Annotated in this window: 57 protein-coding genes and 1 riboswitch (2 of these 58 running past the window's edge); of the genes, 36 read left to right on the top strand and 21 right to left on the bottom strand. The window is 63.0% G+C overall.

Annotation, left to right across the window (positions count from 1 at the left end; genetic code table 11):
• Nucleotides 1-216: the 3' end of a 2OG-Fe(II) oxygenase gene (locus NKI35_RS14065; protein ID WP_352459592.1), read on the top strand. 528 nt of this gene lie to the left of the window's left edge; the window shows 216 of its 744 coding nt (coding positions 529-744); the start codon falls outside the window, past its left edge; it ends in the stop codon at nt 214-216.
• 378 nt (nt 217-594) lie between these two features.
• Nucleotides 595-2217 carry an ABC-F family ATP-binding cassette domain-containing protein gene (locus NKI35_RS14060; RefSeq protein ID WP_352518966.1) on the top strand — a complete coding sequence of 541 codons (1623 nt, stop codon included), beginning with the start codon at nt 595-597 and terminating at the stop codon, nt 2215-2217.
• Between the two features lie 45 nt (nt 2218-2262).
• Here NKI35_RS14060 and NKI35_RS14055 read toward each other — a convergent pair whose 3' ends face one another.
• The 3 genes from NKI35_RS14055 to NKI35_RS14045 all read right to left on the bottom strand — a co-directional run bounded on the left by NKI35_RS14055 (nt 2263) and on the right by NKI35_RS14045 (nt 7931).
• A complete protein-coding gene (locus NKI35_RS14055; protein WP_352740447.1) occupies nt 2263-4884 on the bottom strand; it encodes a bifunctional diguanylate cyclase/phosphodiesterase in 2622 nt (873 codons plus the stop codon).
• A 262-nt stretch (nt 4885-5146) separates the two neighbouring features.
• Nucleotides 5147-6040 carry a hypothetical protein gene (locus tag NKI35_RS14050; protein ID WP_352740445.1) on the bottom strand — a complete coding sequence of 298 codons (894 nt, stop codon included), beginning with the start codon at nt 6038-6040 and terminating at the stop codon, nt 5147-5149.
• 244 nt (nt 6041-6284) lie between these two features.
• On the bottom strand, nt 6285-7931 hold the full coding sequence (locus NKI35_RS14045) for an acyl-CoA synthetase (RefSeq protein WP_352740443.1): 1647 nt from the start codon (nt 7929-7931) through the stop codon (nt 6285-6287).
• A 201-nt stretch (nt 7932-8132) separates the two neighbouring features.
• Between NKI35_RS14045 and NKI35_RS14040 the strand changes: the two genes are divergently transcribed.
• The 4 genes from NKI35_RS14040 (at nt 8133) to NKI35_RS14025 (ending at nt 14386) form a co-directional block, all read left to right on the top strand.
• Nucleotides 8133-9254 carry a KamA family radical SAM protein gene (locus NKI35_RS14040; protein WP_352740441.1) on the top strand — a complete coding sequence of 374 codons (1122 nt, stop codon included), beginning with the start codon at nt 8133-8135 and terminating at the stop codon, nt 9252-9254.
• Nucleotides 9255-9404: 150 nt separating this feature from the next.
• The gene (gene metH / locus NKI35_RS14035) at nt 9405-13208 is read left to right on the top strand and encodes a methionine synthase (RefSeq protein ID WP_352740439.1); all 3804 of its coding nucleotides are present in this window, start codon (nt 9405-9407) and stop codon (nt 13206-13208) included.
• Between the two features lie 188 nt (nt 13209-13396).
• Nucleotides 13397-13987 carry a BA14K family protein gene (locus tag NKI35_RS14030; protein ID WP_352740437.1) on the top strand — a complete coding sequence of 197 codons (591 nt, stop codon included), beginning with the start codon at nt 13397-13399 and terminating at the stop codon, nt 13985-13987.
• 87 nt (nt 13988-14074) lie between these two features.
• Nucleotides 14075-14386, top strand: coding sequence for a DUF2934 domain-containing protein (locus NKI35_RS14025; RefSeq protein WP_352740435.1), 312 nt, complete (start codon nt 14075-14077; stop codon nt 14384-14386).
• An 82-nt stretch (nt 14387-14468) separates the two neighbouring features.
• Here NKI35_RS14025 and NKI35_RS14020 read toward each other — a convergent pair whose 3' ends face one another.
• From NKI35_RS14020 to NKI35_RS14010, 3 genes are read right to left on the bottom strand one after another with little or no spacing between them, the layout of a single operon-like run.
• Nucleotides 14469-18104: an ORC-CDC6 family AAA ATPase gene (locus tag NKI35_RS14020; protein WP_352740433.1), complete on the bottom strand. Its 3636-nt coding sequence runs from the start codon at nt 18102-18104 to the stop codon at nt 14469-14471.
• Nucleotides 18094-19278 (bottom strand): hypothetical protein, encoded by a 1185-nt coding sequence (locus NKI35_RS14015; RefSeq protein WP_352740431.1) that lies wholly within the window; start codon nt 19276-19278, stop codon nt 18094-18096. Before NKI35_RS14015 ends, NKI35_RS14020 begins: the two co-directional genes overlap by 11 nt.
• A 20-nt stretch (nt 19279-19298) precedes the next feature.
• Nucleotides 19299-20390 carry a DNA cytosine methyltransferase gene (locus tag NKI35_RS14010; protein ID WP_352740429.1) on the bottom strand — a complete coding sequence of 364 codons (1092 nt, stop codon included), beginning with the start codon at nt 20388-20390 and terminating at the stop codon, nt 19299-19301.
• 236 nt (nt 20391-20626) lie between these two features.
• On the opposite strand from NKI35_RS14010, the gene minC reads away from it, so the two are divergent.
• The 8 genes from minC to NKI35_RS13970 all read left to right on the top strand — a co-directional run bounded on the left by minC (nt 20627) and on the right by NKI35_RS13970 (nt 27367).
• Nucleotides 20627-21460 (top strand): septum site-determining protein MinC, encoded by an 834-nt coding sequence (minC, locus tag NKI35_RS14005; protein WP_352740427.1) that lies wholly within the window; start codon nt 20627-20629, stop codon nt 21458-21460.
• A gap of 49 nt (nt 21461-21509) precedes the next feature.
• A complete protein-coding gene (gene minD / locus NKI35_RS14000) occupies nt 21510-22325 on the top strand; it encodes a septum site-determining protein MinD (protein ID WP_023670342.1) in 816 nt (271 codons plus the stop codon).
• On the top strand, nt 22322-22594 hold the full coding sequence (minE, locus tag NKI35_RS13995; protein WP_352740425.1) for a cell division topological specificity factor MinE: 273 nt from the start codon (nt 22322-22324) through the stop codon (nt 22592-22594). The genes minD and minE overlap by 4 nt, the downstream gene beginning before the upstream one ends.
• A 291-nt stretch (nt 22595-22885) precedes the next feature.
• A complete protein-coding gene (locus NKI35_RS13990) occupies nt 22886-23332 on the top strand; it encodes an ArsR/SmtB family transcription factor (protein ID WP_352740423.1) in 447 nt (148 codons plus the stop codon).
• The gene (locus NKI35_RS13985; protein WP_352627420.1) at nt 23329-23865 is read left to right on the top strand and encodes an SRPBCC family protein; all 537 of its coding nucleotides are present in this window, start codon (nt 23329-23331) and stop codon (nt 23863-23865) included. The genes NKI35_RS13990 and NKI35_RS13985 overlap by 4 nt, the downstream gene beginning before the upstream one ends.
• A gap of 165 nt (nt 23866-24030) precedes the next feature.
• Entirely contained in the window at nt 24031-24612 is a 582-nt protein-coding gene (locus tag NKI35_RS13980; protein WP_023727785.1) for a dihydrofolate reductase family protein, read from the top strand.
• Nucleotides 24613-25170: 558 nt separating this feature from the next.
• The gene (locus tag NKI35_RS13975; RefSeq protein WP_352520201.1) at nt 25171-26052 is read left to right on the top strand and encodes an EamA family transporter; all 882 of its coding nucleotides are present in this window, start codon (nt 25171-25173) and stop codon (nt 26050-26052) included.
• A 145-nt stretch (nt 26053-26197) separates the two neighbouring features.
• Nucleotides 26198-27367 carry a hypothetical protein gene (locus NKI35_RS13970; protein WP_352520202.1) on the top strand — a complete coding sequence of 390 codons (1170 nt, stop codon included), beginning with the start codon at nt 26198-26200 and terminating at the stop codon, nt 27365-27367.
• Between the two features lie 192 nt (nt 27368-27559).
• On the opposite strand, the gene NKI35_RS13965 is transcribed toward NKI35_RS13970, so the two are convergent.
• The 3 genes from NKI35_RS13965 to dinB all read right to left on the bottom strand — a co-directional run bounded on the left by NKI35_RS13965 (nt 27560) and on the right by dinB (nt 29342).
• A complete protein-coding gene (locus tag NKI35_RS13965) occupies nt 27560-27658 on the bottom strand; it encodes a hypothetical protein (protein ID WP_023684816.1) in 99 nt (32 codons plus the stop codon).
• Between the two features lie 58 nt (nt 27659-27716).
• On the bottom strand, nt 27717-27815 hold the full coding sequence (locus tag NKI35_RS13960) for a hypothetical protein (protein ID WP_023670351.1): 99 nt from the start codon (nt 27813-27815) through the stop codon (nt 27717-27719).
• 285 nt (nt 27816-28100) lie between these two features.
• Entirely contained in the window at nt 28101-29342 is a 1242-nt protein-coding gene (dinB, locus tag NKI35_RS13955; protein ID WP_352740420.1) for a DNA polymerase IV, read from the bottom strand.
• Nucleotides 29343-29575: 233 nt separating this feature from the next.
• Here dinB and NKI35_RS13950 point away from each other — a divergent pair, with 233 nt between their 5' ends.
• The 3 genes from NKI35_RS13950 to NKI35_RS13940 all read left to right on the top strand — a co-directional run bounded on the left by NKI35_RS13950 (nt 29576) and on the right by NKI35_RS13940 (nt 30860).
• A complete protein-coding gene (locus tag NKI35_RS13950) occupies nt 29576-29812 on the top strand; it encodes a hypothetical protein (RefSeq protein WP_023670353.1) in 237 nt (78 codons plus the stop codon).
• A gap of 153 nt (nt 29813-29965) precedes the next feature.
• Nucleotides 29966-30373: a heme-copper oxidase family protein gene (locus NKI35_RS13945; protein ID WP_023684822.1), complete on the top strand. Its 408-nt coding sequence runs from the start codon at nt 29966-29968 to the stop codon at nt 30371-30373.
• 265 nt (nt 30374-30638) lie between these two features.
• Nucleotides 30639-30860, top strand: a complete 222-nt coding sequence (locus NKI35_RS13940) for a hypothetical protein (RefSeq protein WP_023670355.1) — start codon at nt 30639-30641, stop codon at nt 30858-30860.
• A 393-nt stretch (nt 30861-31253) separates the two neighbouring features.
• Here the strand turns inward: NKI35_RS13940 and NKI35_RS13935 are convergent, their stop codons facing one another.
• Nucleotides 31254-31583, bottom strand: coding sequence for a hypothetical protein (locus tag NKI35_RS13935; protein WP_023705173.1), 330 nt, complete (start codon nt 31581-31583; stop codon nt 31254-31256).
• A gap of 160 nt (nt 31584-31743) precedes the next feature.
• Between NKI35_RS13935 and NKI35_RS13930 the strand changes: the two genes are divergently transcribed.
• The 4 genes from NKI35_RS13930 to NKI35_RS13915 all read left to right on the top strand — a co-directional run bounded on the left by NKI35_RS13930 (nt 31744) and on the right by NKI35_RS13915 (nt 33360).
• A complete protein-coding gene (locus NKI35_RS13930; protein ID WP_023684824.1) occupies nt 31744-32046 on the top strand; it encodes a hypothetical protein in 303 nt (100 codons plus the stop codon).
• A 339-nt stretch (nt 32047-32385) separates the two neighbouring features.
• A complete protein-coding gene (locus NKI35_RS13925; protein WP_023670359.1) occupies nt 32386-32715 on the top strand; it encodes a DUF1236 domain-containing protein in 330 nt (109 codons plus the stop codon).
• A gap of 98 nt (nt 32716-32813) precedes the next feature.
• On the top strand, nt 32814-33029 hold the full coding sequence (locus tag NKI35_RS13920) for a hypothetical protein (RefSeq protein ID WP_023670360.1): 216 nt from the start codon (nt 32814-32816) through the stop codon (nt 33027-33029).
• 91 nt (nt 33030-33120) lie between these two features.
• Entirely contained in the window at nt 33121-33360 is a 240-nt protein-coding gene (locus tag NKI35_RS13915) for a DUF2934 domain-containing protein (RefSeq protein ID WP_023684825.1), read from the top strand.
• 158 nt (nt 33361-33518) lie between these two features.
• Here NKI35_RS13915 and NKI35_RS13910 read toward each other — a convergent pair whose 3' ends face one another.
• Nucleotides 33519-33770, bottom strand: coding sequence for a hypothetical protein (locus NKI35_RS13910; RefSeq protein WP_023684826.1), 252 nt, complete (start codon nt 33768-33770; stop codon nt 33519-33521).
• A gap of 342 nt (nt 33771-34112) precedes the next feature.
• A riboswitch (TPP riboswitch) is annotated at nt 34113-34225 on the top strand.
• Between NKI35_RS13910 and NKI35_RS13905 the strand changes: the two genes are divergently transcribed.
• The 4 genes from NKI35_RS13905 (at nt 34216) to NKI35_RS13890 (ending at nt 37704) form a co-directional block, all read left to right on the top strand.
• On the top strand, nt 34216-34824 hold the full coding sequence (locus NKI35_RS13905) for a YkoF family thiamine/hydroxymethylpyrimidine-binding protein (protein ID WP_023670364.1): 609 nt from the start codon (nt 34216-34218) through the stop codon (nt 34822-34824). (Overlaps the previous riboswitch by 10 nt.)
• A gap of 255 nt (nt 34825-35079) precedes the next feature.
• Nucleotides 35080-35967, top strand: a complete 888-nt coding sequence (locus NKI35_RS13900) for an ABC transporter permease (protein WP_502897142.1) — start codon at nt 35080-35082, stop codon at nt 35965-35967.
• On the top strand, nt 35918-36700 hold the full coding sequence (locus NKI35_RS13895; protein ID WP_352673776.1) for an ABC transporter ATP-binding protein: 783 nt from the start codon (nt 35918-35920) through the stop codon (nt 36698-36700). The genes NKI35_RS13900 and NKI35_RS13895 overlap by 50 nt, the downstream gene beginning before the upstream one ends.
• Entirely contained in the window at nt 36697-37704 is a 1008-nt protein-coding gene (locus NKI35_RS13890) for an ABC transporter substrate-binding protein (protein WP_023693858.1), read from the top strand. The genes NKI35_RS13895 and NKI35_RS13890 overlap by 4 nt, the downstream gene beginning before the upstream one ends.
• Before the next feature lie 172 nt (nt 37705-37876).
• On the opposite strand, the gene NKI35_RS13885 is transcribed toward NKI35_RS13890, so the two are convergent.
• Together NKI35_RS13885 and NKI35_RS13880 are read right to left on the bottom strand one after the other, a co-directional pair.
• On the bottom strand, nt 37877-38539 hold the full coding sequence (locus tag NKI35_RS13885; RefSeq protein ID WP_023672482.1) for a LexA family transcriptional regulator: 663 nt from the start codon (nt 38537-38539) through the stop codon (nt 37877-37879).
• 260 nt (nt 38540-38799) lie between these two features.
• The gene (locus NKI35_RS13880) at nt 38800-39000 is read right to left on the bottom strand and encodes a hypothetical protein (protein ID WP_023709399.1); all 201 of its coding nucleotides are present in this window, start codon (nt 38998-39000) and stop codon (nt 38800-38802) included.
• Nucleotides 39001-39080: 80 nt separating this feature from the next.
• On the opposite strand from NKI35_RS13880, the gene NKI35_RS13875 reads away from it, so the two are divergent.
• Together NKI35_RS13875 and NKI35_RS13870 are read left to right on the top strand one after the other, a co-directional pair.
• Entirely contained in the window at nt 39081-39773 is a 693-nt protein-coding gene (locus tag NKI35_RS13875) for a GcrA cell cycle regulator (protein ID WP_352740417.1), read from the top strand.
• 272 nt (nt 39774-40045) lie between these two features.
• Entirely contained in the window at nt 40046-40645 is a 600-nt protein-coding gene (locus NKI35_RS13870) for a DUF6456 domain-containing protein (protein ID WP_023730349.1), read from the top strand.
• A 65-nt stretch (nt 40646-40710) separates the two neighbouring features.
• Here NKI35_RS13870 and NKI35_RS13865 read toward each other — a convergent pair whose 3' ends face one another.
• Nucleotides 40711-41019 (bottom strand): hypothetical protein, encoded by a 309-nt coding sequence (locus NKI35_RS13865; protein WP_023693854.1) that lies wholly within the window; start codon nt 41017-41019, stop codon nt 40711-40713.
• A gap of 176 nt (nt 41020-41195) precedes the next feature.
• On the opposite strand from NKI35_RS13865, the gene NKI35_RS13860 reads away from it, so the two are divergent.
• The gene (locus NKI35_RS13860) at nt 41196-42107 is read left to right on the top strand and encodes an NmrA family NAD(P)-binding protein (RefSeq protein WP_352740415.1); all 912 of its coding nucleotides are present in this window, start codon (nt 41196-41198) and stop codon (nt 42105-42107) included.
• 60 nt (nt 42108-42167) lie between these two features.
• Here NKI35_RS13860 and NKI35_RS13855 read toward each other — a convergent pair whose 3' ends face one another.
• Nucleotides 42168-42665, bottom strand: coding sequence for a hypothetical protein (locus NKI35_RS13855; RefSeq protein WP_352740413.1), 498 nt, complete (start codon nt 42663-42665; stop codon nt 42168-42170).
• Between the two features lie 86 nt (nt 42666-42751).
• Between NKI35_RS13855 and NKI35_RS13850 the strand changes: the two genes are divergently transcribed.
• Both NKI35_RS13850 and NKI35_RS13845 read left to right on the top strand, forming a co-directional pair.
• The gene (locus NKI35_RS13850) at nt 42752-43003 is read left to right on the top strand and encodes a LysR substrate-binding domain-containing protein (RefSeq protein ID WP_352740411.1); all 252 of its coding nucleotides are present in this window, start codon (nt 42752-42754) and stop codon (nt 43001-43003) included.
• Between the two features lie 93 nt (nt 43004-43096).
• Nucleotides 43097-43597, top strand: a complete 501-nt coding sequence (locus NKI35_RS13845) for a hypothetical protein (RefSeq protein WP_352740409.1) — start codon at nt 43097-43099, stop codon at nt 43595-43597.
• A gap of 141 nt (nt 43598-43738) precedes the next feature.
• Here NKI35_RS13845 and NKI35_RS13840 read toward each other — a convergent pair whose 3' ends face one another.
• From NKI35_RS13840 to NKI35_RS13830, 3 genes are read right to left on the bottom strand one after another with little or no spacing between them, the layout of a single operon-like run.
• Nucleotides 43739-44629: a ribokinase gene (locus NKI35_RS13840; RefSeq protein ID WP_352740407.1), complete on the bottom strand. Its 891-nt coding sequence runs from the start codon at nt 44627-44629 to the stop codon at nt 43739-43741.
• Nucleotides 44626-45501 carry a MurR/RpiR family transcriptional regulator gene (locus tag NKI35_RS13835; RefSeq protein ID WP_023672510.1) on the bottom strand — a complete coding sequence of 292 codons (876 nt, stop codon included), beginning with the start codon at nt 45499-45501 and terminating at the stop codon, nt 44626-44628. Before NKI35_RS13835 ends, NKI35_RS13840 begins: the two co-directional genes overlap by 4 nt.
• A 12-nt stretch (nt 45502-45513) precedes the next feature.
• Nucleotides 45514-46497: a TIM barrel protein gene (locus NKI35_RS13830; RefSeq protein WP_352740405.1), complete on the bottom strand. Its 984-nt coding sequence runs from the start codon at nt 46495-46497 to the stop codon at nt 45514-45516.
• A gap of 238 nt (nt 46498-46735) precedes the next feature.
• On the opposite strand from NKI35_RS13830, the gene NKI35_RS13825 reads away from it, so the two are divergent.
• The 6 genes from NKI35_RS13825 to NKI35_RS13800 are packed head-to-tail and all read left to right on the top strand — an operon-like array spanning nt 46736 to nt 52622.
• Entirely contained in the window at nt 46736-47338 is a 603-nt protein-coding gene (locus NKI35_RS13825; protein WP_023685467.1) for a CDP-alcohol phosphatidyltransferase family protein, read from the top strand.
• A gap of 41 nt (nt 47339-47379) precedes the next feature.
• Nucleotides 47380-49161 carry a bifunctional alpha/beta hydrolase/class I SAM-dependent methyltransferase gene (locus NKI35_RS13820; protein ID WP_502897141.1) on the top strand — a complete coding sequence of 594 codons (1782 nt, stop codon included), beginning with the start codon at nt 47380-47382 and terminating at the stop codon, nt 49159-49161.
• Between the two features lie 4 nt (nt 49162-49165).
• Nucleotides 49166-50536 carry a phosphatase PAP2/dual specificity phosphatase family protein gene (locus tag NKI35_RS13815; protein WP_352740401.1) on the top strand — a complete coding sequence of 457 codons (1371 nt, stop codon included), beginning with the start codon at nt 49166-49168 and terminating at the stop codon, nt 50534-50536.
• 10 nt (nt 50537-50546) lie between these two features.
• The gene (locus tag NKI35_RS13810; protein ID WP_352538158.1) at nt 50547-50981 is read left to right on the top strand and encodes a hypothetical protein; all 435 of its coding nucleotides are present in this window, start codon (nt 50547-50549) and stop codon (nt 50979-50981) included.
• Nucleotides 50982-50984: 3 nt separating this feature from the next.
• Nucleotides 50985-51653, top strand: coding sequence for a lysophospholipid acyltransferase family protein (locus NKI35_RS13805; protein ID WP_023672504.1), 669 nt, complete (start codon nt 50985-50987; stop codon nt 51651-51653).
• A gap of 39 nt (nt 51654-51692) precedes the next feature.
• Nucleotides 51693-52622, top strand: a complete 930-nt coding sequence (locus NKI35_RS13800; protein ID WP_031193489.1) for a phosphatidate cytidylyltransferase — start codon at nt 51693-51695, stop codon at nt 52620-52622.
• Between the two features lie 10 nt (nt 52623-52632).
• Here NKI35_RS13800 and NKI35_RS13795 read toward each other — a convergent pair whose 3' ends face one another.
• The 3 genes from NKI35_RS13795 to NKI35_RS13785 form a co-directional block, all read right to left on the bottom strand.
• The gene (locus NKI35_RS13795) at nt 52633-54240 is read right to left on the bottom strand and encodes an FGGY-family carbohydrate kinase (protein ID WP_023705149.1); all 1608 of its coding nucleotides are present in this window, start codon (nt 54238-54240) and stop codon (nt 52633-52635) included.
• 119 nt (nt 54241-54359) lie between these two features.
• On the bottom strand, nt 54360-55088 hold the full coding sequence (locus tag NKI35_RS13790) for an SDR family oxidoreductase (protein ID WP_023685460.1): 729 nt from the start codon (nt 55086-55088) through the stop codon (nt 54360-54362).
• 28 nt (nt 55089-55116) lie between these two features.
• Nucleotides 55117-55865, bottom strand: partial view of a sugar ABC transporter permease gene (locus NKI35_RS13785; protein WP_023672500.1) — the 3' portion only. It continues 511 nt past the right edge of the window; only the last 749 of its 1260 coding nucleotides appear in the window; its start codon lies beyond the right edge, outside the window; it ends in the stop codon at nt 55117-55119.

The raw sequence follows: 55865 nt of genomic DNA, 5'->3' as shown, positions 1-55865 counted from the left end.
GGCGGCGAATTCGTCCTGACCGAACAGCGCCCGCGCATGCAAAGCCGTGCCGAAGTGGTGCCGCTGACCCGGGGCGATGCGGTGATCTTTGCTGTCCACAACCGCCCGGTGCAAGGCACGAAAGGCCATTACCGCGTCAACCTCAGGCACGGCGTCAGCCGCCTGCGCTCCGGCAGGCGGCATACAGTGGGGATCATTTTCCACGACGCGAAGTGACAATTCGTCGGACACCGCCAAAGCACCTCACTACCGCTGCTTATTGACATGGCGAGTTCGGCGGAACAGTCTCCGCTTGTGTAAGAGAGGGGAATTTATGAAACGATCCTATGAGAAGCCGACACTCGTCAGACGGGGCAAGCTCGCCTCGCTCGCCGCCCAGCAGGTGCCGTCAATAGAAGCGGAAGTGCCCGCACCGAACTGAGTACAGAAGCTGGTTCAAAAACAGCCCGTTGCGCAAAATCGCGCGGCGGGCTGTTTTGCATTCTGGAGGTGCGGACCGCAGCGGCTTTTGCGCGCGGCGTCAAATGGGCGCTTCCTCTGGCGCGGCCGATCGCGTAAGGGCCGGGGAAAATCCTCCAAGGTTCTTCCAGTCGCATGATCCGTCTTGAAAGCATCAGCAAGCAGAACGGCCGCCAGCTTGTCTTCATCGAGGCCTCGGCCTCGCTACAGAAGGGCGAGAAGGTCGGCCTTGTCGGGCCGAACGGCGCCGGCAAGACGACGCTGTTTCGCATGATCACCGGCCAGGAACAGCCCGACGAAGGCCAGGTGCAGGTCGATCGCGGCGTCACCATCGGCTATTTCAGCCAGGATGTCGGCGACATGGCCGGCCGCAGTGCTGTGGCCGAGGTGATGAACGGCGCCGGGCCGGTCAGCGACGTGGCGGCCGAAATGGCCGAACTCGAGGCGGCCATGGCCGACCCCGAACAGGCCGACCGGATGGAGGAGATCATCGAGAAGTACGGCGAGGCGCAGCATCGTTTCGAGGAGCTCGACGGCTATGCGCTCGATGGCCGCGCCCGCGAAGTGCTCGACGGCCTCGGCTTTTCCCAGGAAATGATGGACGGCGATGTCGGCAAACTGTCCGGCGGCTGGAAGATGCGCGTGGCGCTGGCCCGCATCCTGTTGATGCGGCCCGACGTCATGCTGCTCGACGAGCCGTCCAACCATCTCGATCTCGAAAGCCTGATCTGGCTGGAGCAGTTCCTGAAGGGTTATGAGGGCGCGCTGCTGATGACCTCGCACGACCGCGAGTTCATGAACCGCATCGTCAACAAGGTGGTCGAGATCGACGCCGGTTCGCTCACCGCCTATTCCGGCAATTACGAATTCTACCAGCAGCAGCGGGCGATCGCCGACAAGCAGCAGCAGGCGCAGTTCGAGCGCCAGCAGGCCATGCTGGCCAAGGAGATCGCTTTCATCGAGCGCTTCAAGGCGCGGGCGTCACACGCCGCCCAGGTGCAGAGCCGGGTGAAGAAGCTCGACAAGATCGATCGTGTCGAGCCGCCCAAGCGCCGTCAGATCGTGAATTTCGATTTTCAGCCGGCGCCGCGCTGCGGCGAGGATGTCGTGACGCTGAAGAACGTCCACAAGGGCTATGGCAGCCGCTCGATCTATGAGGGGCTGGACTTCCAGGTCCGCCGCCGCGAGCGCTGGTGCATCATGGGCGTCAACGGCGCCGGCAAGTCGACACTGCTGAAGCTGGTGGCCGGCGCGTCTGACCCGGATGCCGGCACAGTTGCTCGGGGGCCGAGTGTGAAAATGGGCTATTTCGCCCAGCACGCCATGGAGGTGTTGGAGGGCGAACGCACCGTGTTCCAGACGCTGGAGGACGCGTTTCCGCAAGCCGGCCAGGCGCCGCTCAGGGCACTCGCCGGCTGCTTCGGCTTTTCCGGCGACGAGATCGAGAAGAAATGCCGGGTGCTGTCGGGCGGCGAAAAGGCGCGCCTGGTAATGGCGCTGATGCTGTTCGACCCGCCCAACCTGCTGGTGCTGGACGAGCCGACCAACCATTTGGACATCGCCACAAAGGAGATGCTGATCACGGCGCTGTCGCAATACGAAGGCACCATGCTGTTCGTCTCGCACGACCGCCATTTCCTGGCCGCACTCTCCAACCGCGTGCTGGAACTGACGCCAGAAGGCATCCACACCTATGGCGGCGGCTATACCGAATATGTGGAGAGGACCGGGCACGAGGCGCCGGGGCTGCGGACCTGACGCAGGTCCTGCGTCCGCATTTGCGTCCAGCAAAGCCAGGATTTGTCAGCTCGCCGCCAGCCATTTGCGCGACTGCGCGAAGGCCTTGAAGGCTTTGGCATCCATCGGGTAGCCGAACAGGAAGCCTTGCAGGATGTCGCAGCCAAGCTCTTTCAGGATGCGCGCGTGCTCCATCGTCTCGACGCCCTCGGCGATCACTTCGATCCCGAGCGACTTGCCGATGTCGATGATGGACGACACAAGCTGCCGCTGTGCGGTTGAGCTGGTGATGGGGGTGACCAGCTGGCGGTCGATCTTGAGGCGACGGGGCCGCAACTTCAACAGCGAGACGATCGAGGCATGCCCGGTGCCGAAATCGTCGATCTCGACGTCGATGCCGAGCCCCTTGATGTGTTCGATGTTCCAGCTGACCAGCTCGTCGTTTTCGTCGAGGAAAATCGACTCCACCAGTTCGAACGACACGGTCCCTTCCTTGATCGGAAGCTTGCGCAAACCCTTGATCAGGTCCCTGTCTTCCAGGCGCCGTGCGGAAACGTTGACCGAGACGCGCGGGATGTTGAGGTGGCTGCGCGACCAACGCTCAAAATTATCGAGCGCCTGCTCCAGGACGGTGCGGTCGATAAGCGCCACGACATTAAGTTCTTCAGCCACCTTGATGTAGGCGTCGGGGGTCAGCATGCCGCGTTGCGGATGATCCCAACGCGACAGCGCCTCGACGCCGACGATCTCCAGCGTCTTGGCGTCGAACTGCGGCTGATAGTAGACGATGAATTCGTTCCGCTCGAGCCCGCCCAGAATCTCATCGGCGGTCTGCTTGGTCCGCACGATCTCGCTCTGCAGCTCTTCGTTAAAAAACTCGTAGCGGTTGCGGCCGCTGCCTTTCGCCCGGTACAACGCCAGATCGGCATTGACAAGCAACTGCCTTGCATCGACGCCGCTATTGGCCGCAATGCCGATGCTGACGCCGAACCGGCACTGGTGACCCAGATAGTCGACCGGCTGGCGCATCGCATCGATAATGTGGTCGGCCAGCGCGGCGAGTTCCTTGTCGTCGCGTCCATGGCTCAGCACGACAAACTCGTCGCCGCCGATGCGCGCAACGAAATCGGCACTGCCGACGCTGGCCTTGATGACTTTCGAAGCATGCACCAGCAATGCATCGCCCGCTGCATGGCCGAGCGTGTCGTTGATCTGCTTGAACCGGTCAAGGTCGAGATGCAGCAACGCCGCACGGCCGTCGGCTTCGCGGTTTTCGGCAAGCATCTCGTCCAGATACCGACGGTTGGGCAGACCGGTCAGCGAATCATGCATCGCGACATGCTCGATGCGGGCTTTGGCCAGGTTCAGTTCGGCATTTTTCGATTCTGAAAGGCGACGTTCACGCACGAGATTCTCGTTGAGCAGCACGTCGCCTGTCACATCCCATTCGGCGCCGATCATTTTTGGCGTGCCGTCAATGTCCCGGAAGAAACTGGCGCGGGTGCGCACATGGCGAATGGTGCCGTCCGGCCGCAGGAGCCGATATTGCGAAGAGTAGGGGCCTTGTGTTGCAACAGCCGAATCGAAATCTGCTTTAGCCCGTTCGAAGTCTTGGGGATGGATCGCCAGCGCCCAGTCGTCATAGCTACGGGTCTTGCCGCCGCCGGGTTTGCCATAGATTTCGTTGATGCGGTCGTCCCATACGAGTTCGTTGCTGACGGTATCGTGCTCCCACACGCCTATAGCAGAGGCTTCCAACGCCAACTCCAGCCGCCGGGACAGGCGCCTCAACTCGGCGTCACTTTTCTGCCGCTCACCGAAAAGACGTCCTGCCACGAGGATCGGCAGCACCACCAGCGCGCCGGCAAGCGCCATGAGCAGACGCAACAGCCACTCATTTTTCGGAGCGGTCGGCCAGCCGCCCTTCGGTATGGCTGAAATTTGCCAGGAGCCTGAAGGCAATTGCACCTCTGCCATCACCGGATTGCCGGACACGACATTATCGCCGCCGAAGAACAGTTCCCCGCCGCCGCCGAGCGCATCCTTGCCGATAAGCGCCACATCGATATCCAGATCAGGGTCGGTCAGTCCGCTGGCAGCGTAGAGCCGATCGACATCGATCACGGCCGAGACGATACCCCAGAAACGGTCGCCGCCACCCGCCGTCGGCACGAAGACCGGGATACGGCCGATGAAGCCACGTCCGCCTTGCGCCAGTTTGACCGGCCCGGCGAGCACCAGCGCGCGCTGGTCACGGGCGCGAAGCGCGGCCATGCGTTGCGTATCGCTCTTGCGGTAGTCCAGCCCGATGGCTTTTTCATTGCCTTCCAGCGGATACATCAGCGCGATGACGAGGTCGGGGGCGCCGGCAATATCGCGCAACTGCGATTTTTGCTCGAACAGATTACGGGCGAGTGCCGCAAATCTTTGCTGGCCCATATAAGGCTCGGTAACGATTGTCGAAACGAGACCCTGAACCAGCTGGAGATTGCCGCCTATGTTGCCTTCGAGCTTGGCGCGTATGATGTTGACCTTGGCCAGGACGTCGGCGCGCGCCAGCTGATCGGAGACCTCTCTGTTCCTCTGGTCGGCAACCAGGGCGCAGACGAGAAGCACGACAAAGGCAATCGCCGCCGGCAAGTTGGCGGAAGAAAAAACGGCCCGTTTCAACCGGCCGGAATTGAGCATTGCACCTGCCAACTCGATCCGAAGACCTTTCCAGGACAGTAGTCCTTCGGTCGACCATAGTAGCTAAAGCTTAAGTTTGAGCTTCGAGACGAATCCGAGAACAAACGGTAAGCTTTTGGCTGCCAGGGTCCAGCCGAAATCTGAATGAGTGTCCGAAAGTAGGACGCCAGGTTGCAGCGTTCTGCAACCCAGCGGCGAAGTCATATTCGCCTCAGATTGCAACAAGCCGCCTGATCTTGCCGCGCGGGCCCTTGCGGGAGGCTTACTTCCCAGCCATTTGATCGGCCAGCGCCTGCGCCTGGGCGAGCAGCGCCGGGAAAGCCGGGTCAGCCGGCAGGCGCTGCGCCATGCAGGCCCGGTAGTCGCTGTCGCCCTTGTCCCAGGCGGCGTTGGAGGACTCGAACGCTTTTTCGTCCTTCAGGTCCGATGCCTGGTAGGCCTCCTGGAATTTCTGCGCGGCGGCGTCCGCAGCAGCCCACACGGCGTCGCAGGCGGCGATCTTCGGAACGGCAGGGGCTGCCGGCGCTGCGATAATTCTCACGCTGTTGCCTTTGACGAGCGTAATGACGACTTCCTGCTCGTAGATCGGCCCGACGTCCTGCGTCCAGCCGCCGAGCCGTGCGAAGGCGATGTCGGCGCCCTCGGGCTTCTTCAATGGAAAGTCGAGCGTTCCCTCGAAGGCGGCGTCGCTGTTGATCGCCTGGGTGTAGAAGGCATCGAGCTTAAGCGCCTCATCGATGCCGACGGGCAGTTTGAAACTCTCGTCGGTCTCGGCGGTTCTGGACTGGAGCCAGCGCTCCAGCAGCCCTCGCGTCGTTGCCACCAGGCTAGGCCCGTCGTCGTCCTTGGTGTATCGCAGTCCATCGAGCATGCCATAGCCGATATCGGAGTCGCTGAGGCTTTCGATATTGATTGTGCCGGTTGGCGGAAAGTCCTTGACCGCCAGCGGGCCGACGATGCCGGCAAGACGATGCTGGAGATCGGCCAAGGCCTTCTCGTTCTCAGCGTCGATGGTCTCGATTGCCGCGTTCGCGCTGTTCAGCGCCGCGATATCAGCCATCGCCTTGTCACGCGCGGCGACATAGTCGTCCTCCGGCGAGGCCGCGAAAGCCACGCTGCTCACCAGCGCAAACAGAAACGTCCAGACCCACCGCATGATATAAACCCTGCTCTACGTTCGATTCCAAGGATACATGACAACATTGGGCTGAAAAAAGACGGCGTGGAGCTGCAGATCTCTCCCCTTGATGGGGAGATGGCCGGCAGGCCAGAGGGGGTCGCCGCGCGTGAAGCGCTGACTCCTTTTGCAGCGCGAGACGACGTTAGCGCTTCACGCGCAACGACCCCCTCTGTCGCCTTCGGCGACATCTCCCCCTCGAGGGGGGAGATTGGCGCCTACATCACCCTTTGCGCTTCTCCACCTCCGCCTTCCTCAGCAAAAACCGCTGAATCTTGCCGCTCGGCGTCTTCGGCAGCTCGGTGACGAATTCGACCTCGCGCGGGTAGGCGTGCGCCGACAGCCGTTTCTTGACGTGCTGGGCAAGCTCTTCGGCGAGGTCGGGGTTGCCCTTGTAAGCCGGCACCAGCACGACGAAGGCCTTGACGATCTCTGTGCGCTGCGGATCGGGTACGCCGACCACGGCCGCCTCGTTGACCGCCGGATGCTCGATCAGCGCGCTTTCGACGTCGAACGGGCCGATGCGATAGCCGGCCGAAGTGATGACATCGTCGGCGCGGCCGATGAAGGAGACCGAACCGTCCGGCTCGTACTCCACCGTGTCGCCCGTGCGGTAGTAGCCGCCCCTGATCGCCGGCGTTTGCGCCTGGTGATAGCCGTCGAACCAGCGCAGCGGCGACTTCGCGATGTCGACGGCGAGGATGCCGGGCTGGTTGGGGCCGAGCTCGTTGCCGGCCTCGTCCAGTACCACCATGCGATATCCGGGCATGGCGAAGCCGGCCGAGCCCGCGCGAACGACATGCGAGAGCCCATGATGGTTGTTGACCATCATGCCGTTCTCGGTCTGGCCGTAATGGTCGTGAATGGGCGCGGCGAGATTTGCGTCGAACCAGCGGATGACTTCCGGGTTGAGCGGCTCGCCGGCGCTGCTCACCACGCGCAGTCTGCCTTTGACGCGGGCCGCAGCTTCCGCGCCTTCCGCCATCAGCAGGCGATAGGCGGTCGGCGAGCCGGCAAGGCTGGTGACGCCGAGCCGCTCGATGATGTCGTAAGTGCTCTTGGCGTTGAAGGCGCCTTCATAGAAGGTCGTGGCGATGCCGAGCTGCAACGGGCCGGTGATGGCGTAATAGAGGCCGTAGGCCCAGCCGGGGTCGGCGATGTTCCAGAAGATGTCGTCGGGCAGCAAGCCGATCGCGTCGCGCATATAGGCGCCGAAGGCGAGCAGGGCGCGAAGCGGCACCGGCACGCCCTTGGGCAGGCCGGTCGTTCCCGACGTCGACATCATCATGAACAAGTCGTCGCCCTTGCGCATCACCGGCTGGCACTCGGGCGAGGCGGCGGCAAGCGCGGCGCGGAAATCGATGTCGCCTGCAGGTAGCACACCGCCATTGCCAAGAATGGTGGCGATTTGCGCTGATGTCTCGACCTCGTCGAGCTTGCCGCGATTGGCCGGGTTGGTCACCACGATCCTGGCGCCGCTATAGCCGAGGCGGTGCTCGATGGCTTTCGGACCGAAGGCGGTGAACAGCGGCTGGTAGACCGCGCCGATGCGCCATGTCCCGAGGATCAGCGCCACCAGTTCGGGGACGCGCGGCAGCATGCCGGCGACGACATCGCCGGCACCGACGCCGGCGGCCTTGAGCACATTGGCGGCGCGCCCCGACATGTCGGCGAGATCGTCGAAGCTGAATTCGCGAAGCTCACCGCCGGCCGAGATCGCGCGCAGCGCCAGCCGGTTTTGTCCGGTGTAGCGGCCGCAGCATTCGACATAGGCATTGATGCCGGTTCCAGGGTTGCCATACAACCGCGCGATCTCATCTTCGATGCGAAAGCGCTGAGCGGCATCCTCATAGCGCGGCATTTTGCTCATGGCGGTCCTCCCCTAGGCGGCGCCCATCTCCCTTGGAGCGCCTTATCGGTCAGATTGCCTGAAATTGCTGCGCTGGTCGATTACGGCGATAGTCGGGGGATGCGAAGGATCGCAGCGCAGCGACAATCCGCGCGCAGCCACTGGAGTTGACCGAACCGTCCATCCGGCCGATAGCACCGCCAGAATTGCCCCGAGGCCCCAATGACCCCAGACTCAACTTTCGATGACGCGGCCACAGCCGACGAAGAACGCGATGCCGACACCGCCTGGCAAAACGACATCCGCGCGGGCGTGCGCCGCGTCCGCGATCTCGCCTCCCTGCCGCTGTCACCCGCCGAGCGCGCGGCGGCGCAGGAGGCGGTCGTACGCCACAAGGTGCGTGCCCCCAAAACCTATCTCGACCTGATCGACTGGAACGATCCCGCCGACCCGATCCGCGCGCAAATCATTCCATCGCCGGATGAGCTGACGGAAACGGAAGGCGAGCTCGACGATCCGATCGCCGACCATGCCTTCAGTCCGGTGCCGCGACTGACGCATCGCCACGCCGACCGCGTGCTGTTGTTTGCGACCTACCAATGCGCGGTCTATTGCCGCTTCTGCTTCCGCAAGGAGTCTCTGACCTCGATCGGCCGCGGCTATACGCGCGAGGCGCTCGAAGACGCCTTTGCCTATATCGAAGCCCATACCGAAATCCGCGAAGTGATCCTGACCGGCGGCGATCCGCTTTCGCTGCCCGACAAGGCGCTGGCTGAAATCCGCGCCCGCATCGAGGCGATCGCGCATGTCAGGCTGCTGCGTATCCACACGCGCGTGCCTGTCGTGCTGCCGGCGCGCATCACGCCGGGGCTGGTTGGCGCCTTGCAGGGCCGGCTGATGGTCACAATCGTCACCCATTTCAACCATGCGCGGGAGATCACGCCGGCCACCGAATTGGCCTGTCGCGTCATGCGCCAGGCAGGCTTCGTGCTGCTCAACCAGACCGTCCTGCTCAAGGGCGTCAACGATACGGTCGAGGTGCTGGAGGAACTCTGCCGCGAACTGATGTACCGGCTCGGCGTCAAACCCTATTACCTGCACCATGGCGACCTCGCGCGCGGCATGGCGCACAGGCGCACCACGATTGCGCAGGGACAGGCGCTGGCCGGCGCGCTGCGCGCCCGCCTGTCGGGCATCTGCAATCCGGTCTATGTGCTGGACCTGCCGGAAGGCGGTGGCAAGGTGCCGCTCGGGCCATGCCATGTCGAGGGCCGGGACGGGCAGGACTGGCGCATCCGCGGCCAGGACGGCGAGGTGAGGCTGTATCGGGACGCCGTGGTGTAGGCAGGGCGCAGCGGCGACGATGACCGCCGCCGTCACATTGTCGATCGGGATGACCATCGCACCAAACTCTCGCCACGACGCGTTCGCTTGCATTCCGTATGTTGACATAAAGATATCCTTATGTGATGGTTGTCGCCTCAAGGATAAAAAATGTCGCAGAATTCTGCATCGCTGGACGCATTGTTCGGCCCCGTCGCGGCAAAGCCCGATGGGTCCGAAGTGCTTGCGGCGCTCACGGCAGCGGCGCGCGAGCGCATTCTCATTCTCGACGGCGCCATGGGCACGCAGATTCAGGGTCTCGGTTTCGACGAGGAGCATTTTCGCGGCGAGGCATTCGCCGGCTGCGCCTGCCACCAGCAGGGCAACAACGACCTCTTGATCCTGACGCAGCCGAAGGCGATCGAGGAGATCCATTATCAATACGCCATCGCTGGCGCCGATATCCTCGAGACCAACACCTTCTCCTCGACCTCGATCGCCCAGGCGGATTACGGCATGGAGGATGCCGTCTACGCGCTGAACCGCGACGGCGCGCGGCTGGTGCGTCGGGCAGCGGCGAGGGCACAGCAGGAGGACGGCAAGCGGCGCTTCGTCGCCGGCGCGCTCGGGCCGACCAACCGCACCGCCTCGATGTCGCCCGACGTCAACAATCCCGGCTATCGCGCCGTGACCTTCGACGATCTGCGCCTGGCCTATGGCGAGCAGTTGCGCGGACTGGTCGACGGTGGCGCCGACATCATCCTGATCGAAACTATCTTCGACACGTTGAACGCCAAGGCGGCGATCTTCGCCTGCAATGAGATTTTCCTCGAAAAGGGCGTACGGCTGCCGGTGATGATTTCCGGCACCATCACCGATCTCTCCGGCCGCACCCTGTCGGGCCAGACGCCGACCGCCTTCTGGCATTCGGTGCGCCATGCCAGCCCGTTCACCATCGGCCTCAACTGCGCGCTCGGCGCCAACGCCATGCGCGCGCATCTGGCTGAAATATCGAGCGTCGCCGACACCTTCGTCTGCGCCTATCCGAATGCCGGCCTGCCCAATGAATTCGGCCGCTATGACGAGAGCCCGGACTTCATGGCCGCGCAGATCGAGGATTTTGCGCGGGAAGGGCTCGTCAACGTCGTCGGCGGCTGCTGTGGCTCGACGCCGGACCACATCCGCGCCATCGCCGAGGCTGTCAAGAAATATCCGCCACGCGCCATCCCCGAGATCGAGCGCAAGATGCGCCTGTCCGGGCTGGAGCCGTTCACGCTGACTGATGAGATTCCCTTCGTCAATGTCGGCGAACGCACCAACGTCACCGGCTCGGCCAAGTTCCGAAAGCTGATCACGGCGGGCGACTATGTCCCGGCGCTCGACGTGGCGCGCGACCAGGTCGCCAATGGCGCACAGATCATCGACATCAACATGGATGAAGGCCTGATCGATTCGAAAAAGGCGATGGTCGAGTACCTCAATTTGATCGCCGCCGAACCCGACATCGCCCGTGTTCCGGTGATGGTCGACTCCTCGAAATGGGAGATCATCGAGGCCGGGCTGAAATGCGTGCAGGGCAAGCCACTGGTCAACTCCATCTCGATGAAGGAAGGCGAGGAAGCCTTTCTGCATCATGCGAAGCTGGTGCGCGCCTACGGCGCGGCGGTGGTCGTCATGGCCTTCGACGAGGCCGGCCAGGCCGACACCAAGGCGCGCAAGGTCGAGATCTGCACCCGCGCCTACAAGCTGCTCACCGAACAGGCCGGTTTCCCGCCCGAAGACATCGTCTTCGACCCCAACGTCTTCGCGGTCGCCACCGGCATCGAGGAGCACGACAATTACGGCGTCGACTTCATCGAGGCCACAGGCGAGATCACCGCCACGCTGCCGCATGTGCATATCTCGGGCGGCGTCTCGAACCTGTCCTTCTCCTTCCGCGGCAACGAGCCGGTGCGCGAGGCGATGCACGCCGTGTTTCTCTATCACGCCATCCAGCGCGGCATGGATATGGGCATCGTCAATGCCGGTCAGCTCGCCGTCTACGACACGATCGAGCCGGAGCTGCGCGAAGCGTGCGAGGATGTCGTGCTCAACCGCGCGCCCAGGGCGACCGCCACCGAACGCATGCTGGAGATCGCCGAGCGCTTCAAGGGCACCGCCGGCAAGGAAGTCAGGGATCGCGATCTCGCCTGGCGCGACTGGACGGTCGAGCGGCGGATTTCGCATGCGCTGGTCAACGGCATCACCGAATTCATCGACGCCGACACCGAAGAGGCGCGGCTTGCGGCCGAGCGGCCTCTGCATGTCATCGAAGGCCCGCTGATGGCCGGCATGAATGTCGTCGGCGATCTGTTCGGCGCTGGAAAGATGTTTCTGCCGCAAGTGGTGAAGTCGGCGCGCGTGATGAAGCAAGCGGTGGCCGGATTGCTGCCGCACATGGAGGCCGAAAAACTGGCCAACGCCGCCAATGGCATCGACAATGGCGAGCGCCAGACGGCCGGCAAAATCCTGATGGCGACGGTGAAGGGCGATGTCCACGACATCGGCAAGAACATCGTCGGCGTCGTTCTGGCGTGCAACAATTACGAGATCATCGATCTCGGCGTCATGGTGCCGGCGGCGAAGATCCTGCAGAGGGCTCGCGAGCAAAATGTCGACATCATCGGCCTGTCCGGCCTGATCACCCCGTCGCTGGACGAGATGGTGCACATGGCCGCCGAGATGGAGCGCGAAGGCTTCGACATTCCGCTTTTGATCGGCGGCGCGACAACCAGCCGCGTGCACACGGCGGTGAAGATCCATCCCCGCTACTCCAGGGGACAGACGGTCTATGTCAATGACGCCAGCCGGGCGGTCGGCGTCGTCTCGTCCTTGCTGTCGAAGGAGACCAAGGGCGGCTACGTCGACACAGTGCGGGCCGAGTACAAAAAGGTCGCCGACGCGCATGCCCGCTCCGAGGCCGACAAGCAGCGGCTGCCGCTGGCCAAGGCCAGGGCCAATGCGCACAGGGTGGACTGGTCCGCCTATGAACCGCCGAAGCCGTCCTTCACCGGCGTGAAAGTGTTCGAGAACTGGGACCTGACTGAGCTCTCGCGCTACATCGACTGGACGCCGTTCTTCCAGACCTGGGAGTTGAAAGGGCGTTACCCCAAGATCCTCGACGACGAGAAGCAGGGACCGGCGGCACGCCAGCTTTTCGAGGATGCGCAGGCGATGCTGACAAAAATCATCGCGGAAAAATGGTTCGCGCCGCGCGGCGTCATCGGCTTCTGGCCGGCGAACGCCGTCGGCGACGACATCAGGCTGTTCACGGATGAGGCGCGCTCGCAGGAGCTTGCCACTTTCTTCACGCTGCGCCAGCAGCTGATCAAGCGCGACAGCAAGGCCAATGTCGCGCTGTCGGATTTCGTCGCACCGGCCGACAGCGGCAAGCCGGACTATATCGGCGGCTTCATCGTCACCGCGGGGATCGAGGAGGTGGCGATCGCCGAGCGCTTCGAGCGCGCCAATGACGATTATTCCTCGATCATGGTCAAGGCGCTGGCCGATCGTTTCGCCGAAGCTTTTGCCGAGCGCATGCACGAGAAGGTGCGCAAGGAATTCTGGGGCTATGCATCAGACGAGAAGCTGGCGCCCGACGAACTGATCGGCGAGCCTTATCGCGGCATCCGCCCCGCGCCCGGCTATCCCGCGCAGCCCGATCATACCGAGAAGGCGACCTTGTTCCGGCTGCTCGACGGCGAGCGCAATGCCGGCGTCGGCCTGACCGAGAGCTATGCGATGTGGCCGGGCTCGTCTGTGTCCGGCATCTATCTCGCCCATCCCGAAAGCTATTATTTCGGCGTCGCCAAAGTCGAGCGCGACCAGGTCGAGGACTATGCCCGCCGCAAAGCCATGCCGCTGGCCGATGCCGAGCGCTGGCTTGGGCCGATCCTCAACTATGTGCCCGTGGATTATGCCGAGGCGGCGGAATAGCCGGGACGTGATCTGGCCCAATGGCTCGACCGCTCCCTTGATTTTCACCGTCGAAAAAAATCGCGCCGCACCCGGTTCTCGGCGAGCTGCCGGTTGTGGGTCGGTCAGACTTAGGTCCCTCGCGCCTGCTTTTCTGGAACAAGCCGTGATGTCCCGCATTTTATTGGCAGGGACACAAGGAGTGTCGAGTGAAAGCGATTTTGGGACTGGTCGGCGGCTTCGTGCTGACCCTTGCGGTGTTCGGCAGCGGGCTGGTTTTCGCAGCCTGGCTGCTTGCCGCCAAGCCTGTGCGGGAGGCAAGGCCCACCGTCAGCGTGGCGGAACTGTGGACCCGGAAAGCGCGGCCGGTGGACAGGACGGCGCAGGACTTCGAACGTGTGCCGCCCGAGCAGTCCGCGCCTGCCGACATCGCCGCCAGGGAGCCAGCCCAGGACCCGGCCAGGCAGCAGCCCGATCCCACCGTCACCGGCGCCATCGCGCGGACCGAACTGCCGCCGCCGCATCTCGCCTGGTGCGCCAGCCGCTACCGCTCTTACGATCCCGAGGACAACAGCTACATGTCCTATAGCGGACAGCAGCGCACCTGCGTATCGCCCTATCTCGGCGCCGACCGCGCCGCGCCGCGAGAGGCAAGCTATGTCGAGGGCGCGGGCGCCTACGCGGCCGCCGGCGGCGAACCGGACCATGTCGCCTCCTGCTTCAGCCGCTATCGCTCCTACCGTCCGGAAGACAACAGCTACCAGCCATATTCCGGCGGGCCGAGACGGCAATGCGAGTAGCCAGCGCGAAGGGCGCCGCGAACGATTGCGACCGCGCGATTTCTGGGATCGTTCGGATCGCCCTCAAAGCCCAGGGGAGGAACCACCATGGAAGACGACCGGCATCACAAGATACAGCAGCGCGCCTACCAGATCTGGGAGCGCGAAGGCACTGGTGACCCCGAACACCACTGGCACCGGGCCGAGGCCGAAATCGACCGCGAGGCGGCGCTGCCGCTGACCGCCGACGACGCCCTGCCGCGCGAGATCGCCAGCACCGACATCCTGGCGGTCGAGGAACTGGCCACGCGCACCGGCATATCGGGCGAGGAAGCGCAGGAGCTGATCGACAGACTGGGCACGGACCGCGCGGCGGTTGAGCAGGCGGCGAGGGGGATTGAGGGAAAGAGGACATCCTGACCGGCGAAAGCGGGAGAAGCGGGCTCGCAGATCTACCGAACAAATGGGAGTTGTCGTTGGGGCAGTTAGCGAACCCGCACAGCTAAAGCTCCACACGAAAATAGTGCGTCGAGCGTGTACCCTTGGTGAAACGATCTTGGTCGAAGCTCTTCGGCTTTACGTACCATACATTGTTCACCGGAAACTTCGCACAAAATGCACCTACTGCCACTGCTTCGAGCTTGTCGCCCGTGAGACCGATTTCGAAATTTAGGCCACCCTCACGATAGGATCGCCTAAAAACACGTTCCATGGATTTCAGTATACTCGTAGGATCACGAACGTCGCATTGCTCGATTGAACCCGCCTCGGCACCTCGAACTGCGACTTCCGCGCCTAGCCTTGCAACGGTTGCCCGCGCCGTTTTAGAATTGTCGACGAGAACCTTGATCATGTCGTAGTCGCGTTGTTCAGCAAGATGGATGAGCCGTTCATGTTTGGCTGAACCAAACGCTAAAAGCGCCTTCATTCTCGTTTCGTCGGAGGTCAGCGAATGAAGCAATTCGAGCGAATAGGGGCCAATCTCTCCGGAAAGGACGTCTTTGAGCTGCGTCAGCAAGGCATCGTAGTTCTTTTCCGACTGGGCGCCTAAGATCGCAGTGAGACTTGCCTCAAGTGGGTAGTATTCTCGAGCTTCAGTGTAGACTGCGGTAAAGGATCGATTTCGACGTAGAGCATCTACCGTCAACTGGAATATCGCTGCCTTGGTAAACCCAGTAGCATCAATAGCGAGCACACCATCTTGGGTGCAAGATGAAAGTGAACGCAACTCGGCATAAGGTAAAATCCTAAACGATATTTCTTTCTCTTCGAGAACACGAATAATATCTCGCGATCTTCCCTCCTCGGGATAACTGACCGCAACTACGCGACTTGGATTCAAAGATTCTAGGGCGCGCTTCGCAGAATCGACTGCTCGTTGCTCAAATCCAAGGGCGATGTATAAGGCATCCGTTCGGGTCGACTGCGTTTCTCTTGGTTGATATTCGAGAATGGTTGGAAGCGGCAGCAATTCATCGCCTGCCGTGTCTAGGGGATCGTACATTGATTTCGGAGCCACGTCGAAGAGGTCGTCCTGTTTGACCTTGACGGGCCGCTTCGGAAGCGAATCAAGCTTGACCTGTTCCGCAGGCTCATCTTCTTCCGAATCTTCGTCTGGCTCCAAATCTGTACGCAAGTTTCGCATCAAAATGTCTGCGCCTTCGTTTGGCCGGTTGAGCCAATCTTCGAGTTGTGCGCCTGACAACTCGAACCTGTCTCGTTCGGAGAGGCCGATAAAGTCCGCCAAACCGCAGACTTTTCGGAATGTGAGCTTGAACTGTTGGACCGGGTCCGAGTCCTTTGTTTTCGTTCGGGGAGCCCCACCTTGAAATACGAATACTCCCGCGTCGACCAGTTCACGCAATTTCCTTCCTTGTTCGTCCCGATCACCTGCGGTGACACGAACGTAAATTGAGGAATACTGCCGCAATCCACGATCCTCACTCTTCTTTGCGGATTGCATAAGCAATTCATGAGATGCGGCTGCGAACGATTTTGCCACCGCCTTGAGATGGCTGCCGCGTCGGTCAAGCAAATATAAATGAGTTGAGCAGAATTCCTGAAATGCATCGCTTTGCGCTTGGTTGCTAACAGGGAATCTGCCATTCGAGCGCGTCAGTATATTTTCGTAGATCGTGATTGCGCCCCCAATATCACCCACGCAAACTGCCTTCAACGCTGAGATTCCGTGGTAGACGGACTTTCGCGCTCTAGAGTTTGGTCCAGAATGGCTTATCGTATTCGCTATCGAGGCTAGAGATTGGTCTCCTAGGACGTCTGCTGGTGGATGTGCGGGGTGGGCGGAAAAAAATCGAGCACGCTGAGCAAGGATATCGGCAAGAAATTGCTTCCCGCCCCGCTGCTTCAGCCTCTTATGGACTTCTGTACCCAAATCAAAGGTCTCAAAGTCTCGCCAATGGGCCGCTGGCTCGACGCCTCCTGGGGATTTGAGCGACAGGAATATTGTTTGCGTTTCTGACGTTAGCTTGAATGCACAGTTTGGGCTTTGAAAAATAAGGGCAGATAGGATTTCCTCAATCTTCGCCGGGAGTAAATATCGGGTTGAGACATCGTCGAGCAAAAACAAGACCTGGCCGATGGCCCAAACACTTGAGCATTTCCTTATGCCGTCAGCAAGCACTGGGAAAGCATTAGATGCGTGAGACATCATCCTTATCTGACTGTCCGAGCGACATGCGAGGATGAGTAACTCAACGAGGCGACGCTCTAGTTCCTGCACCGTCCCAACAGCCGAACCAAACGTGTGGCCGCCTAGAATAGATGAGAGCGCATTCTCGATATACTGCGCGGCACGCTCGTTCACGGACGCTGCGTCGATGTCCATCATGTGCGCGAGTGACCTGGCCGCCTCAAGCGAATAAGCTATGGCAAGCCTGGCAAACATGTTCATCGTATCGAGTTGCTGCTCTTCGCTGACTGTGAGCAGCGCTGAGGCAGAAACGAAGAACCCAACATATCCATCACCATGAAGTCGCTGCATAATTTGTGCATCGCTTTCGTCGGGCTTCTTAGCTGCGCGCGCATGGAACTGAAGGGCACGGAGCAACATGGTCTTTCCGCATCCGCGCATACCGGTCACGATCAGGGGGCCAGGAGAACTGATGCTTCGTTGCCAGCTTCCATCCGGATCGACAAGTAACTGGGGTACATTCCAGGCTTCTAGAGTCTGTGCATTGTAGGAGTCATCAAACTTGCGTAGCGTGAGGGGCTGTCGCCACGGGCGCCACGGTTCGGCCGTTCGGAAGAATGAATCTTCCAGTTTATGTATCAATTCCTGAGGCGTCGGCGTACGTTGACTCTCGATTGCGGGGGCGACGCTCAAAGCTATTATCTTCAGCTCAAGAGCAAGCCGTGCGTCAAGGTCGGTTAGCCCGTCCGCGCCCTCAGATAGCAACGAAGACAATCGATCAATATGTGCGCCAATCCAGTGGAGATCACTTTTATAGCCGCCTCCAGATCGACGGTCATCGGAAAGCGATCCAAGATCTATCGCAACGGCACGAATAGAGGGAGCCATCGCGTCGCGCCGATATCTTGCCGGCGACAATTCTTCGACAATGATATTGCCGGCATGGAAGTCATTATGATTTATACGCCTTCTAGTCAGTTCATCATGTATACGAAATAGGTCCGCAGCTATTTGCGCAGCCGTACCGGCGGTAAGCCTCTGTTTTCCTGAAAGATAACCAGATAAGAGTTCACCATCAATGAAATCTAAAACAGCAACGTAGCAATCGATATCAATGTTTAAGAAGCTTACGATCGAGTCAAAGGCGTCCGTTATTCCGACGATATAGTCAGCGCCGTTGGCAGCATCGGCGTGTAATTGGCACTCTTTCTGAAAGTCTTTATTAAAAAAACCGTAAACTGCCTTAGGAACCACTTTCAAAACATGGCGGGTGGGGAAAACCCCCGTGCGCTCCGCAACAAATGTCGCCCCATAGAATCCGCGCCCCAAGGGCCGCAAAACTTTATATTCCCGGATAGTAGCTGGGGCATCGAATAGCGGAAACCCGAAATCTTTACCGCAGCTGGGGCATACCTCACTAAGCGATTTCTCTGAGAAATCATTGGCAGGACAACTGAAGCAGCAGTATTTCCCGCGATCACTTGACAACTTCATCCTCCATGGCGGATCCGGCGGTATGTGAAACGATAAGCGCTCTCCTTAGGCGGTCCATCACCTCTAGGGCTGTCCCTCTTCCTAGGCGAATGGACATAACCGGCTCAGCACGAGTCACCCTATTTCCTGGTTCGACAAGCAGCCGAACCCCTGCCGGATCCGGAAACGGACCGCCATAGGAAGTTTTCTTCTGCTCAGACACTAACACGGATCTTATTATTTCTAGGTCATATCGTATGAATCCGTTGTCGGGGCTTTCAATGAAATGGATATGCGATCTTCTTACCGCTTCGACTTTATCCAGAAACCCGTCGTAACTTCCGCCATGAGCATCTACGTTGGCTGCAAATTCTACAGAGGGCGGTGAGTTGATTTGCCGGACATCAGAGCCAGAAACCGCGTAAGCCATGGCTTCGCATTGAGCAACGTGACGTTGCAACCAGTCATCACTATCCCCTCGAAGCGCATCACTCATCGCCCAGAGCGACTCGCCCCTGCCTACGAAGGGTTGGAAAGGTAGCTGCGCGTCAGTCAGAATACAGACTGCTCGAAGACCAAGAAGTTTGGCAACACTGATGAACCTTTTAGCGTTTCTCCTGCCGGTCTCATAATCGTCGCCAAAATTTCCATGGGGCGCTATCCTTACGTCAAGGCCGACAGAGCGGACGCCTACGGCGATCTTCTTTGACAGCAGGCTTGCGATAACGAGCTCTGGGACGGCTTGAACCGCTAAGCCTTGCCGTAGTCTAAATATCTCAGCGTCCAAGGGTGCAAATAAGCCTGCTGAATTGAAATGTGCATAGCCGCATTTCGCAATGACTACCCGGATCTCTGTCGGGTCAAGGTCGATTTTGTAGCCAGGAATCTGTGCAAGGACATCTAGGCCGCCAGCTGGCCTGCCTGGCACCCCAAGCTTTGGAACTTGGAATCCCTCTCGGACAAGAAATAGCGGCGTCAGTAGCGTTGACAATGACGAGGGGCCGCCGGTCGAGGCGACATCAGCCGTCGATGCCTCTCCGAAATCAAGCTTCACCCCGGAATTGGCAAATTCAACGGCGAGTGCAGCTACCTGATCATCAGTTAGGCCGTGCCTCGCAACCGACCTGACATAATCCGACCAGTCGCGCTTGCTTAAAGACCCCTTGGCGCTGGGTTCATTTCCGGACAATTCGCCACCATTTTCTCATGCTAGAGTTCAAGCGATTTGCGTAGGGCCGTTGCATGCTTCTGGGCGAAAATCGGAGGGAACGCATTGCCGATTATCTGAGCCGTTGCGTAGCGCCCTCGTGATATGTCGAAATAGTAATTAGTAGGAAAACCCTGAAGGAGTGCTGCCTCTCGAAGCGTTATAGCCCGATCGTGTTCTGGATGGATAAACCGACCCTTCGAGGGATTGATGCATCCGCCGGTAATCGTAGGTGAAGGGTATTTCCATGACATGCGGCCATAGACATCTCGGAAGCCATCACTAATGTCGTGGCATGCCAGCCGAAGTTTTATTGGCAGATCGGACCTACTGCCGCCGTCTTTGGGGATGTTTTCGATCATCCTTTGGACTTTGTCAGTGTGCCGAACTTGGTAATTGTGGAGCGGGTCGAGACTGTCAGATGTGAGAGGCATTCGTCCAATTGCGCCGCGAACGCTCCTCCTGCGAGCCTTGCCTACAGCCAGGGCCGGTTCACGTCCTAATGCAGCTACAAGGATCAGTCGCTTGCGTCTTTGAGGTGCCCCGAAATCGGCGGCGTTGAAAACGCTCAGCTTACATTTGTAGCCTGCACGTTCGAAGCATTGGAGTACAGCTTCGACTCGGTCGTCAGTTGCTAGTCCTGGCACATTCTCCAGCATTATGGCCTTCGGTCTAATGGCAACTGCAATCCGAACGAACTCGAAGACCAGGTCGTTCATAGGTTCTTCGATCAGATGCCTTCCGTTCTTAGTCCGCATTGAAGAGAATCCCTGGCAGGGGGGGCAGCCAGCAACCAGATCAATCTGCTCCTTTTGCATCCCAAGTTGTCTAAGGATTGCATCCGGATCGAGATGACGAATATCTGACTCAAACAGAAATGAAGATTTGTGGTTACGCCGATAGGTCGAACATGCAAGTGGGTCAATCTCAACGGCCGCAACGACATTGAAGCCGGCTTTCTTCAATCCGAGAGTCAAGCCACCGCAGCCACTGAATAGATCAATGGCGATGGGCCGCATCTTGGCAGGCGAACGAACTTTATTTTTGCTCACGATCCCCCTCTGTCGAACAAAAATTGAATCAATAAATGGCATTCCTGATGGTGTCGAGCATGCAGATAACATTGGTAATGTAGTGGTCTGAAAATAGGTTCGCCGACGTCGAGTGGGTAATCGTTGCCGCGTGGCGGGTTCGTCTTGGGCTTAGCTCATTCGGTCTACAAGGTTCGTTGGCCGTTGCCCACGCTTCTCCCACCATTCCACCCCTCCCGTTAACCTTTCATTAACCATACCACCGCTAGCGTTTACCTCTCAGTAAGGAATCGCCCGCCGTGACCTTTGCCGCTCCCCTCGAGGCCAAATCCATTCGCTTTCGCGCCCGCTCCTTCGTCGCTTTCACGCTGACGCCGGAGGCGCCTTTGGATGTTTGGCTGGAGAGCCTCGATCGCTGGGTCGGCAATTCGCCGGGCTATTTTGCCGGGCGCCCGGTGGTGCTCGATCTGAACGTGCTGAAGCCTGATGTCGTCGCCATCGAAGCGCTGGTCGATTTGCTCGGCCAGCGCGGCATCCGCATCTATGCCATCGAGCTCGACGGCGGCGCCGAGCTTGGCGCGCATCTGCCGCCGGTGCTGGTCGGCGCCAAGGAGGCGACCACCGACGGTCTGCTGCTGCAGCCGAGCCGCAAGGCGGGCAGGGCGGAGGACGCCACTGCGGTGGGCGACATGAAGGCGGCCGGTGACATCAAGGCAGAGGCCGGCGATTTGAAGGCGGGCGAGTTGAAACCGGCGGGCGGTGCCAAGACGCAGCCTCAAGACGTCAAAATTGCCGCGCCGGACGCCGGCACGTTGATGATCCGCTCGCCGATCCGCTCGGGGCAGCTGATCTTCCATCCGCATGGCGATGTCATCGTGCTGGGTTCGGTCGCCTCCGGCTCCGAGATCGTCGCCACCGGTTCCATCCATGTCTATGGCACGCTGCGCGGCCGCGCTTCGGCGGGCGCTCAAGGCAACACGGCGGCGCGTGTCTTCTGCCGCAGGAACGAAGCCGAGCTTCTGTCGGTGGATGGCTGGTATTGCACCGCTGAGGAGATGGACCCGTCAGTCCGGGGCAAGCCTGTGCAGGCATTTCTCGACAACGGCATGCTGCGCATCGCCCCTTTCAGCTAATGCGTCTCGCCCGACAACGACATAACGAACAACAACGGAGGCTTTATTGATGGGCAAGGTAGTGGTGGTCACCTCGGGCAAGGGGGGCGTCGGCAAGACGACCTCTACCGCGGCTCTGGGGGCGGCGGTCGCCAAGACCGGCAAGAAGGTGGCGCTGGTCGATTTCGATGTCGGCCTGCGCAACCTCGATTTGATCATGGGCGCCGAACGGCGCGTGGTGTTCGACCTCGTCAACGTCATCCAGGGCTCGGCAAAGCTGTCGCAGGCGCTGATCCGCGACAAGCGGGTCGAGACTTTGTTCCTGCTGCCGGCCTCGCAGACGCGCGACAAGGATGCGCTGACCGAGGAGGGCGTGGCCGAGGTCATCGGCAAGCTGCGCTCGGTGTTCGACTATGTCTTCTGCGACAGCCCGGCCGGCATCGAGCGCGGCGCGCAACTCGCCATGCGCTTTGCCGACGAGGCGGTCATCGTCACCAATCCGGAAGTGTCGTCGGTGCGCGATTCCGACCGCATCATCGGCCTGCTCGATTCCCGCACCTTGCGGGCCGAGGAGGGCGAGCAGATCGCCAAGCATGTGCTGGTCACGCGCTACGATGCGGGACGCGCCGCGCGGGGCGAAATGCTGTCGATCGACGATGTGCTGGAGATCCTGTCGGTGCCGCTGCTCGGCATTATCCCTGAGAGCCAGGATGTGCTGCGCGCCTCCAACCTCGGTTCGCCGGTGACGCTGTCGGAGCCGCTCAATGCCGCTGCCAAGGCTTACATCGACGCGGCCAAGCGGCTCGAGGGCGAACAGCTGCCGGTCATCGTGCCCTTCGAACGCAAGGGCTTCCTCGATCGTCTTTTGGGAAGGAGGGCGGCATGAACCTGCTCGACATCTTCAAGCGGCGCACCAGCGCGCCGGTGGCGCGCGAACGGCTGCAAGTGCTTCTCGCCTATGAGCGCCGCAACCGCAGCCAGCCCGATCTCGTCTCCATCCTGCGCGAAGAGATCATGGCGGTGATCGCCAAGCATGTGCAGATCGACCAGGATTATCTGCAAGTTTCGATGGACCGCGGCGAGACCATGTCGACGCTGGAGATCGACATCCAGATCCCCAACAAGGGCGCAGTGCCGCTGGCCATGGCCGGGTGAGATTGAAGCTGCTGATCTCCCCCCTTGTGGGGAGATGGCCGGCAGGCCAGAGGGGGGCGCTGTCCCGCCGGCCTGTCGATTGTTTGGCAACGGCTTGGGCCGAAGTCGGTCCTAGCCGACACGACTTGTCGAACGTAGCGATCCTTTGCGCCCCCCTCTGTCCTGCCGGACATCTCCCCCACGAGGGGGGAGATTGGGCACTCCTTCGCGGCTTCGCCGATCAGTCACCCTCTCAAAAAACATTCAACCAACCAGTTGACTATCTAAAATCGCATCTCTATATTCAACTACATGGTTGAATTAGAGACGCCCCAGATGGACCAGGTTTTTCACGCCCTTGGCGACGCCACGCGCCGGAACATGCTTAACCACCTCGCCGGCGGCGAGCGTACGGTGAGCGAGTTGGCGCAGCCCTTTGCCATGTCGCTGGCCGCCGCCTCCAAGCACATCAAGGCGCTGGAGCATGCCGGGCTGATCCGGCGCGAAGTGCGCGGGCGCACCCATGTCTGCCGCCTCGAGGCCCGTCCGCTGGCGACCGCCTATCAGTGGCTCGGCCAATACGCGCGTTTCTGGAACAGCCGCTTCGATGTCCTCGAACAGCTTTTGCGCGAGGAGGCGGGGCGCAAAACGTCGACAACGCAGACAACGCCGGCACCGGCAAATCCAGAACCATCCAAGCCGGAATTACCCAGGCCAACATCATCCAAGCCAACATCATCCGAGGGAGACGACCGATGAACCAGATGAACAGCTTCGACGGCTACGCCCAGCTGATCCAGCCGGCCACATTGAGGATCGAACGGCTTTTGCCCGGAACCAGGGAGCGCGTCTGGGAATATCTGACGCAGAGCGATCTGCGCCGCCAATGGCTGGCGGCCGGCGACATGGAGATGGAGGAAGGCTCTTCCTTCGATCTGGTCTGGCGCAATGACGAACTGACCGACCCGCCCGGCGACAGGCCGGCCAGCTTCAGTGGCGGGGAGCAGCGGATGCACAACCAGATCGTCGAGTGCGATCCGCCGCGCAAGCTCACCATCACCTGGAACGGCAGCGGCAATGTCACCTTCGAATTGGCGCAGCGCGGCGACGACGTCCTGCTCACCCTGGTCCACCGCCGCCTGCCGGACCGCTCAAGCCTGATGATGCATGCCGCCGGCTGGCACGTGCATCTCGACCTCCTGGTTGCCCGCGTAGCGGCCGAGAAGCCCGAACCGTTCTGGGACAGCTTTAGCCGTATCGTGGCGGAATACGACCGGCGCCTGCCGGCCTGACCTGACCTAACGCATCGCCCGGTCCAACCGGGCACCATCGATCCCTTGCGCCGGATGCCGGCGCAAGGGCCGGCGAAACACGCGCCTTCGCCAGACACCGCGGCGCGCCAGCGGAAATGAAACCAGGCAACGTGCTTGCATCCCGCAAGCCCGAAGGAGGAAGTCATGCGTAAATTGATCACCGGAATGAAGATCTCCATCGACGGCAAGATGGAAGGCCCCGAAGGCTTCGCCGACTGGGTCGACAACTGGTCGGAGGAATACGGCCTGATGCCTGAGATCGACGCCTGCCTGCTCGGCGGCGTCATGTATGCCGGTTATGAGCGCTACTGGAGCGCGATCCAACAGAACGAGCCGGACCAGCCATTGCCGATGACCGGCAGACTGGTCGACCCGGCCGAACTCGAATGGGCGCGCTTTGCCGCGAAAACCCCGCACTATGTGCTGTCGAACACCATGACGACGTCAGCCTGGGCCTCGACGCGCTTCCTGCGCCGCCTCGACGACGTCGCGGCGCTGAAGCGCGAGCCCGGCAAGGACATCTACCTCATGGGCGGCGCCCGCATCACCGCCAGCCTGATCGAGGCGGGGCTAGTGGATGAAATGCGGCTGATCGTCTATCCGCTGCTCGCCGGCGACGGCAAGGCGCTGTTCGGCACGGTGCACGCCCGGCACGGACTGGAGCTGCGCCAGGTCGGCCAGCTGTCGGATGGGCGGGTGAGCCTGGTGTATGGGCTGGCGAGCTAGCCTCTTTTCCTCTCCCTCCGGAGGGGGGAGAGGTGGCGCCGCGAAGCGGCGACGGAGTGGGGGAAGGCGCTCATGAAACCCACGGTCGCCGCAAAACAGGAGCGACGGAAGCGAGCGCGAAATGCCTGCAAGCAGGCAATCAGCGGACGTGATGAACGGTCGACCCCCACTCCGTCGACCTACGCTCGACACCTCTCCTCCGATCGACGGGGGAGAGGAAGGGCGCGAGCTTATGCGAGCTGGCATTTTCCTCTCCCTCCGGAGGGGGGAGAGGTGGCGCCGCGAAGCGGCGACGGAGTGGGGGAAGGCGCTCAGGAAACCCACGGTCGCCGCCTCCGGCAAGCAGGCAATCGGGCGGATGTGATGGACGGTCGACCCCCACTCCGTCGAGCTTCGCTCGACACCTCTCCCCGATCGACGGGGGAGAGGAAGGGTGTCGGCGTTCGCCTCCCACCCTTGCCCTATCAACAGCCCGCTCGTGCCACACGACAGCCAGGCCCTTTATCCCTATCTCCGGCCTGCGCTACGGCCGGCTGGTCGCGCGGGGAGGGACTGGAATTGACGTCGACGCCGATTGCCGCAGCTGAAGCGAAGGGCTTGCCGATCGGCGCGTTGCTTGGCGCCATGGTGTCGATCCAGATCGGCGCCACCTTCGCCAAGGGCCTGTTTCCGCTGATCGGCGCCAATGGCACCACGGCGCTGCGGCTGGCCGTGGGCGCGCTGATGCTGGCGGCGGTGCTGAGGCCGTGGCGGGTGCGGCCGTCGCGCGCCGTTCTGCCCTGGCTCATCGCCTATGGCGTCAACCTCGCGGCGCTGAACCTGCTGTTTTACGCAGCGCTCGCCAGAATCCCGCTCGGCGTCGCGGTGGCGCTCGAATTCTCCGGCCCGCTGCTCGTGGCGACGCTGTCGTCGCGGCGCGCCACCGACTTCGTCTGGGTGGTGCTGGCCGTTGCCGGCATATTGCTGTTGTCGCCCTTCATCCACTCCGGCAGTGCACTCGACCCGATCGGCGTGATGCTGGCGCTGGCCGCCGGCTGCTGCTGGGCGCTCTACATCGTCTTTGCGCAAAAGGCGGGCGCCGAGCTTGGCAGCCAGACCACGGCTTACGGCCTGGTCATTGCCGCTGCTGTCGCCCTGCCGTTCGGCCTAGCCGAGGCGGGTACCGGCCTGATCGCACCCGCGATCCTGGTCAGCGCGCTGCTGGTCGGGCTGTTCTCCAGCGCCTTGCCGTTCTGGCTGGAGATGGTGGCGCTGACCCGGATGCCGGCCAGGCTCTACGGCACGCTGACTTGTCTGGAGCCGGCGCTGGGCGCGCTGGCCGGCTTCCTGTTCCTGCACGAGACCCTGAGCCCGCTGCAATGCGCGGGCATCGCCGCCGTGGTCGTCGCCGCCTTCGGCGCGGCGCTGACGACGAAGCCGCCGGTACCGTCGCCGGAATAGTTGCCTGAAATGGATATGTGACGCCGATGCCGTGGTCCGCCGGTCCCGTGTCCGGTTGCTCAAGCGCCTGCAGCATCGATATATGGATCGATGTATGCGCAGGAGATCCAGATGAGCAGGGCCGACAGCATTGCTTGAGCCGTCCGTGATCAAGGCAATACTCCTTGTCGGGCTCGCCGCTGTCGTTGCGGCTTTGGCCTGGCGGCTGGCGCGGTCGCGTCGCAGAGCCCGGCTTCGTGAAGATCCGGCCAACGACTACGCCGTGCGCCGCGACTGGTCGGGCAACCACGGTAAGCTCAATCATTCGTCCTTTGTCTATTTCGATGCCGATCGCGACGGCCGCTACGGGCTCGGCGACCGCCCGATGGCCGGCATCATGGTCAGACTGCATGATGGCGACGGCCGCTTCGTCGCCGCGGCGCGGAGCAACCGCGGCGGCTTTGCCAATTTCCTGGCGTCGGCGAAACGTCGGGCCGCGCCCATCCATGTGCCGGGCAGCTACCGCTTCACCGTGTCGGTTCCGCCCGGCTGGCGCTCCAGCAGCGCCAACGAGGTCCAGTCGCAGCACCTCCGGCCGCTGCCGGGCTCGCCCACCGGGCTGGTCTCGGAAGCAATGCTGCAGCCGGTCGGCCTGTTTGCGATACGCCGGCTCAGCGGCCGCGGAGCGGACGGTGTCTCGGCGAGCATCTCGGTGATGGCGAAAGGGCAAGAGGTGGCGGTGCATCCGCTCAGCGATGGCTTCCGCCTCGATCTGCCCGATGACGCCGACGCGATCGAAATCACCGGCGGTGGCATGGAACGACGACTGGCCTTGTCGGCCTACCCGACCGAGCTCGGCCTGCTGTCGCCCGAGAACGCGGCTGTCGACAGCGCCGCGTCCTTGCAGGCCATCGGTTTCGACGATGTCACGACGCGCGGCCTGCGCAAGGTGCCGTCCGGTTATGCCGGGTTGACCTGGTTCAACCTGAACGCACTGGCGCGCGATCATACCGAAGGCAGCGAAGGCTACGTCAACGGCAATATCTCGGGAGACCATGTCTGCTATACGAGCAGCGGACACCCGGCCGAATTCTCGAGCGACAAACCGTTCGGGTTCCATTCCGTGATGCTGACAGCGGCATGGTTGAAGTCCGAAGGCGAAACCGCACTGGTCGAGAGCTGGCTTGGCGACCGGCTGATCGCCAGCGACACGATCGTCCTGTCGGCACTGGCGCCCGTCCACTACGCGCCGATGCTGGCGGCGGTGACGCGCGTGCGCCTCTCCACGAGCCACTATTGGCAGCTCGTGCTCGACGATCTGGTGGTTGTGCGCTGAAGCGTGTCGCGATTAATCGGGGTGAAAGGGTTTATCGCGGATTGGAAGCACCGTTCGCGGTGACCTGCGAGAGCTTGCCTTTTTTGACCAGCACCGGTTTCAGATAGGTTTTCTTCATTTTCCACTCTCCACGTCGGGCACCCAAAGCCCTGTTCCCGGCCAGACGGCACAAGGCGTCCGGATGATCGGCTGCTAGACTGCGACCGGCCCGGAGCCGTTACCATTGTCGGCTGTAACCTGCGAGAGCTTGCCCTTCTTGACCAGCACCGGCTTCGAATAGGTCTTCTTCATGCCGCATCTCCAGTGTCAGGCGAGGCCGCCAGATCAGGCGACAGCCGACTCAACGACTTCACTCGATCGGGCCGGAACCCGCTCCATTGGCGAGCGCCGTAACCTGCGAAAGCTTGCCTTTTTTGACCAGAACAGGCTTCGAATAGGTTTTCTTCATAGTGAATCCTCCAAGCTTACGCGATAATGCCAGACGGATCGGCACTGTCAACCTTCGCGGCCTCGCTGTCCCATCCCGGTTTTTCTTGGCGCCGATGCGCTAACTGCAAGTCCACCTTCATCGACAAAGCGTTGTTCTTGGGCGTGCATGGCGTGGCCGGGTTGCGGTGCGAAAAATGTCCGAAACTGCGGCGGGTCTGGCCTGGTTGGTCGGCCTGCTCAAACAGAGCGGCAATGCAGCGCGGAGGGGTCCAGCCTAAACATTGGCCTTGCCGTCGCGCCGCACTCACAGTTCCTTCTCCGCCAGTTCGCGGAAGGCATCGGGAACCGAGCGCCGGGCTTCCAGCGCCACGGCGCCATAGCCGACAGCCTCTCTGCCAAAGCGCTGGCGGATCTTGTCGATGGCGCTATCGGCGCCAAAGCGCGCCAGGCCTTGCCTGCTGCCGGGCCGCTGCTTTTCATCGGCAAGCCCGAGCGGCAGCTCCAACTGTAGCTCGACACTTTCTTCCAGCTGCGACACCGAGATCGCCAGCAACGAGATGGTCTTCTCCCGAGGGTTGGCGGCCAGCACGCCGCGCACCAGCTCCCCGGCGATTTCGGCCAGCATCGCGGTTGCCGAAATCGGCTGCTCGAGCGTCAGCGAGCGTGTGACAGCGTGCAGATCGGCGAAACGCACGCGCACCGTCACCGTGCGCCCGGGCCGTGATTTCGCCCTGAGCCGGCTGGCGACCCGGTCTGCCAGATGCAGCAGGACGGGTCCGAAGATACGCGCCTCGGCCGGCCGTCTGCCAAGCGCCGACTGCGCGCCGGCGGAATGCGACCGCCTGTGGGTTTCGAGCTTTCGCGGGTCGCGGTTCCATGCCAGCCACGACAGCTTTTCGCCGGCGGCGGGCCCGAGCAATCTTCGCAGCGCCCCACCATGCGTCTTTGCCAACTGGCCGATGGTCTCGATGCCGATCTCGGCCAGCCGCGCTCTGGTCGCCGGGCCGACGCCCCACATCAGCCCGACCGGCAGATCATGCAGGAAGGCAAGTTCGGTGTCCGGATCGACCACCACCAGCCCGTCGGGCTTGGCCACCTGCGAGGCGATCTTGGCCAGATGCTTGGTGCGCGCCACGCCGATCGAGATCGGCAGGCCGAGCTCTGCCCGGACGCGCCGACGCACCGTGGCGGCGATCTCGGCCGGCGGCCCGAACAGATGCGTGCAGCCGGCGACGTCGGCAAAGGCTTCATCGATGGAAATCCGCTCGACCAGCGGCGTGAAATCGTCGAGCACCTTGATGGCGGCGTCGCCCAGCCGCTGATAGTCGGCGAAATGGCCGCCGACGAAGATCAGTCCGGGGCAAAGCTCGCGCGCGCGTTGTCCGGGCATGCCGCCGCGCACGCCGAAAACCCTGGCTTCGTAGGAAGCGGCAAGCACGACGCCGCCGCCGACGGCGATCGGCTTGCCCCTGAGCGCCGGGTCGAGCAGCTGCTCGACCGAGGCATAGAAGGCGTCGAGATCCGCATGCAGGATGGTGGGCTCCATCCCGACCGTTCCCTTTGCGGCGTTGCAGCATTAGCCGCGTCTGTTGTGAGAGGCGTTTTTGCCGAACAAATAGAGAACAAACAGGGCCTATTGTCAAGCGAAGCGGTTGTCGCCGGCCGGCCCGTTCCAGGTCGGGCTGTCGAGTGCTCCGCCTGGGCATCGGACCTGCGGAACATTGTCTCTCGCCTCGGCGTTCATATCCGCGACGGGACGCTGTTTTTGTGGAGGCCGGTATGGGCCAGTTCGAGATGATCGACCTCGTCAGCGTCATTGACGCCTGCACGAGCGATCGCGTTGCCGGGCACTGCGTGTCAATGGCCAGGGCGGTGGAGGAGTTGCGAGTGCTGACCGGTGATTTCGTATCGCCGGACGAGACGGTGGCCAACGCGCTGTCGGCAGTGGCGCTGGGGCGCGGCTGCGCGGTGGTGTTCGACGAGCGAGCGGGCGCCGACATCTTGCTGACGCCGTAGCGCGGCGGCGCCGGGTTGTGGCAGCCAGAAAAGTCGAACAGCGTGCAAAAAGCTGTGCAGGCATGGCCCATAAGCGCGGCGTGGAAAAGTTCTGCGCGTGGGTGTATTCTCCAGGTCGCAAGCGGTCGCAGACCGCATAGGGGGAGAAATGACATGCCGAGGGTTTCAGAACTCTTTTTCAAAACTGCCATCTTGTTCCTGATGTTGGGGATTGCGGCCGGCCTGCAGATGGCGATCTCGGGTGACCACGCCGCTTTTCCGGCGCACGCGCATATCAATCTGCTCGGTTGGGTGACGAGCGCCATCTTCGGCGGCTACTACGCGCTCAATCCGCAAAAGGCGGCGCGTCGCATCGCCATGATCCACTACGGGCTCTACACACTCGGCCTGGTGATCATGCTGCCGGCGCTGTATGTGATGCTGCAGGGAAACCCGGCGCTTGAACCGATCGTCGCCGGCGGCTCGCTCATCGTCGCCGCTGCCGTTCTGGTTTTTGCTTTCGTGGTGTTTTCGCCCGAAACGGCGCGCTCGGTGTCCGGCGTGGTGCCGGCTTCTCGCTGACTGTTCGCGCAGCGATCAAGTCCGACCCGCGTTCGCGACCCGCCACGCGGGTTGGCCAGGCCGATGGCCGCAGCCGCTGGCTGCGGGGTGTCTATCGCCGCGTCGGCGCTCAACATACCCGAGTCCCACCACGTATTATTTCGTGACTATTTGGCGCCGGAACCTTCCCAGATATCGCGCGTTGCGGCGACTGTATTCGCGCTGCCTTATATATAGGCAGACTTGAGTACGTCCACAGCATGGGTTGGGGGAGGAGCAGGCCACCATGTCGAACAGAGAAATCGGAACGTCGGCCTCACTGGGCCGACGCATCGCCGATCTGAAAGCCAGGATGCGAGACGCCAGCGTTACTGAACACGAGATGCAGACCTTCCAGAAGGTCGCGGCCATCATGGGGGGTGTCGAAGGCTCCCTACGCCTCGACGCCGACGACCTGATCGCGGCGTCCTTCGTCACCGAGGCGCTCGGCGATCCCGGGTCGAACTGAAGGTCAGAGCCCGTCGGCACTCAAGTGCCGGCGGGCGATGGCCCGGTTCGCAGCGTTGCGATGCTGGAGCGTGTCTGCACCGCCCGCGGCGGGGATTTCTTGCGCACTTTGAAGATTTCAGGCGAGCGGCCTCGACGGCGCTTGAAATATTGGGCTTCGCGTTCGTGCTTCTCGGCTGCTTCTCGGCTGTCGAAGGTGCCGAGATTGTCGCCGTCCAGCCCTTGACCACAAGGGCTAAGCCAAACCGCCAAGGCGCCTTAAACGAAGGATCCGGCCAGCCGGATCCTTCGAAATATCGCGATGCTCCGGCATCGCCTTCAGCTCATCCTTGGTCCAACTGGTGACGGCGTGGACGTCCCGGGAAACCTCTCGAAAGTATCCGCGGTCGCTGCCTTACACGTCGTCGAACGGGCCGCCGCGCCTCGCCAGATCGTGACCAATGGCGGCTTCCTCGGCGTCGTCGGGCAAGGCATCGTCACTGTCCTGGTAGGGGTTGTCGTCATCCTCCTCGGGCAATTCGCCTTCCTTCTCGACACCGGTGGTGTCCGGCAGGCTTTCCTCATCTGCTCCGTCGGGCAGGACCGTTGCGCCACGCAGCGCATCCCAATCCTGCCGGCGCGGCGTCGGCGCTTCCACCTCGTCATTGGCGATCCTGTCGCGGGCATCGTTTTTGCTCGGTGGCGCCTCGACCTCGTCATTGGGTTTTCTGTTTCGTTCTTCCATGATTGCCTCCTCCGGGCGGCTTTGCGTCGAGAAGGTGGAACTCACTTCCGGCTGTCAGGTTCCGGCAACCACTCCATCTCCGTGGAACCAATTGCCGCCAGTCTGCTTTGCCAAGGACTAGTCTGCTTTGCCAAGGAGATGAATCCAGAGGAGCTGGACCATGAAGACTTTCCCCCTCATCCCATGCGTGCTGCTCTTGGCGCTGGCCGACCCGGCGGCTGCGCAGGACAATGGCGACCAGCACGGCCCTGCCGCGCCTTGCCAGGCGCAGCCTCAGGACGATGGTCAGAAGCCGCCGGTCGCCAATGGCGGCGGCGAATCGACCAGCACGCTCGGTCCCTGCGGCGGCGTGCTGCAGCCGCCGCCCAGTGGTGACCAGGGTATGACGCAGCCGCCGCCGGACCAGGGCAAGACGCCGGTGATCAAGCCTGGCGAGGTGCCTGCGCAGCCGCCGAAGCAATGACCTTTGCTTGAAACTTCACGGCGTGGCACGAAGGCGGTCGGTTCCCGTCTTGGCCGGGCGACGCGGTCACCGGATCAATGCCGGCGCCGGCCGCAATCGCCCGGAATTGGAGCCGTGCATCATCCATGTCGAAGGTCTCCTGAGGGATTGTGCTTCAATGCGAATCTTGCGGGTGCGGGTTCTGCTGGCATGACCGGGAAGCCGATCAATTTAGTCTCCGCTTGCGGAACAAGACCGTACCGGCTGCGTTTGCCTCCAGGAGCCCGCCACCTCGATCTGCGCTGTTTTCGCCTCATGCGGGAACACGGCGGAGCTCGCCAACAACGACAGGAGACGAAGATGAAAACCATCCTTATTCCCGCCGTCGCCGGGCTCGCCATGATCGCTGGTATCGGCATTGCCGCCGCCGACGAGGTCATCGTCACGCAGCCGGCACAGCAGCAGGTGATCATCACCCCGGAACAGCGCACGGTCGTGCACCAGTACGTAAAGAAACATCCGCTTGCCTCGGTCAATCTGCTCGGCGTCGAATTGAATGTCGGCACTGCCTTGCCTGATACTGTCGAGCTGCAGGAGGTTCCCGACGTTCAGTACAGATACGCCGTCGTCGACAACCATACCGTGTTGGTCGACCCCAGCACGCGCAGGATTGTCGAGGTGGTCGAGTAACGCTCGACAACCTAACCATTCATCGGTGATACGGCCCTGTCGTTCTTCCTAAAAGGGCGGCAGGGCCGAATGATGAACATGATGAAAGGAGAATTGCCATGTTGCCGCATGTCGAGACCCCGAACTCCGCCAATGTTGCGGCGTGTTGCGACAAGTTGCTGGCCGAGCGCAACACGGCGCTGTTATCGATGAAGGAAGCGATCGCGCTCCTGCGGGAGCGCACCGGCACCGATCGTTCGGATGCCGACCTCGCGGGGCTGATCGTCAAGAAAGCGGCGCTGCTCGGCGTTGCGGTGATTTCCGACCCGCGCTGAGATGTCTCGTCACTCAAGACGCCGGCCGAATTTTCGGCTAATGTTTCGTGGAATCTGGACCAACCGACCGGACCCAACCACGGAGGCTTAAGTGACGGACGACAAACAGGACCGCATTCGCCAGCGCGCGCACGAGATCTGGGAAAAGGCCGGCCGGCCTGAAGGCGCGCATCAGGAACACTGGGAGCAGGCCACGGCTGAAGTCGACGGCGCGGTCGCCAAGCCCAAAAAGGCGGCGAAGAAAGCTGACGCCAAGCCCGCCAAGGCAGCCGCCAAGCCAAAGGCAGCGAAGCCTGCCGCCGCAAAGTCCGGCAAAGCCAAATCGAAATAAGGCCAAGTCGAAATAAGTCAGTCGAAATAAAGCAAGGCCGGAATTCGCTGGCCGGGCCATCCTTGGCGCCCGCCGTTCAGGCGCGCCCGAGCCTCTCAACCTGACGAATTGCGCCTGCGACGGGCAGCGCAATTCCTTGTGTTTGGCGACAGGCGCCCTCATGCCTCCCAGGCATAACTCGACAGCGCAAAGCGAATGCCGGCAGCTGTCATGGCCAGTTCGCATTCGGTGATCTGGCGCAGGTGGCGCAGATAGCGCGTCACGGTCTGTGGCAGCCAGCCGGCGCAGGCCTCTACATAGGCGCGGCTGTGAACAAGGGTGCCGGTCGACAGCCTCTCGTCCTTCTCGGCAACGACTTTCAGATATTGGCGGATGAAGCGGATGTCGTCGGCGATGTCCTGGCTGGCCATTCGCCAGGCCCCGGCGAGGCGTTGGCACTGATCGAATGACAAGGGCAACAAAGGGGGCGGCAATAAAGGCGGCGGCAACGACGGAGATGACGGCAAAGGACGAGAGAGATCGGCGAAGGCAACATGGTTCGCTGTGCTCAAGGACATTCCTCTCTGCGAAAAGAGATATCGTACTTTATGTACGAATGAGCGTCAAGCCAATTTCGTACAGTTGGGACGATAACGCAACGAACTGACGAGTCGTCTGTTAACGCCCGGGCGCCCGGCACGTCTGGCCCAAAACACTTTCCCGCAGTGCCTCAACAAACGGCTTCCCCAATGCCGCGAACAATGCTTTAACCCGCCCATCCACAGGGGTGCTCCGTATCGTCGGGGCTGAGATGAGGGCGGCAAGCCTTCGGACCCTAAAGCTGATCTGGATAATACCAGCGGAGCGAGGCGGGCGATGTTTTCAGGCGCACAGATTTCCCTTTATCCCATGACCGACGATTTCGTCGGCGTCATCCTCGGCGCGCTCGGCGCGCTCGATCCCTGGCGCGACCGGCTGCGGATCGAAACCGATGACATCTCGACCCTTATGGTCGGGCCGCCCGAGGTGCTGTTTCCCGCCATGCGCGACCTGTTCGTCGCGGCGGCCAAAAGCGGCAAGCACTGCGTGCTTTCGGCGGCGGTCTCGCGCGGCTGTCCGGGCGAGCCCGACGATCCGATCTGCCGCTCCGACGAGACCGGCGGCCCCGCCATTCCGCTGGACGAGCGCAAGATCGCCGCGATCCGCGCTGTCCAGGCCACGCCGTCGACCGGCCAGCCGGTGGCGGCGCAGTTCTCGCTCTACGTTATGGGCACGGGCGACCATATGGACGAGATCTACGGCTGCATCGATTTCCTGAAACAGTCCGGCGTCTTTGAGCGCTCAAAGAACTTCTGCACCAAATTGCGTGGCGATGCCGGTGCGGTGTTTGCCACGCTCAACGAGGCCTTCTGCCGCTTCGGCCCCGGCGCCGGCCACGTCACCCTCGACATCACGATCTCGGCGAACAGCCCGAGCGCCGTCTGAGCCGCGGCTCAAGCGTCGTTCCTTGAGGATATTGCCGTGGCTGGTTTATCTGACCCATTGCGTGGAGGAGATGCCTCTGACCCCTCAGCACAAAGAGGAGGGGAGCCATTGGCGATTGGCGAAGACCGCGATGCCCACGAATCTCCCCCCTCGAGCAGGAGATGGCCGGCAGGCCAGAGGGGGTCCCAGCGCGTGGAGCGCCGACGTCCTTTTCGCATCGGCAAGGCGTGGGCGCTCCATGCGAGACGACCCCCTCTGTCGCCTTCGGCGACATCTCCCCCTCGAGGGGGGAGATTAGCCGCCGGCATCGCCAAGACCATCCCCGCCGCCTTCGCTTTCGCCCTGCTCCTCGCAGCCTGGGAGCTCTACGCCCGCTACGGCGGTGTCGCCCCCACCGTGCTGCCGGCGCCGTCGCGCGTGCTGCAGCAGGCCTGGGAGCATCGCGCCGCCCTGGCCGACAACACGCTGCCCACCATCCGCGCCACATCAGCCGGCTTCGCCTGCTCGTTGGTCGCTGCCTTCGTGTTTTCGGCGCTGGTCGATTTCTTGGCCCCGCTGCGCCGCGCGCTGTTTCCGCTGCTGATCGTCAGCCAGACCTTGCCGCTGGTCGCGATCGCGCCGCTCATCGTGCTGTGGTTCGGCTTCGGGCTGATGCCAAAAATCCTGCTTGTGGCGCTCGTCACCTTCTTCCCGATGATGGTCGCGCTGGTCGAAGGTTTTGCTGCGACCAGCAAGGAGATTTCGCAGATGCTCGCCGCCATGGGGGCAGGGCGCTGGCGTATCTTCTGGCTGGCGCGCCTGCCTTCGGCGCTGCCCTATTTCTTCGCTGGGCTGCGCATCTCCATCACCTACGCCGTGGTCGGCGCTATCTTCGCCGAATATGCGGGGGCGGCGAAGGGGCTGGGCATCTACATGCTCAATGCCAAGAACAACTTTCGGCCCGATCTGGTGCTCGCCGCAGTCGCCGTCAGCGCCGCGCTCACGCTTGTCTTGTTCGCCATTGCGGTGCTCGTCCAGCGTCTCGCCATGCCTTGGGAAAATGCGGGGAGCGAGACCGCGACGTCAAGGTTGAAGCTGCAGAAGAGAACCGTCAATGACGCGGCTCGAACTCCGGGACATCAGGAAGAACTTCGGCGCGCTTGAGGTGCTCGCCGGAATTTCGCTTCATGTCGCGGCCGGCGAGTTCGTTTCCATCCTCGGCCCTTCCGGCGCCGGCAAGTCGACGCTGTTCCAGCTGCTGACCGGCGCGCTGAAAGGTGAGGGCGACATGCGCTTCGACGGCGCGCCAATGCAGGGCAACCCCTTCGCCTTCATGCCGCAGCGCGACTCGCTGATGCCGTGGCGGCGCGTCATCGACAATGTGACGCTGGGGCTGGAAGTGCAGGGTCTTGGCCGCAAGGCGGCGCGCGAACGCGTCGCGCCGTTGTTTGCCGAGTTCGGCCTTGCCGGCTTCGAGCGCGCCTGGCCGGCGGAGCTTTCCGGCGGCATGCGCCAGCGCGCCGCCCTTTTGCGCACCGTGGTGCAGCAGCGCGACATGCTGCTGCTCGACGAGCCCTTTGGCGCGCTGGATGCACTGACCCGCGCGGGTATGCAGCGCTGGCTGGAAGGCATGTGGCAGCGCCAACGCTGGACGGCGCTGCTGATCACCCATGACGTGCGCGAAGCCGTCTACCTCTCCGATCGCATCTATCTGATGTCGGCGCGGCCGGCCCGCATCATCGGCGAGATTGCCGTGCCGCTGCCGCGCCCGCGCACCACCGGCAGCGATGCCGCGCGCCAGGCCGCCGCGCTCGAAGCCGACATCCTCGACACGCTGCTCAATCCCGGGACTGACCGGCCCTCGTTCCCGCAGACCGCTCAAAGGAGTTTTTCATGACCGAATTCACACGCCGGCAGGCTTTGCTGCTGACGCTGGCTGCCGGACTGCCGCTTGCCTCTCGCGCTCATGCGGCTACGCAAAAAATCACCGTCGCGCTCGACTGGACGGTCAACACCAACCATGTCGGCCTGTTCGTTGCCCGCGACAAAGGGTTCTACCACGAGGCCGGGCTCGATGTTGAGATCCTGCCCTATGGCGATACTGGCGCCGGCACGCTGGTCGCCAACCGCATCGCCGATTTCGGCATTGCCGGCGTCGGCCTGTTCACCCAGCGGGCTGCCGGCGCCGATCTCAAGGCGGTCTACGCCGTGGTCCAGCAGGAGACCGGCCGGTTGGTCTTCAACGCGGATCGCGGCGAGATCAAGAGTCCCAGGAATCTCGACGGTCTGACCTATGGCGGCTTCGGCAGCGCCTGGGAAAACACGCTGATCTCGACCATCATCCGCCACGATGGCGGCAAGGGCGTTTTCGAGACGGTGACATTAGGCACCTCGGCCTATGAGGCGCTGGCCAACGGCTCGGTCGACTTCACGCTGGAGGTCTCGACCTGGGAAGGCGTCGCTGCCGAGTTGAAAGGCGTCAGGCAGCGCGGCTTCCGCTACGCCGACTACGGCGTGCCCGACGAGCACACCACCTTGATCGCCTCCAGCAATGCATATCTCCAGGCAAACCCGAAGGCCGCATCGGCCTTCGTCGAGGCAACGCGGCGCGGCTACCAATTTGCCTGCGATCACCCGCAGGAAGCCGGCGATCTGCTGATCGCTTCCAACAGGGATGCGCTGACCGACCCGGCGCTGATCCACGCTTCGCTGAAAATGCTGGTCGACGGACACTTCTTGCGCAGCCAGGACGGCGTCATCGGCACCATCGCCAGGGCCAAGATCGAGGCGATCGGAACCTACCTCTTCAGGGCCGGCATATTGCTCGATGGCGATGGCAAGGTTCTGAAGGAGAAGCCGGATTTCGGGGGGTATTTTACGAACGAGTTTTTGGGCGCGTAATCTCCCCCCTCGAGGGGGAGATGTCGCCGAAGGCGACAGAGGGGGTCGGTACGTCCTGACGCGACTTCCTATCGCGGACAGAGGACGTCAGCGCCTTACGCGCGGCGACCCCCTCTGGCCTGCCGGCCATCTCCCCTTCGAGGGGGGAGATTGCGCCTCACCGCCTTCTCCCTCACATATCGATCATCGAGCGCTTCACCCGGCCGATGATGGTGATGGCGCCTTCCAGCGCCGGCGGCGGGATGTCCATGTAGGAGGCCGGCTGGAAGGGCGGGTTCTCGTTGGGGCGGTAACGCTTGTAGGTGGCCTGGCCGGATTCGTCCGAAATGACGTAGCAGCCATTGGTCACCAGCCGCTTGTCCCTGAGGTTGACGAAGATGATCGAATCCGGTGGCGAGATCTTGTTCATCGACGGGCCGTCGACGCGCAGAGCAATCCATTGGCCCTGCTCCAGATCGGTGGTGGGGATGGTCGGATAGTCGCTGAGATTGACCACCATGTCCTGGCTGCCGAGTTCGCCGGCGCTGATCCATGAGACGATGGGCACATCGACGGTGGCCAGCGACGGCATCGGGATCTGCCGGCCCGACTCGTCAAAGCCGAAATGGCCCCCCGCAAGGCTGCCGCCGTCGCCGTTGAACAAGAGCCAGCCGGGATCGACGCCGAACAGGCGGCCGTATTTCTCCGCCGCCTTGCGCGACAGCGGCCGGTTGCCGTTCTCGTGACTGATCAGCGTGTTCTTGTTGATGTCGCGCAATGCCCGCGCGGCGTCGCTCGGCGAGGCATAGCCCGCCTCCGCCCGCGCCTGCTGCAATCTGTGCCTCGGTTCCTGCATCGTACAAATTGCCTGAAATTTATCGTCCAATATGTACGATTTCGCTTGCGTACGTTTCGTACATATCGTACGCTTAGCGCATGATCGAACAAATCGCAAGCGTTTCCGCAGACATCCTCAGCTTTCTCCCATCGTCCGGGCTGTCCTCCTCCCCGGTCCGGACGCAAACCGGGGCTTCTGCCCCGGATCCGGTCGAACCGTCGTCCCCCCGATCGACCGGAACGGCCGGAGCCGCTCCTCTCCCGGCTCCGGCCACCTCTTCAGCCCATGGCGCCGCCGGTGCGCCAAGGGCTGTCTCCGGCGGGCAGGGTATTTCCTGCATCCGCACGGAAGATGGCACCGTCATCCTGTTCGACCGGCTGACGGGCAGGGCGGTTTCCGCCCTCACCAAAGCGGCCGCCGAAGCCGCCTTGCGGCATCTCGCCGGCTCGCTGCCGGCCGCCAGTATCGGCTGACCGCACCGACCATCCGCTCTGATTTTTTCCCGTGGGCCCTCGGGGCCGGCGCTCGGCCTTTGCGCGCGCAATCAATGGATACCGACATGACTGCCTATACCGACACCGAATTGCAGGAGATCGCCGTCTGGCTGAGGGATGGCCTGTCGGCCACAGGGATCGCCGTCCGCTTCACGGCGCTGCGCGGCAGTCCGGTCTCGCGCAATGCCATCATCGGCATCGTCCACCGCAACAGCGCGTTGAAGACCATCGGCTTCGCCAACCCCAGAGGCGGCAGGTCCGGCGGTCGACCGAGGAAGAATGCGACGGGGAAGACTGCGGCAAACGAGAATACCGCCAAGAGGAATCCGCCGGCGCAGCCAAGCAAGCTCGTAAGGGAAGTAGGAGTTTCGAAGCAGGCCGCGCCGGTTAAACCGGCCGCCAAACCGACCCGTCAGCCATCGGCCAGGCCTCTGTTGCCAGCCCGTCCGGCGCCCTCGATCCCGGGCGAAGGACGGCTGGTGGTGGACGGCGAAATCTACCGCTTCAATGTGCCGGCGCCGCGCCCTGCCTCGCTCGGGCGTCAGCCGCATGTCGCCGCCATGCGCTTCATCGACTGCCTGTTCGACCGCTGCCGCGCGCCGCTCGATCTAACGCTTGAGGAAGACCCCGACAACGATGCTCCCGGCAGCCGGCCGGGGCTCGAGATGCTGTGCTGCGGCCTGCGCACAAGGGCGCTGAAAAGCTACTGCGAATACCACCAGGCGCGTTTCCACCGGCCGGTGAGCGAGGTGGTGTGAGCGGCTGGGCTCCGTTCCTCGCCTCCGGACGACCCCACCAATGATCGAAAGCCGGTGGGACAGCGCCCCCTCTGTCCTGCCGGACATCTCCCCCACGCGGGGGGAGATTGGCAGCTCGCCCGCACTGCCTTTCCAACGGCGGTGGTGATTGGCGAAAGCCGACGCGACATCCGATCTCCCCCCTCGTGGGGGAGATGCCCGGTAGGGCAGAGGGGGGCGCGAAGGAACGCCAACCTTCCGGCTCAACAACCCAATCCCACAAGGATCCCCCGATGAGCAAAAAAACCGCGCAGAAAGCCAAACCGCCGAAATTGCCTGCGGGCGAAGCCGAGCAGGTGCGCATCCGCCGCGAGATCGGCCATGATTTCGCGCTGAAGGACGATCGCTTCGGCCGCAAGCGGTTGAGCGTCGGCACCGAAGAGGCGCGGCGCGTCTACGAGGTCTCCAATGACGGCTACACCGCGACCGGCGGCATCGTGCGGGTGCGCAATGTCGATCCGCTGGTCGGCATCACCTCGCTGACCCGCCAGCAGCGTGAGGCCGGACAGCGGTTTCGCGACGATTTCGAGCGTGCCTCGCGTGACGGGCTGCGGCCGATGCCGTGGGAAGAGCGCATTGACGGCGGCCGCATCAATGGCGGCATCCCCGACCGCGTGCTCAACGCCGGCCGCGCCCACACCCATGCCATCGCCGCCATGGCCCACTGGGAAGTGGCGGAGGTGGTTCGCAAAATCTGCCTCGAAGGCCAGTCGGTGAAGGCGCTCGCCGAACGCACCGGCGAGGGACGAGATGTGGTGGTGAAGCTGTTGAAGGTCGGGCTCGACCTTTTGGCCGTGGGTTACGGGATGATGCTGATGCGGAAGCCGCGATAAGGCCGGCAGCCGCGCAGGAAGCGCCGGCCGGCAGATGCCGGCCGAACCGGTTTCACCCTATCGGATCACCGTTCGCAAACGCGAATTTCCTCGACGATCCTGTGATGATGGCGCCAATGCTTGACCAACTCTATGCGGCAATGGCGATGGTGCCTGTGATACCTGTGGTACCTGAAGCCGTTATCGTAGGCATCATACTGGTAGTAGGGGCGAGGAGCGTAGCGATCGTAATAGTCGCCATAGCTGTCATTGTAGTCATCGTCATAGTAGCCGTTGCCGATGCCGATCACGACGCGCCCGCCGGCATTCGCCGGGGCGATCATCGCCGCCGCCGCAGTGATAGCGATAGCCGAAGCAAGCAGGAGCTTTCTCATAGCTGCCTCCTATTCAAGGTTGCGCTAATATAACTCGCTGGGCACGACCCCGTTCCATAATTTTGCAAGATGCGAACGATCCCTGCGCCGTGCATTGCGAGGAAAGCCGGCGTCACCTCCTGTCAGCATCATCCCCCGATTTTTGAACCCTTCGCCGCCCCAGCCATTAATCCGGCATGAATCAGCAAGGGAAGGACGAGACCATGCATGTCATTCTTGGAGGTACCGGCCATGTCGGCTCGGCGGCGGCAATGGCGCTGTTGCGGCAGGGCGAGGATGTCACGGTGGTGACGCGCGACGAGGCGAAGGCCGCATGGTTGGTTGAACAGGGCGCGGAGGCCGCGGTTGCCGATGTGCTCGATGTCGAGGGGCTGCGTGAAGTCTTGCGGCGCGGCAAGCGGGCGTTTCTGCTCAACCCGCCGGCCGATCCATCGACCGACACCGACGCCGAGGAGCGCAAGACGGTTTCCGCCATTGCGGCGGCGCTGGATGGCTCCGGCCTCGAAAAAGTGGTGGCGGAATCGACCTATGGCGCGCAAGCCGGCGAGGGTGTCGGCGATCTCACCGTCCTTTACGGCCTCGAGCAAAAGCTGAAGGCGAAGGCCATTCCGGCAAGCATCAACCGCGCCGCCTATTACATGAGCAACTGGGATCAGGCCCTGGAGACGGCACGGCGCGAGGGCGTCATCACCTCCTTCTTCCCGGCGGATTTCGAGCTGCCGATGGTGGCGCCGCAGGATCTCGGCGAGGCTGCGGCGAGGCGTCTTCTGGAACCGGTCGACAAGACCGGCACGCACTATGTCGAGGGTCCTCGGCGCTACTCCGCCGCCGATGTCGCCGCAGCCTTCAGTGTGGCGTTGCGCAAAAACGTGCGCGTGGTCACGGTGCCGCGGGAGCGCTGGACAGAAACCTGCGAAAAACTCGGCTTCTCCAAAGCGGCGGCCAAGTCCTATGCCCGCATGACCGGGGCCACGCTGGACAAGCCGATGCAGCCGGAAAACCCGGAGCGCGGCACGACCAGCCTGGAAAGCTATATTGCCGCGCTCGTCGAGGGCCGGCCGGAAGACCTGTTGAAGGGTGCCGCGTAAAGTGAAGGGTTGCTGTTGAGAAACAGGCGCTTCGACGACCTACGTGGTGGCCCGCTATTCCTATTGCCTGACCGTTCGGCAGTTGCCGGCCGGCGGCGTGGTCTTGCAGATATCGATGGAGGTGCGCGTGTCGCCGTGACCGGTTTCGGTTATCAGATTCAGGTCCAAAAGTTCGTATGTCACGAGGTATCGTATGCTGTCGTCGGGTGTTTTTTGCATGGCCGATACGATCCACGAACCTGCTTTCATCTCGGTGAAATAGCTGTCGACCTTGCGTTCATACCATTTGGGTATCGGAACGAGGACGATGGTCTTCTTGCCGTGGATTTTCTTGGCGGTCGGCAGCATGATCCGGTGAATGCCGACAAAGGCGCGGCTGTCTGCCAGGCGCCGTACGCCGCCCGCAAGAACCATCGTACAAGCTGACGAACAGACTGCGCCGACGGGGTTGGCGACGCCGAAGCGGAGGTCGCCCGGCCCGCAGGCTTTTGTGTCTGGCGCGCATTCGGAGAACTCCGTCTTGCCAACCATCGTGTCGAGCCCGCTGGCGCGGATCATATGGCCAAGCGCCATCGCCGCATCGGTCTCGCCGCTCGGGGAATTCAACGCCAAAGGCAATTTGCGGGGGCCGAGTTTTTGCCGAAGTGCTGGTCGAAGCCGCGGTGCAGGGCCTCGGCCTGATGATGAGCACCGACTGGCTGGTCGGACGCGAACTCGCCGACGGACGGCTGGTGCCGGTGCTGGCGGACTGGACGCTGGCCGACGAAGGCGCGGTCTATGTCGTCATGCCCTCGGCCAGGGGACAAGCCGCCAAGACACGCGCCTTCGCCGACTGGATCGGTAAGCGCTTCGCGCCGGAGCCGCCCTGGACGTCGAGGCCGGTCTCAAAGGCTTGATCAATGGGGCGCGCCGGGGGCTAAGACGGCATGCCGCTGTCACCAGGCCCTTTGTCCTGTATGATCTCGTTGAATGTAGCTTGGGAGGGGATCATGCAAAGTGCATTGGCGAAGTTCATCATGGCAAGTTCCGTTCTGGCCGCGCTGCAAGCCGCGCAGCCGGCTTTTGCCGCGTCCTGCAACTGGAGCGCCAAGATGGAAGAAGACGAAGGCGGCAGCGTGCTGACGGCTTCGGTGTGCGGCGGACCGAAGGCCGATGCGCAATTGATGCTCGTCTGTTTCGACAAGCCGGTGCTGAGCTACGATCTGGGTGCGGCCGGCCAGCAGCTGGAGCCCGGCATCATCGCTTCCTTCACGTTCAAGGGCGGTGACAAGAGCGTGACCAAAAAGCTCGCCCTCGAGGCCATGTATAATTACTTCACGGCTGAGCTGAGCAAAGACGATCCACTGCTCGGCCTGTTGCGCGGCAAGGGCGACGTCACGGTTACGGCCGACAAATATGGCGAGAACAGCTTTCCGCTGACGGGCTCGAGCGCTGCGATCGGTAAGGTGCTGGCGCAGTGCGGCAAAGGTTCGGCCGGCGAAGCGGACTGAAGCTCCCTACTTTCGACCACGCAGCTTGGTCCCGCGCCTCCGTCAGGGCAAAGCCAAGCAGGTTCTCGCCGCGCCCGGTTTGCCGTTTCGCTCATCGACGGGGGCACGAGTTTTGGAGGCGGCAATATGCGGCCTGAGTTTTCAACGCGAGCTGCGCTCTCCCTCCGGTGTCGCCACCAGCAAGGCGGCGGCGGCATTGGCCGTGGCGATCGCCGCTTCCATCGGATGGCCACGCGCAAGGCCTGCCGCGAAGGCGCCGACGAATTCGTCGCCGGCGCCATGGGTGCTGACGACTTTTACCGGAATGGCGCCCAGCGCGAAGGCCGCGCCCGTCCGGTCGCAATAGGCGACGCCTTCGCCGCCGGCGGTGACGATCGCCGAGGGGTAGGTATCGCTCAGCCGCCGCGCGGCTTCGGTTGCGCCGACGAGCGTATCGACGACCGGAACGCCGGCCAAAAATTCCGCTTCGATGGCGTTGACGATGACGATGTCTATCAGCGCGGTCAATTCGGCCGACAGTGTTCGCGCCGGTGCGGCGTTGAGCACGACGCGGCCGCCGGATGCCTTCACCGCGCGCGCGGCAGCGATGTTTGCGGCGTCGGGCACTTCGTTTTGCAGCAACAGCACTGCCGTCTGTACCACCACCTCCCTTGCTGCCACGACGTCATCATCGTCCAGCGTGAGATTGCTGCCGGAGACGATCACCGCACCATAGTCGCCATCGCTGTCGAAGATCGCCACGCTCATGCCGGAGCCTGCGCCTGCCGCCACGCGCACGAAGCGGCGATCGACGCCGGCGCGATCTAGATTGGCCAGCAGCGCCGTGCCGAAATCGTCGTCGCCGACGGCGCCGATCATCGCCGCGCGCACGCCGGCGCGTGCCGCCGAGACCGCCTGGTTGCCGCCCTTGCCGCCGCATTTCGGCTGCCAGGCACGGCCGGTCACCGTCTCGCCCTTACGCGGACGGTCGGGCGCGTCCACCATGATGTCGTAATGCAGGCTGCCGAAGACGGTGACCAGCGGAACCGTCATGTGCCGCGGTCTTTTCGTTTCGAGGTGACCGCCGACATGGTGCGGCCGAGATTGCGCTCCGCCGCCTGATAGTCGCGCTGCGCCACCGCCACGAACAAAGCGTCGAGGATGTTGAGCTGGGCGATGCGCGCCGCCGCGTTCTCGCCCATCAGCGGCGATCCCTGCGCCGTCGAGCACAGCACGATGTCGGCAATCTGCGCCAGCGGCGAGTTGTCGTAGTTGGTGATGGCCAGCGTGCGGGCGCCGCTCTTGCGGGCAAGATGGATGGCATCGATGACGGCCGACGTATTGCCGGAATGCGAGAAGCCGACGGCGATGTCGTCGGCGCCGAGCAGCGAGGCCGACATCAGCATCATGTGCGAGTCGTCATAGACAGACGCGCGGATGCCGATGCGCAGGAATTTGTGCGAGACGTCGCGGGCGATCTGGGCGGAGCCGCCGACACCATAAAAATCGCGGTTCCTGGCGCGGTAGAGCAGATCGGCGGCACGGTCGAAATCGTCCATGTCGAGGATCGCGAGCGTCTCCTCCAGCGCCTGGATCGAGGTGCGGAACACTTTCTGCACGATCTCGGCCGAGCTGTCGTCGACCGACAGTTCCTGGTGCATCTCGGCGGTCGGCAGGCGGCTGTATTCATAGACGGCGGTGCGAAAGTCGCGGTAGCCGGAGAAGCCGAGTTTCTTGGCGATCTTGACCACCATCGCCTCCGACACGCCGGCCTCCTCGGCGATCTGCTTGAGCGGAATGGTCTCGTCGAAACCGCGCCGGCCGAAGACGGTTTCCACCACCTTGGCCTCAAGCGGGGTGAGATGCGGCATCATCATGCGGATGCGCGGCCCCACGGCTTTCAGATCGAGATTGCTCAACGTCATCCACGTCCCTCGTCACGACCCAAGCATGGCTTCCTGGACGATGGCCTGCGACGTCACGGCGTCCTGGCTGTCCATGGCGGCGGACAGGCGGTTATCCTTCTCCAGCCGGTCGACAACGCGCAGCAGGCGCTTGACGGTGGCGATGTTGACTTCGCATTCGCGCACCGGATCGAGCCCGGTCATGTCGGGGAAGGTGTCGAAGTAGATGGCGCCGGCGTAGCCGTCGCGACGGATCTGGCGCAGCAGTTCGATGGTCTGCAGCGTGTGCACCGCGCCGACCATCAGGCCGTCGTCGCGCTTGGCATAGCCATCGTTGAGATGGACGCCGAGCAGCTTGCTGTGGCGAGCGATCAGCGCCGCGGCGAAGGCCGGCTGTTCGTCGGCATAGAGCACATGGGCAAAATCGAGCGTGACGCCGAGATTGGGTAGGCCGACATCGCGGATCGCCAGCAAGGTGGTCGCGGCATCCGGCATCAGCGAGTAGGAGCGCGGTTCGTTAGGCTTGTACTCCAGGCTGATCTGGCAGCCGGGATCATGCGCGGCAACTTCACGAATCCCCTCGATTTCGTGCTGCCAGAGCGTCGCATAGTCAGTTTGAAATGCGTAATCGAAACCATCCTGGCCGAGCCACAGCGTCATCAAACTGGCGCCCGCCGCGCGCACCGCATCGATACCGGCCTTGGTCAGGTCGATGGCTTCGCGGCGTACCGCCGGGTCCGGATTGGTGAAGGCGCCGAGCTTGAAGGCCGGATTGGAGTAGTAACGCATGGCAAAGCCATTGATGGAAAGCCCGAAATCGCCGAGCTTTCGGGCGATTTCAGCCGGCTTTTCACTGACATGGTCGGGGAAATTAAGATCAAGGTCGGTCAGCCCGTCGACCTTGGCCGCGCGGGCTGCCATCTGCAGCATGGACGGCTTGCCGGTAAGATCAGGCCATTCGGCTTGCGGCCGCGAGGCGAAGGAATTCAGGCGGGTGGCGAAGCGACTGTTTGTCATGATGGACCTTTCAGTGATTTACTTCATATAAATACGAATATTTGTAAAGTTCTCATTTGCGAGGCGGTTTGTAGCGCGCAACATCCTGCTTGGCGGAGATCTTCGGCTGCGCCTCTGCATCCATGCCGGGAGTTTCGAGTCCCGCAACGGTGCGGATGCTGGTGCAAGCCCTTGCGCCCTGCCTGCCGATTGACCAATCTCGCCGACACTGTCATGAGCCGCGGTTGGGGGATCGCACATGCCAACGCTTTATCAACTGAAACCGGCCTTTCAGGCCAGGCTGCGGCCGCTGGCCGACCGGCTGGCCGATGCCGGCGTCACCGCCAACCAGATCACGCTTCTCGCCGCCGCGCTCTCCACCGCCACAGGCCTGGTGGTCGCGGCCTTTGCCTTCCATCTCCTGGTGTTCCTGTTGATGCCGGTGGTGCTGTTCGTGCGCATGGTGCTCAACGCCGTTGATGGGATGCTGGCCAGGGAACATGGACAAGCATCAAAACTCGGCATGTATCTCAACGAACTCTGCGACGTCGTCTCGGACCTGGCGCTGATCCTGGCCTTTGCCACCTTGTTCCCGGCCTGGGGTGTCGTCGCCTTCGCTATTACCGCCATGCTGGTCGAGTTCGCCGGCGTGCTTGGCGTTGCCGCAGGCAGCGGGCGCAACTATGCCGGGCCGTTCGGCAAGAGCGACCGAGCCCTGGTGCTCGGCGTCATCGCCTTCCTCATCGCCTGCGGCCTGTGGTTCCAAGCGATTGTGCCCTTTGTGTTTCCGGTCATGGCTACACTGTCAGTCGTAACCGCCATCAACCGGATACGCGGCGGCCTTAGAGCGGGCGGCGCATGATGCCAAAGCGTCAGGCACCCGACCGCCAGAGGGAAACCATGATCCACCAGACCATTGCAGCCGGAGCACCGGCAAGCCTCGAGCGCATCGCGCAGGAGCGCACGTTCAAGAGCCATGACGGCACCGAGATCTTCTACCGCTACTGGCCGGCCGCCGGGTCGACGCCAAAGGGTGCGATCCTTCTGTTCCATCGCGGCCACGAGCATGGCGGCCGCATGGCGCATCTGGTCGACGAACTCGCCATGCCCGATCATGCCTTCTACGCCTGGGACGCGCGCGGCAATGGCCGCTCGGCCGGCGAGCGCGGCTATGCGCCGTCCTTTGCCGCCCTGGTTCGTGACATCGACTGCCTGGTGCGTGAGATCGGCCGGGATGGTTTTGGCCAGCGCGACATCGCGCTGATCGCGCAGTCCTTCGGCGCCGTGCTGGCCGCTGCCTGGGTGCATGACTATGCGCCCGACATCCGCGCGCTGGTGGTGGCTTCACCGGCCTTTTCGGTCAAGCTCTACGTGCCCTTCGCCAAAGAGGGCATTGCGCTGTGGCAGAAGCTCAAGGGCCGCTTCTTCGTCAATTCCTACGTCAAGGCGAAGTTCCTGACGCATGATGCCGAGCGCATCGCTTCCTTCGACGCCGATCCGCTGATCACGCGACCGATCGCCTCCAACATCCTGGTCGAGCTTTACGACCACGCTGCCCGCATCGTCTCGGACGCGCGCGCCATCACCGTGCCGACGCAGTTCTTTATCTCCGGCAGCGATTGGGTGGTGCGGCATGGACCGCAGCACGAATTCTTCGTCAATCTCGGCAGCAGCGCCAAGGAGCGGCATGTGCTGCCCGGCTTCTTCCACGACACGCTGGGCGAGCGCGATCGCAAGCAGGCGCTGGACTTGATCCGGCCGTTCCTCGAAAAGCAATTTGCCACGCCGGAGAAAACCATCGACTTGCTTCAGGCCGACCGCGCCGGCTACACCCGCGACGAGGCCGAGAGGCTCGCCTCGCCGCTGACGCTGTTGTCGCCCAAGGGAATTTTCTGGGCGATGAGTCGCGCCTCGATCCGCATGGGCGCCTGGCTGTCTTCGGGCATGAAGATTGGCATCGCCACCGGCTTCGATTCCGGCTCGACGCTCGACTATGTCTACGAGAACGACGCGCGCGGCACCGGCTTCATCGGCCGCATGATCGACCGCACCTTCCTCGACGCGATCGGCTGGCGCGGCATCCGCCAGCGCAAGCTGCATCTGGAAGAGCTGATCGGCAACGCCGCCGCCAGCCTGATGGCAGCCGGCCGTCCCGTCCACATGCTCGACATCGCCGCCGGTCACGGCCGCTATGTGCTCGATGCCGTCACCAAATGCACTGAACCGCCAGCAAGCGTGCGGCTGCAGGATTATTCCGAGCTCAATGTCGGGTTGGGTTCGAAGCTGATCGCCGAGCGGCAGCTGCCGACCAGCGTCACCTTCCATCAGGCCGACGCCTTCGATGCCGACATGCTGGCCGGGCAAAAGCCGGCTCCGGACCTCGCCATCGTCTCCGGGCTTTACGAATTGTTCGCCGACAACACGATGATTTCCCGCTCGCTCGGCGGGCTGGCCAGCGCCATGCAGTCCGGCAGCCTGCTCGTCTACACCAACCAGCCATGGCATCCGCAGCTGGAGATGATCGCGCGCAGCCTGACCTCGCATCGCGGCGGACAGGCCTGGGTGATGCGGCGGCGCACGCAAGGCGAGATGGACCAGTTGGTGACGGCTGCCGGTTTCGCAAAGATCGACCAGCGCATCGACCAATGGGGCATCTTCACCGTCTCGGTCGCACGGCGCGTCTGAGACCATGGCCCTGCCTGTCGCTGACCCTGCCCCGGCGCGGGAACCCTATTTGGGCATCGTGCTGAGGGCAGCCCTTTGGCTGGCGCTGCTGGCGCCATTCTTCTATTCGACCTATGGCTTTGCCAACTGGCTGGCGTCGCGGCGCGACCATGTCGGCAGCATTGTGTTTGCCTGGGAATACGCCATCCCGTTCGTCGCCTGGACGATCGTGCCCTATTGGTCGATCAATCTGTTCTACGGCCTATCGCTGCTGCTCAACACGACCAGGCGCGGCGTCGACCGGCTCGCCGGCCGCTATCTCTCGGCGCAGATCATTGCCGTCGCCTGCTTCATCGCGTTCCCGCTGACGGCGACCTTCGTGCGGCCGGAAACCACCGGCCTGCCGGGTTTCCTGTTTGCGGTGCTCGGTGGTTTCGACAAGCCGTTCAACCAAGCGCCATCCCTGCACATCGCACTCCTGGTGATCATCTGGGACCATTGGCGTCACGTTCTGGCACGTCACCGTCTCGGCGGCATTCTCCGCCCGGTCTGGCACGTCTGGTGTTTTCTCATCGGCGCCTCGGTGCTGACGACCTGGCAGCATCATTTCATCGACATTCCGACCGGCGCCCTGCTCGGCCTGTTTGCGCTGTGGCTGTTTCCGTCCAAGGGCGAGCTGCCATTCTGGGGTTTTCGGTTGACCGCCGACCCAAGGGCGCGGCGGCTGGCGGGTTATTACGGGCTGGGGGCGGCCCTTGCCCTGGCCGGCGCTGCCGAGGGCGCGTTGGTCTCCGCCGATTTTCTCATCCTGTTGTGGCCGGCATTGGCGCTGGCCATCGTCGCCTTCGGCTATGCTGGGGCCGGCGCCAAAGTGTTCCAGAAGGCAGCCGATGGTAGCGTCTCACTGGCCAACCGTATCCTGCTCCTGCCCTACCGGCTTGGCGCCCGGATCAATGTGTGGGTATGGACCCGCCAACTGGCGCCGCAAGTGGAGATCACCGACGGTGTTTTCCTCGGCCGGTTTCCGAGTGCCGACGAGGCCAACCGCTTCGGCACAGTGATCGACCTTGCCGGCGAGATGGAACGGCCGCGCGGCGTGACCTGCCGCTGGATCAGCTACGCGATGCTCGACCTCGTGGCGCCGCCTCACGACAGGCTGGAGCGAGCGGTGGTGGCGATCGAGCTGGCGCGCCGGCGCGGCACCGTCCTGGTCTGCTGCGCGCTCGGCTTCCAGCGCAGTGCGGCCATCGTCGCCGACTGGCTGGTGGTGACGGGGCGCTCGTACACAGCTGCACAGGCGCGCAAGAAACTCGCCGCGTCGGGCAGGCCCGTGCACCTTCAGATCGGGCTGGATGAACCGGGGCTGGAAGAACCGGGGCTGGAAGAACCGACATGAGTTGGCCGGCATGAGTGGCGACAATTTTCCCGAGAAGGCCGAAATATTCGCCGCCGGGCTGATGGCGCAGGCGGTGTGGCCGATCCTGCTGGTGGTCGCGGCTGTGATGGCAGCGCCGGTCATCGGCCTGGTGGCCGGACCGCAGACGACAGCGCTGTCCGCGGCGGCCTGGCTGGTCGTGGCGGCGGGCGCCGTGGCCACGCTGGCTCTTTCGGCCTTGCTTTTGTTCGATGCGCTGCTGTTCCGGCTGATGGCAAGCCACGCCAGCGAGGCCGCCGGGGGTGCCGCGGTCGACGATGTGCTGGCGCGCATGCGCCTGAAGCCCACCGCTGCCGGCGGCCGCTCGCTTGACCGTCGCATTGCAGGCACGCGCCGCCTGCTGACAAGGCAGCGCATGGCGCTCGCCATGTTTGCTGCGGCATCCCTTTTCGCAGCATTTGTTTGAGCCATGACAAAACTTCACCTGCGCGCCAACACCTTCACCTTGCTGCAGACGGTGACGTCGGTCGGCCTGTCGGCGGCGGCCTGGGTGGTAACCGGCGTCAGACCAATCTGGAACGGCAGCCAGCCGTCGGAGCGGCAGCGCATCTACTTCGCCAACCATGCCAGCCATGGTGATTTCATCCTGCTGTCGGCCTGTCTGAGTGAGAAGGTGCGCGCCCGGACCCATGCGATCGCGGCGGCCGAATATTGGGGCAAGTCGCGGCTGCGCCGCTTCATCGCGCAGGACATGCTGTCGTCCGTGCTCATCCACCGGCAGTGGACCGACGAAACGCAACACCCGATCTCGATCATGCTGTCGGTGCTCGACGACGGCCACTCGCTGATCCTGTTTCCCGAAGGCACTCGCAACACGACGGAGGCGGATCTGCTGCCGTTCCGCTCCGGCCTCTACAATCTGTCGATGGCGCGGCCCGATGTCGAACTCATCCCGTGCTGGATCGAGAACATGTCGCGCGTGCTGCCCAAGGGCCAGTTCCTGCCGGTGCCGCTTCTGTGCCGCGTCGTCTTCGGTCCGCCGGTGGCGATCGCGCCCGGCGAAGAACGCCGCACCTTCCTCGAGCGCGCGCGCCAGACGCTGCTGTCGCTCAACCCGCGTCCCGATCGGGACCACTAGCATGACCAGGCAAAGAGACTTCGTATGACACTGCCGCCAATGCATGAAACCGTCATCCTGCTGGCCGGCCTGATCTGCGTGCTGACCATGGCGAGCATCGTTGCCGGTATCCTCTCATGGCGGGCGCCGAAGCCGCTGCCCTCGACGCTCGTCAACTTGAACCAGCGCATCAACGCCTGGTGGGTGATGGTGCTGGCGATCACCGTCGCCTTCTTCTTCGGCCGCACCGGCATGACCATCCTGTTTGCGCTGATCTCGTTTGCCGCGCTGCGCGAGTTCGTGACGCTGACGCACAGCCGGCGCAGCGACCACTGGGTGCTGCTCGGCATGTTCGGCATCATCATTCCCTTCCAGTACTGGCTGGTGTGGACCGCCTGGTACGGGCTCTTCACCATTTTCATCCCCGTCTACTGCTTCCTCTTGATGCCGGCGGTCACCGCGCTCAACGGCGACACCGAGCGCTTCCTCGAGCGCGTGTCCGCGCAGCAATGGGCGGTCATGATCTCGGTCTACTGCGTCAGCCATGTGCCGGCGCTGCTGACCCTCAACGTGCCCGGTTTCGAGGGCCGCAACCTCCTGCTCATCGCCTTCCTGATCATCACCGTGCAAGGCAGCGACGTGCTGCAATACATTTTCGGCAAGCTGTTCGGCAGGCATCTTCTGTCGCCCTCCGTCTCGCCCTCGAAGACCTGGGAAGGGCTGGGCGGCGGGCTGGTGGCATCGAGCCTTCTCGGCGCGCTGCTGTCGTTCCTGACGCCGTTCTCGCCGCTGGCGGCGGCAGGCGTCGCCTTCATCGCCTGCCTGATGGGGTTCCTCGGCGGGCTGGTGGCGTCGGCGATCAAGCGCGACCAGGGCGTCAAGGACTGGGGTCACCTGATCGAGGGTCACGGCGGCATGATGGACCGCGCCGACAGCCTGGTCTTCGCCGCACCGGTGTTCTTCCACATCGTCCGCTATTTCTGGACGTGAGCGAAGCCGTTCAATCGCGGATGGCCCGGCCTGCCTGCTGCAGCAATTCGAAGGCGGCGAAGCGCTTGTCGTGCCAGGGCACGAGGTCGCCACCGGCCGGGCGATAGATGTCGCCGATGCGCGACATGCCGGTCATCGCCGCGATCACATCGGGAAATTTTTGCGCCGCCACCGCAGCCAATATGGCTGAGCCGAGCAGCACCGGTTCGGGCGAGGTCGAACCGGCGACGGTCAGGCCTGTGGTGTCGGCCAAAAGCTGACGTACCAGCTCGCTTTGCGCCGCACCGCCGCTGACGACGATAGTGTCGATGGCAATGCCTTTTTTGGCCATCGCCGCCAGGATCTGGCGAACGCCGTAGCCGATGCCCAGCAGGCCGGCGACATAGAGCGCGACCAGACTGTCGAGGGACGTGTCCATGCCAAGCCCGGCGATCAGGGCCTTGGACTCAGGATCGGCGAAGGGCGAGCGGTTGCCGAGGAATTCCGGCACGACATGCAGTCCATCGGCTAGGTGCGCTACTGCGGACAGGTCGGCGGACTGTTTCGCCGCCTGCTGACCAAGCCAAGCGGTCAGGCCGAGACCTTCCGCCTTGGCTTTTGCGGATGCCTCAGCCGTGGCCGGATGGAAAGCGACGAGGTGGTCGATTGCAGCACCCGCCGCCGATTGCCCGCCTTCATTGAGCCAAAGCCCCGGCACCATCGAGGAAAAATACGGACCCCAGACGCCGGGCACGAAGGCCGGCTCGCTGGTGCTGGCCATGGTGCAGGCCGAAGTGCCGAACACATAGGCCATGCGCGACTGCAAGGTGCCGACCGAGCCCTGCCCGCCAACCGTGCCGACTCCCCCGGCATGGGCATCGATCAGGCCGGCCGCAACCGGCGTTCCCGGCAGCAGGCCGAGATCGGCCGCGGCGGCCTCAGTCAGGCCTTGGGCAAGCGCGGTGCCGCCCTCGACGATCTCGGTGCCGATGCGGGCAAAGCCTTCATCGGCGAGCGCGCCGAGGCCGATGGCGCGGAAATAGGCTTCGTCCCAGCGCCGCTCGTGGCCGAGATAGGTCCATTTGCAGGTCAGCGTGCAGATCGAACGCCCCAGGCTGCCGGTCGAGCGCCAGGTCAGATAGTCGGTGAGGTCGAAGAAATGCTCGGCGGCATCGAAGGTGGCGGGCAGGTTTTCACACAGCCACAACAGCTTCGGCGTTTCCATCTCCGGCGATATGGTGCCGCCGACATAATCGAGCACGGCGTGCTTGCCGGCATTGATGCGCTGCGCCTGATCGAGCGCACGATGGTCCATCCAGACGATGATGTTGCGCTGGGCATCGCCGGAATGGCCGACCGGCAACGGCGCGCCGTCCTTGCCGACCACGACCAGCGAACAGGTGGCGTCGAAGCCGATGCCGGCAATGTCGCGCCCAGCGAGCCCCGACTTGGTCACCGCCTCGCGCACGCTGGCGCAAACCGCACGCCAGATGTCCTCGCTCGACTGTTCGGCGATTTCGCCGGGCTCGATGAACAGAGCGATGTCGCGCTTCGCCGAGGCAAGCATGGCGCCCTTGCTGTCGAACACCCCCGCCCTGGCACTGCCAGTGCCGACGTCGATGCCGAGGAAGTGGGACATGGGGAACCTCAGAAGTTAGGCAGTAGGCAGTAGGCAGTAGGCAGTAGGCAGTAGGCGAGATGGTCAGCAGTGAACGGCCAGTTGCAAGAGCCTCTCCCCATTCCCTACTGCCTACTGCCTCACAAATCATTGCTCTGCGGCAGGATCACCAGGTCCCGGATGGTGACGTTCCGTGGCCTAGTCAGCATGAACAGCACGGCTTCGGCGACCTCGACCGGTTGAATCAGGCCGCCCTTGGCCAGTTCATCCTCAAGCTTGTCCTTCGGCCAGTCGCTGATCAGCGCTGTCACCACCGGCCCCGGCTGCACCGCGCCGACGCGCAGGCCGTGCGGGGCGACCTGGCGGCGCACCGTATGGACGAAGGCCTGCACGGCGTGTTTCGACGCTGTGTAGATCGGCTCCCAGACCACGGGCACCAGTCCGGCGATCGAAGACGTGACGATGATGTCGCCGGTCTTGCGTTCGACCATATGCGGCAGCACGGCGTGGATGGAACGAAAGACCGCATTGATGTTGAGGTTCAGCATGCGGTCCCACACATCGGGGTCGCCTTCGAGCACCGGGCCGCCGACATAGGCGCCGGCATTGGCGTGGAAGATATCGAGCGGGCCGGCCTTGTCCAGGATTTGCGGCATCATCGTCGCGACGCTGGCCGGCTTCATCAGATCGATCACCAGCGGGATCGCGTCGGGACCGAGTTCGGTGCAGACGCTTTTCAGCGCGTCTTCCGCGCGGTCGACGAGCACAACGCGAACGCCGGCGGCAATCAGCGCTCTCGCGCATTCCAGGCCTATGCCCGACGCGGCGCCGGTGATCGCCGCGACCTTTCCACTCAAATCCTGAGCCATTCTATCCTCGTATCGATTGCGGTTGCGTTCAGGCGCGGCCGTGGGAAACCCGCGAGCGGCGTGCCAGGGAGTCGACGATGACCGCAATTGCCAGAACGGCGCCGGTGATCATGTAGCGAAGCGACGATGACAGATCGAGCAAGGTCAGCCCGCTGGCGATCGACTGGATGACGATGATGCCGAGCAGCGCGGAATAGGCGCTGCCACGGCCGCCAAACAGGCTGGTGCCGCCTATGACCGCCGCCGCAATGGCGTTGAGGTTGACGTCGCCGGTGCCGGCCTGCTGGCTGGCCGAGGCCAGTCGCGCCGCCGACAGCACGCCGCCGAGGGCGGCAAACATCGAGCACATGACGAAGGCGCTGAGGTAGATCGAGCGCACCTTGATGCCGGCGCGGCGCGCCGCTTCGCGGTTGCCGCCGACGGCGGTCATCGAGCGGCCCCATTGGGTGCGGGTCAGCGCATAGTTCATCGCCACCACCAGGCCGACGAACAGGCCGAACATCCACGGTATGCCGCGCGCCTGGTTGAGATAGCCGACGATCAGTTCGAGCAGGATGGTCAGGGCGGCGACGCGCACGATGAGGCCGCCGACAGACGGCGCCGACAAATTGACGGCCCGGCGGCGGCTGACGGTGCGCAGGCCGCTGATCAGCATGACGATGCCGGGCAATGCCGCCAGTGCATAGGACAGCCAGTCCGGCATGACCAGCAACTGGCCGAAATTCACCAGGTTCGAGCCATAGGGCAGATTGATCGAGCCGGTGGAGCCCAGAATAT

The organism is Mesorhizobium sp. M0676 (genome assembly GCF_040320535.1).
GTDB lineage: Bacteria > Pseudomonadota > Alphaproteobacteria > Rhizobiales > Rhizobiaceae > Mesorhizobium.
The sequence above is the reverse complement of the archived record's forward strand: the minus strand, read 5'-3'. Positions and strand labels throughout refer to the sequence as shown.

Coding starts and splice junctions, on each gene's coding strand:
- NKI35_RS14055 (WP_352740447.1), bottom strand. CDS start 4,884: ATGCTCAATTCCGGCCGGTTGAAACGGGCCGTTTTTTCTTCCGCCAAC.
- NKI35_RS13805 (WP_023672504.1), top strand. CDS start 50,985: ATGACAAAACTTCACCTGCGCGCCAACACCTTCACCTTGCTGCAGACG.
- minD (WP_023670342.1), top strand. CDS start 21,510: ATGGGCAAGGTAGTGGTGGTCACCTCGGGCAAGGGGGGCGTCGGCAAG.
- NKI35_RS13890 (WP_023693858.1), top strand. CDS start 36,697: ATGACCGAATTCACACGCCGGCAGGCTTTGCTGCTGACGCTGGCTGCC.
- NKI35_RS13930 (WP_023684824.1), top strand. CDS start 31,744: ATGAAGACTTTCCCCCTCATCCCATGCGTGCTGCTCTTGGCGCTGGCC.
- NKI35_RS13910 (WP_023684826.1), bottom strand. CDS start 33,770: ATGGCCAGCCAGGACATCGCCGACGACATCCGCTTCATCCGCCAATAT.
- NKI35_RS13825 (WP_023685467.1), top strand. CDS start 46,736: ATGCCAACGCTTTATCAACTGAAACCGGCCTTTCAGGCCAGGCTGCGG.
- dinB (WP_352740420.1), bottom strand. CDS start 29,342: ATGGAGCCCACCATCCTGCATGCGGATCTCGACGCCTTCTATGCCTCG.
- NKI35_RS13840 (WP_352740407.1), bottom strand. CDS start 44,629: ATGACGGTTCCGCTGGTCACCGTCTTCGGCAGCCTGCATTACGACATC.
- metH (WP_352740439.1), top strand. CDS start 9,405: ATGTCGCAGAATTCTGCATCGCTGGACGCATTGTTCGGCCCCGTCGCG.
- NKI35_RS13790 (WP_023685460.1), bottom strand. CDS start 55,088: ATGGCTCAGGATTTGAGTGGAAAGGTCGCGGCGATCACCGGCGCCGCG.
- NKI35_RS13985 (WP_352627420.1), top strand. CDS start 23,329: ATGAACCAGATGAACAGCTTCGACGGCTACGCCCAGCTGATCCAGCCG.
- NKI35_RS14060 (WP_352518966.1), top strand. CDS start 595: ATGATCCGTCTTGAAAGCATCAGCAAGCAGAACGGCCGCCAGCTTGTC.
- NKI35_RS13845 (WP_352740409.1), top strand. CDS start 43,097: ATGCAAAGTGCATTGGCGAAGTTCATCATGGCAAGTTCCGTTCTGGCC.
- NKI35_RS13895 (WP_352673776.1), top strand. CDS start 35,918: ATGACGCGGCTCGAACTCCGGGACATCAGGAAGAACTTCGGCGCGCTT.
- NKI35_RS13815 (WP_352740401.1), top strand. CDS start 49,166: ATGGCCCTGCCTGTCGCTGACCCTGCCCCGGCGCGGGAACCCTATTTG.
- NKI35_RS13935 (WP_023705173.1), bottom strand. CDS start 31,583: ATGGAAGAACGAAACAGAAAACCCAATGACGAGGTCGAGGCGCCACCG.
- NKI35_RS14010 (WP_352740429.1), bottom strand. CDS start 20,390: ATGCCATTTATTGATTCAATTTTTGTTCGACAGAGGGGGATCGTGAGC.
- NKI35_RS13920 (WP_023670360.1), top strand. CDS start 32,814: ATGTTGCCGCATGTCGAGACCCCGAACTCCGCCAATGTTGCGGCGTGT.
- NKI35_RS14045 (WP_352740443.1), bottom strand. CDS start 7,931: ATGAGCAAAATGCCGCGCTATGAGGATGCCGCTCAGCGCTTTCGCATC.
- NKI35_RS13965 (WP_023684816.1), bottom strand. CDS start 27,658: ATGAAGAAGACCTATTCGAAGCCGGTGCTGGTCAAGAAGGGCAAGCTC.
- NKI35_RS13870 (WP_023730349.1), top strand. CDS start 40,046: ATGAGCAAAAAAACCGCGCAGAAAGCCAAACCGCCGAAATTGCCTGCG.
- NKI35_RS13800 (WP_031193489.1), top strand. CDS start 51,693: ATGCATGAAACCGTCATCCTGCTGGCCGGCCTGATCTGCGTGCTGACC.
- NKI35_RS13810 (WP_352538158.1), top strand. CDS start 50,547: ATGAGTGGCGACAATTTTCCCGAGAAGGCCGAAATATTCGCCGCCGGG.
- NKI35_RS13960 (WP_023670351.1), bottom strand. CDS start 27,815: ATGAAGAAAACCTATTCGAAGCCTGTTCTGGTCAAAAAAGGCAAGCTT.
- NKI35_RS13905 (WP_023670364.1), top strand. CDS start 34,216: ATGTTTTCAGGCGCACAGATTTCCCTTTATCCCATGACCGACGATTTC.
- NKI35_RS14050 (WP_352740445.1), bottom strand. CDS start 6,040: ATGCGGTGGGTCTGGACGTTTCTGTTTGCGCTGGTGAGCAGCGTGGCT.
- NKI35_RS13830 (WP_352740405.1), bottom strand. CDS start 46,497: ATGACAAACAGTCGCTTCGCCACCCGCCTGAATTCCTTCGCCTCGCGG.
- NKI35_RS14025 (WP_352740435.1), top strand. CDS start 14,075: ATGGAAGACGACCGGCATCACAAGATACAGCAGCGCGCCTACCAGATC.
- NKI35_RS13950 (WP_023670353.1), top strand. CDS start 29,576: ATGGGCCAGTTCGAGATGATCGACCTCGTCAGCGTCATTGACGCCTGC.
- NKI35_RS13925 (WP_023670359.1), top strand. CDS start 32,386: ATGAAAACCATCCTTATTCCCGCCGTCGCCGGGCTCGCCATGATCGCT.
- NKI35_RS13865 (WP_023693854.1), bottom strand. CDS start 41,019: ATGAGAAAGCTCCTGCTTGCTTCGGCTATCGCTATCACTGCGGCGGCG.
- NKI35_RS13855 (WP_352740413.1), bottom strand. CDS start 42,665: ATGATCCGCGCCAGCGGGCTCGACACGATGGTTGGCAAGACGGAGTTC.
- NKI35_RS13875 (WP_352740417.1), top strand. CDS start 39,081: ATGACTGCCTATACCGACACCGAATTGCAGGAGATCGCCGTCTGGCTG.
- minE (WP_352740425.1), top strand. CDS start 22,322: ATGAACCTGCTCGACATCTTCAAGCGGCGCACCAGCGCGCCGGTGGCG.
- NKI35_RS13795 (WP_023705149.1), bottom strand. CDS start 54,240: ATGTCCCACTTCCTCGGCATCGACGTCGGCACTGGCAGTGCCAGGGCG.
- NKI35_RS13860 (WP_352740415.1), top strand. CDS start 41,196: ATGAATCAGCAAGGGAAGGACGAGACCATGCATGTCATTCTTGGAGGT.
- NKI35_RS13940 (WP_023670355.1), top strand. CDS start 30,639: ATGTCGAACAGAGAAATCGGAACGTCGGCCTCACTGGGCCGACGCATC.
- NKI35_RS13885 (WP_023672482.1), bottom strand. CDS start 38,539: ATGCAGGAACCGAGGCACAGATTGCAGCAGGCGCGGGCGGAGGCGGGC.
- NKI35_RS13980 (WP_023727785.1), top strand. CDS start 24,031: ATGCGTAAATTGATCACCGGAATGAAGATCTCCATCGACGGCAAGATG.
- NKI35_RS13990 (WP_352740423.1), top strand. CDS start 22,886: ATGGTTGAATTAGAGACGCCCCAGATGGACCAGGTTTTTCACGCCCTT.
- NKI35_RS13835 (WP_023672510.1), bottom strand. CDS start 45,501: ATGACGTTGAGCAATCTCGATCTGAAAGCCGTGGGGCCGCGCATCCGC.
- NKI35_RS13945 (WP_023684822.1), top strand. CDS start 29,966: ATGCCGAGGGTTTCAGAACTCTTTTTCAAAACTGCCATCTTGTTCCTG.
- NKI35_RS14040 (WP_352740441.1), top strand. CDS start 8,133: ATGACCCCAGACTCAACTTTCGATGACGCGGCCACAGCCGACGAAGAA.